This window comes from Legionella drancourtii LLAP12, assembly GCF_000162755.2.
GTDB classification, from domain to species: Bacteria; Pseudomonadota; Gammaproteobacteria; order Legionellales; family Legionellaceae; genus Legionella; species Legionella drancourtii.
Genome location: NZ_JH413846.1, coordinates 1 through 57,671, shown reverse-complemented (window position 1 = coordinate 57,671; position 57,671 = coordinate 1). Strand labels below are relative to the sequence as shown.

The following is a 57,671-nucleotide window of genomic DNA, read 5'->3' as shown; positions in this document are numbered from 1 at the left end:
TTCTGATTTAATCAATTCTGGAGTGCCTAGTTGTATTGCCATTTTGCGCAGTTTAGCCATGTAATTTTTAATGGTGGCTGGATTTTTCCCCTGGTTTTTCCAATGTTCTATTAAGGCGTGGACATGTCGCTCTTTAATTCCTTTGATATGTCCTACTTTAAAGCCCAGCTCATGTAAGTCTTTAATGCAGCGCCCCAGCATGACACGTGTATCCGCTCGAGTATTGAAGGATGAGATCCTCATCTGTTTCACCAGATGATGAATGGAGTAAGTAGCACTTCTCAATTTTGTTTTACTCATGGATTGTGTTCCAAAGGGGACTGGTTTTATTAATGTTTGTTTCAGTAATCACCATTTTTTTTGCATCTGATTTGCTGTGGTTTTTACATAAATGATCAAAGCGTGATTTAGCATATAAATATCGATAGCTCACCTGCGTAGGGAGTTTTAAGGCACTTAATGCAAATTTATAAGCAAGGCGTAAATGATGTTCGCCAAATTGTTGATGCAGGCTCTTTTTGTTTTCCGTCAAGGTGACTAACTTAGTAATGATTATTTGTTGCTCTTCATTAATAATGGGTATCAGGCGATCTTTACGATTAGTGCTGATTTCTCTAGTAATCCAAAGTTCATTTTCATGAATGTGGATGGCTGGTACAAGAAACATGGATTCAAGGAGTGTGAGACCAAATTTGGCTTGTAAAGCAAATAATAGATAAGCAAGGGGCTCGTTGATTGCATTTAAAATGGTGTCGCTATGAATTTCTGGCTTCATGTTGTTTCGTGGTTTTACAAGACTCAAGGATTGATTGTCTATACCCTCTATAGTGTGATTAATTTTATTTAAAAAATAGCGCAAACAAACCAGGTAATTCATAATGGTTGCCATTTTTAACCCTTTATTTTGCCAATAACTCACTAACTTTTTAATATGTTCTGTTGTGAGTGCATACCAGGTTATGGGAACGATTCGCGCTGCAAATAAATCATCAATGATTCGATTCATCGAAAAAAGGCGAACCTGTCTTGTATTCAATGATCCCTGGTTGTCCTGTTTCAGATATTGAATCATGGTTTGGGTTAATTTTTGCTTTCTGCTCATTAGCTTTAAGTTCCTATTAATGTCACTACGTTTACCCAGGATTGTGTTTAGTGTTATTCGAGCAGCTCATATAAATGATGCTTGGTAAGGACCACTAGGCTCGATGCGGGGGTAAACCCGTAGTTACTTCTTTAATCGATACTACACTTCGTTTTAAAGTCTTATTCTCCTTATACGATTCTTGGTTTAAAGGTCACAATTTCAGATTACGCCATTTGTTTAATCAAACGTTCAGTTAAAGCAGTCAAAGCGTCTTCAGTCACTAAACTATTAATCAATTTTTTAAAGGTTGGTCTCATTTCAGTTGCTTGTTCTACGGCTTTTTGGACATTCATCAAACGTTCAAAGTTCTCCTGATTTAGTAAGTACTCCTTTTTATCCTGCAGCTCATCAACGGTGTTCAACATGTCGCTATCACTTATTTCACGGGTGTTATTACTCATAGAGTTCTCCAGTTAAAATTTTAAAAACAAAAAAAGCAAAGTCATTTAATCCATTGCTTCACAATACAAACCATCAAAAATTTCAGTGTATTAATTCACAACACAAAAAAATAAATGTAATGGGTCAAAAAGTCACAATTTATAGTCAAAGTTTTTTATTCAAATAATTAATAAGTTATTAATCATTCAAGAGGTTCAACGAGGTGCAGAGCATTGCGTTGATTAGGATAGGTCAACATGTACGACATGTTGTTAGTGACTAATTATTAAAATAATTAGTTTTTTTAGGTCCTGAAGATTCAGGTTAATTTTGGTTCCCGACTAGGCGTCCGCTACAGAAGTTAGGGAATTAGGGTAGCAATTCACAAGACCAGGTTAACTTGGTTTCATCCGGCTTTCACGGATTCATCAGTTGTGATTGAAGTTAGTGTAGCAAAGGCCGGAATATCTCACAATCCAATCAAGGGATTTTTGCTGGATTTTTTACATTTATTTGAGTGCATGTTATGCGCATTTGAGTAATCGCTTTTAAAATGTGACAGAGTTTTCAAGGATAACCCTTGAAAACTCTGTTGTTTGATGCAGCGAATCGCTGCGTCACTGGCAGTAAAAGGCCAGTGACGCAGCGGGCAAAGCCCGAAAAAAACACCTCTTTCTAGAGGCTGGATGGTAGATCATTTGATGAGATGATGCAAAAATTAATGAGTTAATTTTACATCAATTAACCCCTTGATTACCTCTGGCTTTGCCTCCCCTTAAGGGGAATATTAACCTTGTACCGAAGGACTGAACTGGCCGTTAAGTCCATCTGCAAGGTCATAAAAAGTGTTTTCTTGTTGCCCACATACCCACACTATAGCTTCATTTAATCTACAAATTATTACGCTTCGTGTGGATATTTGGACAAAAGAAAGTGGTTTAAAGCCATTAGACTATAAAAATTATTCTGATTCTCTTAAAAAATGTGTGTTCATTTTGAATATTTTAAATTGGAGAAATGATATTAGTTACAAAACTATTCCGATAAACATTAAACAGCCGAATGGTAAAGAACTTTTTAGCTCTGTACGCAACAAAACATAGTAAAACTTGATTGGCAAAATTAAAGAAATCAATAAGAAGAATCATCCATGAAAATTAATAGACAAGCTGGAACTAGAAGGGCATTCGCTGCTATGTATTTATTAATAAGTCCAATAGTTTATACTATTGGACTGTTTACAGTTATTTGAAAATTAAGTATTATTGGTATCTAATTTGGTAATTAAACTTTTTGCAACGCCCGTTGCAAAAAACGTTTTTGATATAGGCATCTTTCGCTTACAGCCGTAAGCGAAAGTTTGCTGTTTATCATTGGTTCCATAACCAATATAAAATCCCATAAAATCTTTCGCTTACGGCTGTAAGCGAAAGTTCAAGGAATACGATGAAGATTGAACCTAATGAATATAATAACGTACTGCATGATGCTAAACAAACAATTATGAGTGCGCAGCAATATTTCTTACAAAATGCGAATCGTACAAATATAGAACTATATTGGGAGCTAGGAAAGTTGCTCGCCAAAACAGCTGATCATTATCAATGGGGGAAACAAATACTGGCGAAATTATCTCAGGATCTAACACTAGCATTTTCAAACGCAAGAGGTTATTCAGAACAAAATCTTCGTCATATGCGACAATTTTATTATGAGTATATAAGCTCACCTGAATTATTAGATATTGCAAAGAATGTTCGCTGGAGTACAAATTTAATGATTATGCATCGAGTCAAATCGCTAGATGCACGTAAATATTATTTACAAATGGCCAGTGACAGTATGTGTAGTCGCGATATCATTGAACTACAAATTAAATCACAAGCCTATGAACGTGAATGTATCCATGACAAAAAGCACAATTTTGAATTAACGTTACCACCCCAATTAGCGGCAAGAGCTGATAATATTCTTAAAGCTAGTTATTTTATGGAGGTTACACAGCCTTTCGCAGGATCAAAAGCGCTTTTAGAAAAGCAAATTGAAAACGAAATGGTTAGCCGAATTAAAGAAGTTATTATGATGTTAGGCAAAGGGTTCGCATTTATCGGAAACCAATACCGTATCGTAGCAAAAGATAACGAATATTATATTGATCTCTTATTTTTCAACAGGATCCTTCATTCGCTTTTTTGCGTGGAATTAAAAGGCGGAAAATTCAAGGCAGAATACGCGGGAAAAATGAATTTATATTTAGGGCTATTAGATGACTATGTCAAACAACCTGATGAAAATCCATCAATTGGGTTGATACTTTGCACAAATCGTAATTCTATTGAAGTGGATTATGCTTTGCGGGATCTTCATAAGCCGGTTGGCATTGCCGAAATTCAATTATCAAAAATATTACCTAAAGATTTCATTGGTAAACTTCCAGATCCACAAGAGTTGCAGCATGAAATATTACATACGCTGGAAGATTTAGATAGTTTAGAAAAAAACAATGATGATGAATGATGTCAAAAATACCATTTCCTATGCCACAACCACTGATTGACACTTGCGATCATCTTAAAGAAAAAAACTGGCAAACATTTGTATCCCCCTCTTTTGCGCCCCATGATCTGAGTTGTGTATTGGATTACCTAAAGCAATATGATAATAACAAGGCTACATTTGAGTCGTATCGCAGAGAAACTGAACGATTAATCCAATGGGCTTGGTTGATTGAGAAAAAATCATTACTGGATTTGAAACGGCAAAATATTGAAAATTACGTGCAATTTTGTCTCAACCCACCAAAATCATGGATTGGATTTAAAAAAGTATCGCGATTCGTTACACGTAACGGCGAGCGCATCCCCAACCATGAGTGGCGCCCATTTGTAGCCACTGTAAGTAAAATTGATCATAAAAATGGATTGAAGCCCAATAAGCAAGACTATCAATTATCACAAAAAGCAATCCGTGAGATTTTTACAGTGCTGAGCAGTTTTTATAATTACTTGGCCTTAGAGGAAAAGGTATCCATTAACCCGATTACTTTAATCAAACAAAAAAGCAAATATATCCAAAAAACTCAACATCAAGCACAAGTGATGCGCTTGAGTGAAAAGCAATGGCAAACTTGTCTTGATACAGTTAAAAATATGGCAATCAATGCACCCGATAAGCATGAACGGACCTTGTTTATTATTTCTGCACTTTATTTATTGTACTTACGTATATCTGAACTATGTGCCAGTGATCGTTGGACACCAGAAATGCGACATTTTTATCAAGATAGCCAAGGGTGTTGGTGGTTTAAGACGGTAGGAAAAGGTAACAAAATGCGGGATATCGCCGTACCTGATGACATGCTTGCAGCACTCAAGCGATATCGTGTCAGTATGCAGTTAACACCCCTCCCCTCGATGAATGATCAAAGCCCATTATTGCCTAAAGATAAAGGCAACGGTGCAATGATTAGCTCAAGGCACATTCGTCGTTTGGTTCAAGATTGCTTTGATAACACCATGCAAAATTTAAGAAACACGGGCTTTTCAACAGAGGCTGATAGTTTTGAATCAGCAACAGTGCATTGGTTGCGCCATACAGGTATTTCAGATGATATTAATATGCGTGGGCGTCCTGTTGCACATGTACGCGATGATGCTGGTCATAGTTCAAGTGCCATTACCGATCGATATAATGATATCGATCTCATTGAGCGACATCAGTCGGCCAGACATAAAAAATTAATATCAATTGATAAGTAATTCATCCTGACCCCGTTCTTTTTTGTCAACAGTGTTGACAGTTTCCCATTAACCCTAATTTCCGCAATACCTGTGCAGAAATTAGGGTGTAAATTACAGAGCTACGAGATCCTCAATAGAGAGTTATCATACATTTTTTGAGAAAACAGAAAAATATTCACATTGACTCCAAAACTTGGAATATACTGGCGATATCCAAACCCATCAAGCCTCTTAACAATGCGGACCTCTGTGGGTTATTTTTGATCATATTAGGTTTTTGATTTAACCTTTTGTGACAGTAACAATTATCACAAATAGTAAAGTTCTATCTTTGGGGGGATCCAACTAATAAGTGCATAGGCGTTTTTATAACACTCATGCAAAAAGAGGTGCGTGTGGAGTAAATCTCGCCATAGTAAAGTTTAAATATACGGTCAAGAAAAAACCACAATAAGGTCTTGTTTAATTTTTTTCCGCCTATTAAATCCCATCCTTGGGATCATTATTAGCGATTTTGGAAAAACTTTATAATTATAAATAATGTAATGATAATAAATCCTATCAAAATACTGGCATTGGCAAATTTCTCAACAAGTGGATACAATCCCTTAAGTAAATCATCTTCTAGAGGAGGCTTTTTGAGATAATACCCTCCAAAAATCAATGTCATTGATGAAAATAATGCAAGTACTGGCTCACTTACAACCCGATACATCCTATAGAAAAAATCATCGATATTCATTTTATTTCCTTGTGTTATATCACCGTGATTAACATAATTTTTTTGTAAGGCCATTGCAAGCCTTTTTTACTGTTGAGGAGATGCATCATGATTGTTTCGAATAACAATCCGATAGATCTAGATACAGTGGCATTTCTTGCGGAGGTTTTATATTAGGAGGCTCATGGCAAAATTTAGGTTTCCCATAATGTTCAAATGCTGTTACAGGACAATGTGGGTATATTGAACACACCCACCAAACCGCTTGATTACGCTGATGCCTTATCATCGAACTATGACAATCTTTACAAAGAAAACAATCTAATACTTCGGTCATTTTATGGTGCCTCCAATGGATAAAAAAATGATATTTAAAGGGTTATTTTGAATGATCACTCATTATAGAAAATTATATGAAAACCCAATCAGTACTGCTTGCTGCGCCGGGATATAGCGAAGAATACCCGTTTCAGTCTGAGGATTGACGGTTAATTCTGATTTTTTACCCCAGATGCTTTGATAACCAATATTGAAGATGGTGTGTTCATTAGCCCGATAGCCCAAACCCACCTGAATTTCTGGGGAAAATCCAGTTAAATGATTCACCTCGATGTGGTCTACTTGAAGCTGACGATAAGCAACCCCGCCTTTTAACCAAGCGACTATCGGGAGGCTTGTCATCGGTTCCGTCTTTAAACCAAACAACAAATCGAGCAAAGGTTTCATTTCGGCTTCAATTGGAACACCACCTAATACATCAATGGACTCTTTGGGCAAGGCAAGATGCTGCGTGCTTCCACTTTGAATGCCCGCCTCAATACCTGCTTGCCAATAAGGTTTTGTGACGAGTGCATGCCCAAAGCTCAAACGACCAACAGCCGTTTGAGCTTCATGATTGGTCATGCCGGAATAAAACCCCATGCCAAAGGCAGCATCCACCGTCCATGGATTTAAATTTGCCTCATTATAGGCGTAAGTTAGACTGGTCATATTCAGTAAGATAAATCCCATTATTATTTTTTGTTCCATTATGATTTCCTTGTTTTTCCTGGTTGTTGGCGATTAAAAGTGGCTGATTGCACGCACGCGCCCGATGGTGTTTGATTTACTGCTGGCCGTGATTTCTCCGGTAGAAAAATTGATTAACCATGCATTAGAGACACCAGCCTCCGTTGAGCTCCAATAAAACTCAGGAGCAAAAGAAGATAACCCATTTTGATGAAGATTTTTGTGTAGGAGTTGCAGTTCAAATGCAGAAGGTAAATACCAGCCGCCATAACAAACGTGAACAGCTGCAATTGGAGTTTTGCAAGGGGTTACTCCATCGTCTAACACTTGGAAATTAGCAGCCAAAATTGCTGCAAAAACGCCATTCTGATTATCAATAGTTTGTTGTGCAATGATTAGGCGAGTATTGGTTTCTCCAGCACCAATGCCGTCACCACGAGCGTTCGTTACTTTATTTCCCGCAGCACCATTGCGCCATTGAACCCCTTGCTCGTTGATGTCCATTTTACTGGCAATTAAACCGTGCTGCCCTGTGTCATCCACATAAAACACCAGCCCACCACGGTATTCTTCTCCTAGTTGATGGGTTGGCTGAATTGATTTAATCACATCGCCCTCAATCGCTATCCCTTCACCCGCGGTATAGACTCCAGGTAATCCACGCGCACCTGTGGCACCGATGTCGCCCCTTTCACCGCGCATCCCCCGCTCGCCTTGAGGGCCCTGAACTCCTGGAATTCCTTGTTTTCCTTCTGGTATATTAGTAATTTGGGTTTGTAAATTATTAATTTGCCCTTGCAACGCGGTCACCTGGCGCTGTAATGCCCTTATATAAGCCGCGTGATCATCAATAATGTCTGAATAAGCTGCAAAAGACGTTGTTATTAATAAAATGCTAATTATTTTTTTCATCATAATGTTCCTTTCAATTAGAATGCATGGATGGCACGAACGTATGCGCTGGTTGATTTTTCGCTGATTTGTGCTTCACCACTACGAAAATCCACTAGCCAGGCTTCCGTAGTAGAGGCTTCTGTAGAGCTCCAATATGCTGTATCACTCAATTGACTTTTAAGATTGGTATTGAGCAACATGAGTTCGTAGACGGAAGGTAAATACCAGCCTCCATAGCAAGCTGAATCGGCAGTGATTGTGGTTGCACAAGGTGATTTTCCATCGGCTAAAATCTGATAGTTAGCCGCCACTAAGGCCGCAAACTGCCCTTCTTGTTGATCAATCGTTTGCTGGGCAATGATGAGACGAGTATTCGTTTCTCCAGCTCCAAGTCCTTGCGCCTTGGCATTGACCGTGCGATCACCGCCTTCACCGTTACGCCATTCAATTCCATGCCCTAAATCATCAAGGGAAACCATAAGTCCATGCTGCTGGGTTTTATCGACATAAAAAACAACCCCACCCTGAAAAATTTCACCTATGTGGTGGGTGACTATGGGTAGATCGCTCACTTGATTTTGCACCAATTCAATTTTGTTATTGATGGTTGTGCTAGCTTCATTAGTTTGAGCTGTCAGTGCATTCAATTGAATAATAAGTTGGCTCACAGTATTCATTAACTGATTGGTTGTGGTGGTTAGCTCATTAGTTTTAATGGTTAACTGATTCGCTGTATTATTTAATTCATTAAATTGAGTGCTAAATTGATTATTAAGTTCATTGCGTAACGTATCGATAGACGCCTTCACATATTCAGTCGAAGCTTGATTACCCAACGCGCTGGTAGAGCACAGAACGCCTGCTAACATTCCAATTGCCAGACACTGTTTTGTATACATTTTTCATGTTCCTTTTAGTAAAATAGTTCATTGATCATCCTTAAGTAATTTGTCCTGTTTTATCCTTTAATCTCGTTCATCCCTATCTAGCGACATCAATTGCGACCCGTTAATGCAACCATATGTGGCTCTCCTTTATTATCCGAAAACGTAGTTTTACACTCAGGAAATCCTGAGCAGCCCCACCAATACCCCTTTGTTCCTTGACGCTTATAGAGTGATTTTTGACATGCAGGACAAGAAAAAGGACTGGGTTCATTGTTTTTTTTATGCATTGGCGCTTGCTGCATTAACTGTTCAAGCATTCCTGTGAGTGTGTCGTGTTGGTCATCAAGAAAATCATGGATCTCACTTTGCCCATTGGCAATACCATCCAACACTTGCTCCCAAAGCGCTGTGGTTGCAGGATTGGTGATGCTTGACGGTAGTTTTTGAATTAACTCACGTCCTTTCGCTGTGGAAATGAGTTGTTTCCCTTGACGTTTGACATATTCTCTTGCGACTAACGTTTCTAAAATATTGGCACGTGTTGCTTCTGTGCCAATACCCGCCGTGTCTTTTATAAGTTGTGGATTATCAACATACTTGGCAATAGATTTCATGGCGGTAATTAATGTCCCTTCCGTGAAGCGAGATGAAGGATGAGTTTTTTTATTTTCAACACATGATTGTTTAATGGCTACGTCCTGCTGTACCAGTAGTGTTGGGATAGCTCCTGAAGATACAGACGTTAACTCAGTCTGTTCTTCATTATCTTCCATCTCTGCAATTGCTTTTTTCCAGCCCAATACCAACGGCGAAGTGCACGAGCCTTTAAATGAATAACCTTCAATATCGAGTAACACCGTGCGTTGTAAATACTCATAATCGCCAATAAATTGTGCGAGGTAATAGGCTCGAATCAGTTGATAAAGCTCGCGCTCTGGATGAGACATGGCATGAATTGCCACCTGAGAGTTAGCAGTTGGAATGATGCCATGATGCGCTGTGATTTTTGTATCATTCCATACTCTTGATTGATGCTTCAAAGAACAATGGTAAAGCAAGGTTTCTATCTCGTTATCGACTTTGCCAAGCGCTTTTAAAACGGCTCCAGCTTCTGCAAATTGACTTTCAGGCAAATAACCACAGTCAGTTCGTGGGTAAGTTGTTGCTTTATGCTTCTCATATAAAGATTGAGCAACATCAAGGGTTTGTTTGGCACTAAAACCACATTGTGCCGAGGCAATTTTTTGCAAGGCAGATAATGACAGGCATAAAGGTGGCGCTTCTTTTTTTCGGTTTTCTTTAAATTCTTTAACAACTCCTTGTTTGTCTTGTATTTGAAGCGCCACTGCGTCAATTAATGATTTATTAATGCATCGTCCTTCCTCATCAGTCACCTCATCGGGCATATCCCAGGTGGTCCAAAATAATTCATGAGTGACAGAGGCACAATGTGCTTTTAGAATGTAATAATCATGCGGCTTGAATTGCTCAATACTTAAGTCCTTATCCACAACAAGTTTTAGTGTCGGTGTTTGCACTCGCCCTACCGACAAAACACCCTGCCCTGGCACGCCAAACAAGCAACTCACTGCCATGGTTAAGTTCATGCCAATAAGCCAGTCGGCACGCTGCCTACCAAGCCCCGCCTGATACAAGGGCTCAGTAGACACCCCGGGTCGAATAGAGGCCAATGCTTTTTTAATCGATGCATCATCCAGGGCAGATAACCATAAGCGCTCAACAGATCCAGTGAAATTAAAATAGTCCAAAACTTCACGCCCAATCACATCGCCTTCACGATCGGCATCCGTGGCAATGACGACATGGGTTGCTTTTTTTAGTAATTTCTCAATTGCTTTAAGTTGTTTCTTAGTTTTTTCTTGAGGCATTAACGTCCATTTTTTTGGAATAATGGGTAAAATCTCCATACGCCATGGCTTAATGCGCTCGCAATAAAAATCTGGTGGCGCTAATTCCAGTAAATGCCCGATGCACCAGGTAACTGCAATGCCCTGCCCTTCATAACAAGATTCCGTGCGTGTCTTTGCGCCAAGAACATGGGCAATATCTTTTGCTTGAGAGGGTTTTTCGCAAATATAAAGCTTCATTATTCCCCCTTCGCATCAGCGTTTTGGCAGGCAGGCTCATTTTCTTGTTGCAGCCGTTTGTTTAAAAGAGACAGTAAAGGCTGTCTTATTTTTTCTTCAAGTCTCGGTGCTACGTTGGAGGTAAGGGCTTTATAAAGAAGTGGAAAATCCAGTTCCCCATGAAGTTGTGCATAGCTTTGATAGATCTCAGCATGATTAATTGCATCATCCAGGGTGATCGTGGGTAATTCTCTAACAGAGATCAATAAAAGCTCGCTTAAAAGACGATTAACCTCTTTAAAGTATCGTCTTAAGTTATTGAAATAATCATCATCATTGGTAAAGCAACCCGCTGTTCGTAGTATTTTAAGTTGTGATATGAGGCGATCATAAACTTCGAACAGTTCAACAAGATTACTGGCCAGTGCATTATCAAAGTGCGCTTCTGGAAAATGCATGGGTTTAAAATTAAATTTTTTCCCGGCGAGATGCTTTTTCTTCTCCAGCACTCCTTCGAATTTATCAATTTCATCGTAAAAGTTTTGTAGGGTAAGATTAATGCGTTCATTCATTTGATAAAGGCGCAGGAGCGGGTACACGTGTTGCTCTTGGCAACGCCTCATTAAACTTGTCACTTTACTCATTAATTTTTGATAAAAATTAACTCCTGTTTTCAATTCACGAGTAAACAGCCGATTAACCTCAAAATTACTTAAAGTCAGCTTTACAGTAGTTGTCATTATAGATTTCCTTCTTTAATTTCAGTTGAACTGTTGGTGGTTATGGATTGATTTAATCGACAAGGGACGACTTCCTGTTGCACCCCTGCCCTAGTGATAAAATAGGTTTTAGAGTCACTAAAGACCTGCTTTAAGGCTTGCTCTAAATCCTGGGTTGCAATTCCTGAGCGGCTTTGATACTTACCAAGAACATCAGGCAGCACAAAGACCAGGTGCGAATCTTGCGCTGTATTACAGAGAATCAATTCTTGCGCATCCAGTGAAAATTGTTTGTTGCCAGAGCTCATGCGGTTTTCAAGCCATTGGATAAAATCAGGTACCATCTCAAGGGAGCGATGGGGTTTTTCAAGCTCTAGCTGTTGTTCGCAAGGTGAAATAGGTTCTGGAATATCCGTGTAACCCGCAGGGCGATTTTCTTCATTAACGAGGCTAATGGGACTTGGCTTTGTGATTCGTGACTCAGTAGCTTCGGGCTGTTCCAGTTTATTGATTTCAAACAAAACGCTTTTAATATCTTCTGGAGCCAATCCATCGTTGGTAGGCAGTGGAATTCGTACCTTGTAGAGCTCACCACCATTAACCAAAACAAAGGCCTGTCCTTTCGGCAATGATGTAATGTCATTTACTTCCAACATTCCAATGGAATTTTTTTGCACCCGATCTTCATTGGTAGTATTAAAAAAAATGCCCTCTTCTCCATGTGGCGTATCACTGACCATGGATACCTGGGTGTGAGATACTACATCAACACTGGGCAAGACCTTGATTAATAGATTCGCGGTTTCATCATTTTCAACCCGTAAAATAATCAGCGTGTTTAAGTTGCCCTTGGTGACTTCAGCCATGGCTTTTGAGCCAAGTGCTACTTCTAAATCTTGTTTGGTTTGCGCATACGCGGTGACCTGGAAACCTGCACCACCAGCCTTATTTAAAATTTTTACAAAAGAATCCTGAATGATTTCGGATAATTCATCACAATGCAGATTCAATCGATAATTGGCATGACTTTCTTTATAAATTTTCCCAGCGGTAGAAACTAGGTCCGACAGAAACGCTTTTCCCACCGCCTGGGCAATATTGGGATTGGTTAGGCTATCAAGCCCAATATAAATCACCCTCTTGTGTTTAATTGACTCCATCAATTCAATTTCAGATGAAGCGTGATGAAAAGAAAAAATCCCCGACGCATTGCTTTTATTAATTTCAGATAAGACAGGTCCAACACTTGCGGTTATCTTGTCGTAATAGGTCTTATCCATAAGTGTTGCATCATATAAATCAATAATGACCTGGTCATGCAATGATTCCACATTACCTTGGGCAATAGTGTCTGAGATGTACTGTTTAAAATATTTAGATACCGCTTTAGCCCTGTCCATAGGTGGGTAAGGATTCCCGTATTTATCAACACGAGCGTCGTTATCCGCTATGATGGCGTCTACCTGAGTAAGATAATCAGGAAGACGTGCGGGCATAACGGCATCGGCATAGGCCATTAATAACTGATCAAGACGGGTGATGTAAAATCCAATCGTTTTATAACTAATAAGTTGCTGCATTTCCTCAAGGCAAATCGCCACAATATTGACGTATTTCCAGGCAAAAGCTGCAAATTGCTTCCCTTCCCCTTCAGCAGCAATGGCATCAGTAATCCGCGTCGCAACCTCACTGACCTGATCAAAGCGTTTCAATGGGTTGTAGCAAGCAGAAAGCTCAGGAAATCCCAGATGCACGATGCGAAAATCGTCCAATCGGTTAGACGCTTTACAAGCGCAATACATATCACGCACCAACTCCAAATCGCCTTTAGGATCAACGACAATCACCGCATCACCATTTCGAATGTCCTGATTGATTAAAATACTGGCGAGTCGTGTTTTACCAACGCGTGTGGTTCCCACAACAAAGGTATGACCTACTCGAATACTTTGTGGGATGTAAACGGGTTTATCGTAATCACCAAGTCCATGTAAATATGGCTTACCGCCAACATCGGGATCGGGGCGAAAGGGATTGAACAGTGAAGGGCTTCTAAAAAGTGCTGCCAGATGGCTTGACTCATGGTTTTTGCAAAACGCAGCCACAGCCTGATGCACTTTGCTTCGTTGTAAAAACCGCTCATTTTCTACTTGTTTAATTTGATGAAGCCTTTGGGTATGCCGCGCAAACCAGCGAAACCCGCGTCCTACAAAAAGCCAGCGTTGGGAGAGCGGCACGTCCACAGTAGACATGGCAAAATAAGGCATTTTGATTAAACGTCTTTGATATCTTTTGATGCGGTACGCCTGTAAGGCACGAAAAACACCAAAACCACTCAAACTTAAAGCGCAGTAAAGTCCCATACTCTGTGTTAATAAAAGCAGATGCGGTAATGAGTAAGCTAATACAGCCAATGAAAGTAAGGTGATCGCTGAATAAATCTCAGTGGGATCTCTTAATAAATTCTCAACAGGGTAACGGTTGGCCATATTATTACCTTAATAAATTCAAACATTCGAAAATGATGAAGGCGCCAATTAAATAAAGTCTTGCATTCAATGCGCCACGCCGTTGCTCATCACTTGGTGGTATTGCTTGTCGCCGACTGAGCACTTTTATTAAAAGGGGCCACAAAAAATAGAGCAGGGTATAAAAAACCCCATGGATGAGTAATAAAGGCCATTTGAATTGCTGAATCAACTGACGAAAATGGTTCAATGAATCAATATTTTTTAACAAAAAAGGCGTAATACAGAGGATGAAAATCACTAGCAAAATCACTTGAATTACTACTATAATTGAAGGCTTAAGGAATTTTTTTAACATAAGGATAGCTCCTGATGAGAACTGAATTGACCCTTGGTAAAGTACTGTGGAACAGTACTCGTATTACACTGAGGTTGCTGCTGACAATCATTAGTGCCCTTCTTGAAATTGGCTCTGAATCTAAACATCCAGTATGTGGAGCCGCAGAAGCACACGCACGCAGAGAACGAGGCACCATCACATCCGATGAATTTTATAAAGCAACCAATCGAGATTAGTTTTCTATTCATGGTTATATCCTTAAAGGACCAGAGACAATCTTAGCCCCCGTTTTAGCAACTGTTGCGGCCGTTTCAGCAACTCCATTTGAATGATCTTTGGATGTATCGATTAATCCTGCCAAACCAGCCCCCGCATCCCCACCAAAATGACTGGATAACTTAAAGAGCAATATTGGAGCTGCATAATAGAAAAGTACGGCCATATTACGCATCGCAGATACGAGGTCACTTTCTCCTAAGGGATCAACAACCGCTCGTTCTAAAAACCCTACGTAATGCCAAATGCATTGCACAAAAATCGCCATGACAAATAAACCGCAAAGACTACCCAAGGCACGAGGGCTATAGCCACTTAATGCAAGAACCAAAGGGGTAAAAATGATGAGAAAAAAGGTGAAAAATGCATGCATCACCGGCAGGGTCTGCATGGTTGCTTCTCTTTTCAAAGGGGTAGCCGTATAGGATTTAACAGATTGACCGATATTAACCAGTCCACGAGAGAGAACAGTCCCCATACTGCTGTTCGTTGGGTCCATCAGTGCTTCTGAGCTTTTTGCCTGTAAATCACGATTGTCTTGTATTAAAACTTTTGCAATGTAGTCTTGCGGGGTTAAATCAGAACTCCAGGCTAATTTATGTTTTAATTTGTAATCAAAAACCCGTTGACTCACGTCCATTTTGCCAATGTGTTTGTCGAAATAACTCGCCTTTTCGGAGGCTTGTACTAAATCAGATTGAATTTGATCCCACCACTGATTGCACGTAGGGTATCCATTAGTAGGCTTATGCTCGTTTACCGTAGCATCATCTTTAGCAGCATTTTCAAAATTGGGATTTGGGTATTGAGAATAGGAAAACCCTGCAACAGGCTCTCTTGCCCTTAATTTTCCATAATAATACGTTCGAAATGTTTTCGATCCCATCCAATTCAGGTCGTCTTCCCCACCATGACTCTTTAATATTCTTTTTATTTCTGCTTTTTCAGCATCACTTCTGGGTTCATTCAAATAACTGCTGCGCGCTTCTAAAAAACACTGTCGATGAAACTGTAGTGCCTGTGCACGCAGCTCATGAGGAATATAAGTTGAGATTAAATCCCCTTGGATGGAATGAAGGCTGTCAGTACATCCAGTGACTTTCATGATCCCATAAGTAAAACTGGAAAACAGGTTCTGCAAAATGGCAAATCCAATAGGCATTTTGACCCTATCGGTTAAGACATCCGCAAACGTTTCATCATAGGTGGTTCCTGAGTCTTTAATATGCGACTCACTCACCTCGGCCCCTTTTTTAATAGTGCACATCGGCTTAAAAGATAAGCCTTTTTGCTCTAATGGAACGCAGGGGTAAACAAATATCCCGCAAATTAAAAAAGTAACAGCCAGCTCATATAAGAAACTGTTCAATGCGTGTTCTGCGGCATGATGAGTAGATCCAGCTGGCGCTAATACGTTTTTGAGATAACGATGCCCCACCATCAAAAAACCAAGATATAAAAGCCCTGTTTGCCATAATGCATCAAACAGCACATCATACTGCTGCCAACCAAGATAGGTGGTATAAAGAGCTAACGGACTAAATACGATCATGACCTTACTCCTTTGTATCGCTGTTACGATAAACCGCACCGTTTTTAACTAAATCTTCTTCATGAGTCGTATCAGGCATTCCTTTTGCTAAATCATGGGTACGCAAGTCCATAATAAGATTTAAGGTTTGGGTCATCATTTTTTTACGAACGTCACTTTCAAACGACAGTGAATGAATTTCTTTATCCAGTTTATTTAGTGCAGATGTGACCATGACTTGGGCTGGTTTTAAGTGTTGTACTTCTTGTATTTGCATGCCTGCTTGCAGAAGGTGGCGGAGCATAATGGCTTCATCCATTAAATTTTGAATGGCAATCTCTTCACCCAACTTAGATACCGTCATGATTTGTTGTTCGCGTGGCATACGCTGGATCGCAGTAATAATTTCATCGGTGATGACTACATTAGAAGCGCTGATTTTTCGTAAATTTTCTTCTGTTAAAGGCCACTCCTTATCCACTAACTTCCATACGGCCGCACTGACATTACTGACACAAGTAGCGCTGCTCGCACTCTTAGGACAGCTTTGTAATAAAGTCGATAAACCAATGCCGGCTTGCACGTCTTTATCGCTTGCATTTTTTTTATGAGTTATTTGAATATCGCCCAAGACCATTACCGCCCAATGTGCAGCCTTTTTAGGATCTGGCCAAATCTGAACGAAATGATTGTTCTTCAAATTGTCATTGGAGGCTGCTGTTACATCATCCAGTGCGCGTGATGAGCCTCCTGATGGTGTCAACAACACGTTATAGCCGGCGATTACGACATCATTAATTACCTTAATGGATACTTGGTTGCTTCCACCTGAGTTTCCAGCAGCACGATGCACCCAGGGCAGTCCATACTCTTCACCCTTATTGGCAATGTCTTTAGCCGTTTTGGTGACGTCGACTGCTTCACCCTTTCTGGCTCGTTGCGCGGCGTCCAACCAGCCTTGAGAATCAGAAACAGACAACATACCATTGATGGGCGAGTTACCTTCTTCAAGTGCGCGTTTTGTTGCCTGGCAATCCGCCACGCGCATAGCAAATTCATTTTGCCCACCCGCAGCTGCGTTTTGTAACATATTATAAAGACCAGGCATGGATTGTTGCAGTTTGTACAGAGGAAAGCCTACAACTGACCCTTTTAAATTATCAATTACAGTCGCGGGCATCCCATTGACCGTGCTTTTTAAATCTTGCAACGTATTGGTAATTGAAACCACGGAGTTAAATAAATTACAGTTCAATCCCCCGCCATTTATATACCCACCAATAGTTATGGTCTGGTCACGATTAACAGGCGGTACAAACACGTCAGAAGAACTACCTAATTGATAGTAATATTCTGATTGGTTAGGGAAAAGCGAGCTTGCCAGCGCACCGGTACTCATCAAAACACTTAACGTTACTGCACTTAATTTCATTAGTTTATTCCTATCGTTTTTGAGGTGTACCAACATTAGGACCCCATATCAGTTTGCCTTCTTGTTTGACACAGCCTTTGTACTGACGCCACACCACAAAGACGTAATTTCCATTGCCCTTCAAATCATCTTTTTCCCGAGAATCTGATGAATCACCTGGAGTAATGTTGCGATTATTTGGATAAACCTCCTGCCAAATAATGTGCTCACGCTTTGCATCAAACACTACGTTTGCGACAACACAATGAGGACCGCAGGCATTTTTGGTAGACTGTTTCAGATGCACTCCCTTGTTCGTCACAATATCTGCCGCATGCAGAGCAGCAACTACTGACGCTTTAAAGCGTGAAGGCTGAGTTACCCGCATTAAACGAGGTATTTCCGGTCCCCATGAATTAAAAGCACTACCAATTTCATGGTTGATTAAAAGGTGTGGGTGAGTTGCCATGTAGGCAATCTCACCATTTTCAGTTCGCTCATTCACCGCATCTGCAAGACTTGAGTAATACAATTTCATAAACGAGGTTTCAGGAAGATGAGTTACCCCCTTGATTTGATACACATCGCCAGGACTACCTATCACACTGACGACACGTGTTCGGTCTTCATTGATGTGCTGGGAGGCCAGTTGCCCACTACCATCGCCAAAACCTAAAGGCATTTGCATCACCGATTTAAATGTCGATTGATAAAGTTCTAAGGCTCCTTTATTTTCATAAAGTGCATTGACCTCCATCCAGGGGTTTTCACCAGGATTGTTGGACACCGTCACCACCAAATCAGGAACAAATTGAGATATCGCAGGTCCTGGGGTTACTTTAGGTACAACACCATTGTCCAGCCAAAAACAAGTACCAATAACTCGGACGCGGCTGTTTTTAGTCAGTTGTTTTAAAACCTTGACAGCTATTTGCGGTGTTGTAATCGGATGAGGTGGCTTTGTACTTTCCATCGCCATTCCTGGCATGGAAAAAAAGACCCCACAAAGCAATAGGCTCCACTTAACCATGACGCACCTCATGATGATTCCGTGTTGCAATTAAGGCTTTATCCACTGCGTGCATTCCATAAACCACATAGGCTTTATCAATGACTATGGCCGGCAAGGATTTAAGCTCATAAAGCCTTGCTTCATTCTGACAGCGATAAAAAGCGGTTATGCGTGCATTTTGAATTTCATCCACTTGATTTGATGCCACAATTTGCCTCATGTTTTGGTTCAATTCATCGGTCATTTTGTTTAATACGTCGAGTTCACACACCTTGGCGCGCAATCCATTTAAAGCAACAGGATGCGCTGTCGTTGTAAACACCTCAATCACCTCTGCGTTGACGCTATGACTTAAGCTCATTAGACTAATCATCATAAAAGCAGTGCTCTTCCAATGCGTTGTGAGTTTTATTTTCCAGGCGCTCTGCCACGATTTCTGCCGCTTTAAGTACGTCATGTTGCTCCTCCAGAAGATGGCGCGATGCTTTTTCTGACTTTTCAGTCATGAGTAATGCCAATAAATAACGAGGTGGAATCACGCGAAATAACCCTTGATAGCGTGATCCCAGTAATACAGCTTCGGCATAAAGTCCTTTTTGGGAATCAATGTCACGAATTAGCGCTTCTTGCTCAGGCGTTAATTGCTTAAACTGCTTCACATCTGCAAGCTCTTTTTCATCCAGGCCTAACAAAATCCAGGTTTCAATGAGCGAGAGGATTTTAGTCGCCTTCTCTGAGTTCATATCCGCCACGTTCTGGGTCACAGGCACAAGCCATAACCCTAATTTTCGTGCAACCTTTGCCGCTAACAGACAACTTGAGACAATCACATCAATTTGAAATTGAAGATGCGCTTCATCAATAAATAAAAAAGTGGGTCGGTTGTCGTTTTGAGTTGCTTCCGCCATAGCTAATATTCGTGGCAATAAAGACACCATCACTAAGGCCAGTTTGCCCTTGTCGTCTTTAATCGCTGAAATATCGATATGAAAAATATCAAAATCCCCAAGTGGCTCTGTAGGCACATTAAAAAAACGTGATTTATTGCTGTTGATGACATAACTATTCAGCCTGTCGTGCATCTCTAGGATACGGTCTTTTTTGCGCGGTACCTCTTCGAGTTCAACTCGTCGTGCAAAAGCTGCTAATACATGTTCTGTCAGCATTTGCGGCACTTCATCTTTAAACGATGTCAGAACTGCATCACTTAATACCTCAATCAGCAGTGTTTCATCACTCAAGGAGAATTTTTTCTCTTCCTCTTCGTTGGCCTCAGTTATCATGGTGCGCAGTGCTAAAAGAAGCTCTGCTAAATAGCTGCGCGACTCTTCATCACAATTTAAATCATTAATCTCTGCTTTTTCAGATAAGTGAGATTGTAAATCCACCATCTTTTGCGCCAGTAATGCAGCTTTTTCTTCCGATAAATTGTCACTGATTTCGGGAATAGCCTTATAGGCTTCGCAAAAAGGATTTAAGGGAACAGCCTTGCTTTTCTTGTTGCTTAATAGCAGCTGCTTGGTTTTCTTGCCCATTGCTTGAGCGTGAACGAGCATGCGATCAAATGAATTTCCCATTTCAAACAACACAATACGCGCGTTTTTTGTGGCCATTAAGGAGTTGATCATCCAACCCGTTGCTACGGATTTTCCACCGCCAGAGTTTGCAAAAAGTGCCATATGTGAGTTCTGACTCACAAAATCGTGATGCAATACATCAAATAAAACCGGCTCGCCCAAGCGATTGAAAAAAGTAAAACACGGCAGATGTTTGGCTCCTTGATTTCGCCCATAGACCGGCAAAAGTGCAGCCAGCTCCGATGCAAATACCAAGCGGTCATAACATAAATGTTTGCGTGCAAATGAAGGGACAAAACTAAAGGGTAATCCATTGAGATAGCTGTTTAATGGATGCACATCAAAAGCCGAGCTGATTAAGGGCATCTTGGCATCGATAAATAAGGAATGCAGATCCTTTTCTATCTGCGCAAGCGTCTGTTCATCCTTTCCACGGTAATACACCGCCTGATTCACCCAAAAAAGGCGATTTCCAGTTGACAGTTCATCACGCGCAGTCTTAATGTCATTGCGAACTTCCGAGGGCTTAAGACTTATACCAATAATTCCTTTTTCGATACGCATTAAATGCGCATCAAGCGCCTCGTCACTGCTAAAGACCACCGAAAGAGTATAAATTGAGCCTTCAGGCAGTTTGTCGAGCAAGGCGTAACGATGCTTGGGATTTGCCTGGGGCTTTTCACGAGAAATTAAGCCAATCGCAGGTGCTTCTTTTAAACCATCCACATAAAGTACGCGATGCTTTATTTCATCAAAAATAAATCCCTTCTCATCACTTACCACAGGACTAAAAAATATATTTTGAGGAAAACAAAACCCGGCGGGTTTATTTCCATAAGGATAGGGGAAGCGTTGCAAAAGCTGCTCACTATCGCCTTCTGTTAAGGCTGGATTAGGATTAAACCATTTAACCCACCAGCTGTAGTACGCTTTTCCTGTTAACCGCTTTAAGGTAAGTCCTGGAGAGATGAGCTTGGCAATAATTTGTGCGCTAACGTCCTCATGTTCAAGGACTGCCTGCTCACGTGTTGTTTTAAGGTGTTGGTAACGTCTGTAAAACAACACTCGAATTCGCCTCCTTCGCCCTCGAAAGGCGGCCCCTGTTTTTGGATCTAAAAATAAGCCTTGCGGCCGTACCATTTTATTAAAGAGATCCTGCAGGCGATTCAGGTAGTCTTCTGTAAATTGGGTTTTTAAAAGTTCTGGAGCAATCGCACTTTGTATGTGTTTTAACACGGGATCTAATGAATACTCATCAGACACATACATTTGCATGACCCAAGGATCTTCTTGGTGCAATGGCACCACATTGGCAAAAGTATCGCGAATTTTACTAAATACAGCCTGTAGATGCTCAGGAGATGTGGCCTCAGCTGGAATATCACCTAACTCAAATCCACTGCCTACGCTCACTCCATCATTGAGCAAAAAAAGATTGGTCTCATCACAAAAATCAACAAAGGCCAGGCACTCAGCCAAAGAATGCTCTTGCTTGGCATATCCTTTTTTTATCGTTGCCATTTTGGGAGGGTTTTTACTGCCCTCCCCTAGTAACCAATTGACGGCCTGGCTTACTCGTTTCATTCCCAACCCCTTAATTAATAACGCTCACTGGCCAATGCAAACTGATTTTGCTTGTAGAGAAAAAATTCCGTTGTAAAGCCAGGTTTTACCAATTGCTCATCCCCAATCAGTGCCACATGCGGGTAGATGTAAATGGGTACAGCGGGATTATCCAAGGCTTTAAATAGTGCCTTGGTTTCATTCGCTGCAGTTCGTGTTTCCCCCTGATAATTCACAGGACGTCTACTTGCTGCAGTGCGTCTGTAACTGGGCGCCGACCAGCTTTGAGAAGAGCTCGCTACGCTTTGGTTATAAATCTGACTTACAGTAAGTCCTTCTTCAGGAATGTTTCCTGAGGCCACAGATGATGATGAGCACGAACTCAAAAGCCATAAGCTACTTGAGACTAAAATCATGCGTGTAATGTTGTAAATGACCATAATCCAATACCCTCCCTTGAGGTTGCTTGTCTAAGTTAATTGTTTGAGTTAAATGAAGTGACATTCGGTTTGGGCGAAATTGCTGCACAGCGCCTATACGATAAGGCACACTGGCAGGGACAAATACCATGTCAAAACTGCCTTGTATGCGTTTTTCAAGCCAGTCTCCACCCTTGGCCGTACCTTCTGAAAGCGCGCCACCTGCAGCATACGGACCAAAAGAGCCTGTAGGTGCTGCGGTTGCCCCATTAGGCCCTGCAAAATAAGTCATTTGCCATTGCGATAACGCGTTGCCTACCCCTTGCGCACCGCCCGTCGCCATCATGGCCATAAGCACGCGTGGCGCATTGGTGTAATATTTTCCGTGAATGCATGGATTACCGTAGGCGGTAGTCAGATAGCCAAGACTTTCGTTATTGACTAAATCGACTGAGTTGGACATCTGATCTTTACCCACCACCACAAAATGCCCGTCCTGAAAGGTAAATAACACCGAAGTAACATAAGCTCGTGCACAGGAAATATTATCCAGAAATGACCCCACACCAATGGCATATCCACTGATTTTCATCCCGGAAATATCAGGAGGAAGTGGCACGCCGTTAGATGCCATTAAATCCCCACGACTGATGATGGCGCTGAAAGGGAAGAGTGGTTGCATGAGCTTGCCATCAATAGGCACCTCACCAATTAATGCAGACAGCAACGTCGTATTGCCTAGATCGCTTCCTGCAGGAATGGTGTAATAAGGAATGTCCGTTTCTTTCTCCTCCTGACTAGGCATGATTTTTTTGGATTTTTTGACCACTGATTTCTGAATTTGCTTTCGCCGTGCGTTTAATTTATTCCAGTAACTGACTTCCTGTTCACTGAGCGGATGTTTCATGAGCTGATTATCAATATCATAAACGGCGCCTGGTGCAGTGAGCAGGCCATTACTTGCTATTTGTCCTAGTGGATAACGTTCACTATCACCTTGCGGTGTCTGTGATTCTTTCAATTGAGCCAGCTCTTTCTTCAATGCTTCCATGGTTTCAACCACTTCAGGAGCAAGCTCTTGACGAATGACCACCCCTCCCTCTTCTTTGGACGCGGTAAGCTCGGCATTTTTCTCTGCCAATGTTTTATTCTGTATCTCTATAGCTCGCATTTTTTGTTCGGTTTGAACAAGCCGTGCAGAGACATCACGAATGTTGTCATTAAATTGACTGCTAATGGCTTCATTTAAATTATTCGGATCAGCTTTTGATTCCGCGGCTTGCGATGGCCCACCTTTACCTGAGTTGATTAAAACAAGGGCCACCACACCCACCACAACGCCTGTTAACACCTTAAGGCTGATATTTTTTTTCATCGAACAAACTCCTGAGTTTGGGATAAAGCCTCACCAAAAGGTCTGTCAGAAACCACAAAAACGGTAGTGGTATCCGCTCTGCCACGCGATTCAAGAGTATTGGTTGGAAAAAACGTGGCTGTTTGCCAATTGCCGACCAGTTGATGGGGATCAATCACCACCCTTTTTTTAAGCTCGTTTTTTAATTCAATGGCCGTCACATACAAATCCCCACCCTGCCAAGAAATCAAAGGGCGAGCCATAATGCTGGCCCCATAGACAAGAGCAATGTTTTTATGGGTGCGCATAGCAGAACGAGCAACTCCTGGTGGGGTCACTAATAAGCGCTCTGGCGCATACAGCGATTGAATGGCAAAACGAGTTAACGACACTGGGTTCACTTCTGGTGCCTTGATTGTCGGGGCTTGGGTTGGCGCTTCTTCTTGTTCATGCTCTTCCGTAGTAGAAGGCTCCTCATCTCCTGCTGCCACAAGAACTTCAATAGGAGCAGCATCAGTCGCCTCTTTGTTTGCTGAGATACTTAAAATAATGACCTCACCAAAGGGCATAAGCTGCACCACGAGACGTTTGTTGATAATGGGCGCACGCGCATTAAGGTATAAGGCATCTTGAATCTTCATAACGCCTACGTCTTTATCAAGCTCTGAATCCACAATACTGATTGCCAGAGGAAAACGGATGAGCCGTTCTTGATTTAAGGGTAACGTAATGTGAATGGGCGTCTTATCCCACGCTACATGTTGTGCTGGTAGCTCTTGTGCGTGCGCGCTACCCACACAAAGCATCAGAAATACCATCCATCGTTTAAAGATCATGCTCTTCTCCTTTAACCTCTTGACTTAATAAGTCGGTAACCAAGACCTCGGGCTTTGTGTAGCCATCGAGCGCTAACTGAAAGGGATTAAGTAATTTAGATAAAGTTACTTTGACTACCCGTAAGTGGTAGTCCACCACTTTGTCTGCAATAACCATCGGACTTTTATCGTTTAAACGCTGGGTAATGCGTAATACCAAATGCACTTCCCAGGCATCGTGACTCAATCGTTTCACATCGCCTGGCTCTAAAAAGCGGTACAAACTGGCTACTTGGGCACGGCTAAATAACTGTGCTTTTTGATACGCGCCAAAGGTCTGCTGCACCAGTTCCTGATGGCGAGGGGTAAAATAGTAATGAAATCCTTTAAGGTTGGTTGCAAACTCCTCTTGGCCTGATTGGGACCAGGTGTTCAAAGGAGGTACCAGTGAGGTAACAAACCCATGCACGTACTCATCAGGAACCTCACCTGACTTTATGAGCCCTCCATTAGCCACCATGGCAGGAGCAAGCCAAAACTCCATTTTTTTTGGCGCAGTACCTAATACCACAATAAGTCCAGCACTTAAGAACACCAAAAGCCCGATACAAGCCAAGAGCACCCGATTAACTTGATTGAGTGCATCAATCTTTTTCCAATAGTGAAACACGAGGTCCTCCTAATCGTTTTGATGTGTGCCACAGACCGCGATGGGTCAGGTAAGGCGATTGAATCAGACCCAATTGGGCCAATTTTATTCTGATATTTTTCACTAAATATCCATGTGGTTTCCCCACTTTCAAACGCGATACAGGTTTTGGCATGAGACTCACCGCTACAATAAAACCCAGAACCAATCCTAAGCATCCGAAGGCACCTGGCCAACCAAGAAAAAAACCAATAAAGGTAGAAACACAACACGCCACACTGGTTGTTATCACCACAAGAACTAAGAGCTCGCGCAAAGTAAGCCCCTTATAAGCAGGGAAATCATGAGATAAATGGCGGCTTGATGGAGTAGTCATACACTACCTCTTAAAGTTTAAAGTTAGTGATGATGGTGTACCCTAAATAACCCGTTGCTATGCTGATGACCAGGTATATAATCCCCATCACCGCAAAGTTGGCAAATACCGCCATAGAGCCCCCTTCGTGTTTTTTGGCTTCCTCTATGCCGTGAGACACCGTGGCAATAAATTTGGTAAACATCACCACAGAGACAATAAATAACAAAATCATCAAGCCCTGCTTGACTACATTCGATAACACGGTCATCGCACTTTTATTGCCTGACGTCATGTCATCCGATGCGGCTACTTTGGGAAACCAGCCACTGTCTGCAAAAAGAGCGGGTGCATAGCTAAGATGCATTAAGACAATTCCTGCCTTTAACGCCCAACGATTCATTTTTGTTGCATCAATCATTTCTAACTTCCTTTTGTTGTTAATAAACCTATAAATAGAGTCAGTGCTATAAGCAGTCGCACGGTTCTTGAACCAAGCGTTGCTAAATAAATCTCTGAGGCTTTTGCATCCTCACTCATGAAATGCACAATCGACCAAAGAATGGCTAAAATCACACACATCAAAGCCACAAACCGAATAATTCCACTGTAGGACAAGGCCTGTTGTCCCCCCGCTTCATTAAATGCTTTTGCAAAATCAGTGGCTGTTTCTTTCAACATGGCTATTTCCCTACAAAGTCAAAAGCCAGAGGCTTAACTGTTTTAGGTTCAATGGCAGGCTTGTTGATGTAGTCAATCAACGCATCACGAATAGCCACTAAATCATCGCGAACCCCAGGGCGCGTCTTTTGATCGGGTCCTTCAAAAGCATGAATGTGCAATTGAGTGCGCGAGTTAGGCTCTATTTCGTCCTGCGCTTCGTCTAGCAAAGGCAATGTTGCATTGATTTGATTTATTACCCGCACCAGCGTTTTATTAAGCTCGGCTTGGCTGCTGAAACTCATCGCGCTGAACAGCATTAACCCCAATCCCAACATCATTTTTTTCATCATTTCTCCTTATAAATATTTCTTAAATCGACTGGATGTCACACTCACCACAAGGCTGAGTAACACGCTTAACGTTACAAAAATGGGTGAAGGAGGTAATGCGTGCGGAAGTGCCAGCCAAAGACCTAAAACCCAAAACACTGTTTTTCGCGCAAAAGGAATTGATTTGTGAAACACATACGTTGATTCGCGCCCCAATGAGGCAGTACGAATGGCGCGTTGATTCAGTCCATCCACTAGCCCTGCAGTAACGGCTAATAGAAATAAGGGTATGGCTGTAATTAGAATCGCAAGCTTTATCAGTAAGAGATGTCCTGTTGCACTTAATAAAAGCCAAAATTGTTGTGCCTTTAGCCACAGATCATTAAAAAGTTGTATTAGTTCAGGAGCCATTGGCACATCCTTTTGATGAGCTAGAGCACCCATATGTTTTTGCGCAGCCTGAGTCAATTTTCCTCCGGCGTTTTGTGCGCTGAGCACCATACGCGCAGATTGGGCCTGGAAATTTGTGCTAACACATTCATTGAGCCACTTGACAAATGAGGCATCGCTAAATTCACGAACAACCAAAGTCTGCATCAGCGCAAGACGCTGCACTTTTTTATACGTTGGCTCAAAGCCCTCATTAATCCAGGAGATTAAAGTCCAACCAATTAGAATCATCCAGCCTAAAAAGGTAATGCAAATCCAGCTCATCATCACACGCGTAATCCGAGACGATTTTTTAATGGGTCTTTGCTTGTTCGCTACTGCCATACAACCCCCACATCATAGACAAAGGGATAATGGGATGCGTCACAAAGGATAGCTAATTCATCAATATCAACAGGCGCTAATGGCAGACCAGCCAATTCGATTAACTCATGTAACGCGGTACTTGTTGCCACATTAGTGACGAAACCTATCGCATGAAGTTTTTGCAATTGACTGGCATGCTTTTTTAGCCAGGATCTGGATAAGGCATCATCACCCACGACAAAGAGCGGGTGCGATAACAGATTTTGCTTCATCGTATGAGTAGTCACAGGTCCTGCTTTTATATGACTGGATACAGGCAAAGGAAATTTTTCTGAGTCAGGATGCTCAGTATGTTTTTCGCGCTGCGTCTGATCGGATTCCAAATATGGGGCAGCTTCAATGACAGGCATCTCAAGAGCAATGACCTTAAGTGCATAGCAAGTCGTTATCAAACACCAGAAGATGAAAAAACACAGAGTACGCATTTTAAAAGGCTCCCAAATCAACAAGGCTTGATGCACCATGTCGCGCTAATAACAATAATGGAGTGACTTTTTTGGTCACGGTGAGCGATTCAAAATTCAAATCACCATGATTGAGTGAAATAGTCCCAGCAGTCACTAATTCGTGCGGGATTTGATTTTGATTGGCCCATTGTTGAATGGCTAAATCATCAGCGCCCAGAATCATCAGATGCAAACGCGTATTCGGACTGGTATTAATGGCATCGATTAACGCCAAAAGGATTGTTTTAATGGCATCATCTGTTTTTATAAATAAAAACAACGTATCGCCTTCGTTTAAAATTATGGGTTTATAGGCTGTTGGCGAAAAGACAGAAGCATCAAACTCACCCACTACAGGCACATTGGCAAACAGCTGGTTGTATGCCTTATAAAAAGCATTATTCCAGGCAATGTTTTTAGATACCTTTTGTGCTTCCATTTGCGCTGAGAGCTCTGCAAAATGAGACCGCTCGGCCTCATTTCTGGCATTAATTCCTAAAACATCAATCGGTGTTTGTCTTAATCCTTTATAATAAATGGCACTTCGATTTTGCATTAGAAACACGTAACGTTTTTCTTCATCTTCAGTGAGTCCCCATACTCGCGCGTCATGCAATTGCAACGGTGTTAGTTTTAAGGCGTTCATGTCCTGATCTGAAGTAATGTCGTCTTCATTCACTGACAGACCTGTTTTAGCCAATGTTTTATCCGTAGCTGCAAGCGCACTAGCATTGGTGTGATGCATCGCAATCCCTGGGATAGTTAACTCAGCACTGGCACTTGTACTTAAGGCCAAAAGGCTTAATATCAGTGTTTTTTTAGCCATGACGTGCACCTCTCTCCTAACCCACATGCTCATGGGTAACCAAAACCCGCTCAGATTGAGCATTTTCAAGCTCAAGGCGTTGTTTGCTGTAATCCACACTGACAACCTTCCAGCCGGCTAATGCATCCCCTTTTTCCAAAGGAATTGTTTTATAGTCATAGGTCACGCTGGCAACAGGAACCTGCTGAATACTGTCAATGCTCACAATTGCAAAAGGTAGGCTTTTCAGCGGCAGATATTTAATAGGAGATTTTTTATCATCCAGGTGCGTCACAACTTCTTTGATGGAATGAAGCTCTTGACCCAATGCATTTTGCGTGTGTGTTAACGTTTCAGTGAGCTGCTTGCTGTCGGCTTCGCGTAATTGATCCAGTCGACTTGATAGTTGCGCGATTTGTTGCGTGATGGCTTTTAGATTAACTTCGGGTAAAGGTTTGTTTACGTTTTCTGACAAAGTTTTTAATTGAGATTGAAACTCGTTTAAACGAGAGAGAACAAGCGAGCTTGAAGTTTGTTCCGGCGCAAGTGTTGGCTCATTATGAATAGTGGCAACCCCAAGCGCTGTGGATGCACCCATGACGAGAACTAGAGTTGAGAAAAACAGTACTTTGCGCTCTGGGAGTACCCATAGATTTTTGATTGATGCAATGGCGTTTATTTTCATGCTTTTTTTCCTTGAGAACGAGTTACTACTTGGGCGTATTGCGGTTTTAATTTAAAATTAATCGTGCGATGAAGTGGGTCTTGAATGAGTGAAAACACTTGCTGGCCGACTAATACTTCCAGCCCATCGCGCACTGTTAATGGACCAAGGTTTCTATCAACTTGCGGCAAAGGTTGCTGCATGATGTCTTTAAGCGCCTGGTTTTGTACCGCTCCATCTACCAAGGAGTACCCTGAATACTGCATCCAATGAGTTAGTGCCTCACCAACGGTATGAATTTGCTGGGGAAAATGAATTTGTTGCACGGTCAATAAGGGATTAATCTGGGAGATTAAAGGCTTATTTTCCACCGTGGCGTATCGGTTTACCTGGGTGAGATTGGCAGCGCCGACCGAGCTGGCGCACAAGATTAAAAACAAAACAATTTTTACATTTTTTAACTTATTTAGTGTTTTCAAGGTAAAAGATCCCCGTGACGCATTAAAAAGCGCTTTTTTTAATTCTGTTGATTGTTTATCTGCCAATGCAAAACACATTGGCAGTCCATTAGACTTACCTTAGAAAATGCCGGCCAAAGTCCTCACTATCCCCTGCTCTAAAGCAGGTCTTGCGTCTTTGAAGGACAGGTTCACCTTATCAGCATTGGATACTACTCGGGTGCGATAACGCTGATAATTGGTTTGTTTGCTGGATGTTTGATAAGTACCTGATGCTGTCCCATTCTCAAGAGCTGAATTAAAATGCTCTTGCACCCTTACCCCTTTTCCAACGCGCTCAGAAATTTGAACATCCGTCACTACGGTGTAATTGACGTCTTTTACTAGCGAATCGGCAGCTAATCCGACAAGACCGCCTGCAATGCCGCCACCCATCACTGTATTGGAGTTACCAAATGAACCCAAGGCAGCACCAGTAGCAGCCCCTGCTAGCGCGGAGCCATAACCGCCTCCGAGTGCATTCTGAGAAGCTGAGCGACTCATTTTGCCAACTTTGAGGACGTTAGCCTGAATCATGTAGTGGGCTTGCGAGGGATTATTCACTTCCCGATAGCCACGCTCAGCTAATGCTTGTACGAGAGGTTTCTCAAGAGTTAAATTTTCTTCTGAGGTGTTTTTAACAGAGACAAAAACTGTTTTTTGTGATGGTGAAACCGGATCAAGAAATATTGTTTTACTTAATTTGGTATTCGCCTCTAAAGTATGGTGCTCTAGTGCCGTTTGGGTGGCTGCGCACCCAACTAATGTTAATGCAGCACATACTAGTGCTGAGTATTGGATTGCTGCATTCATTTTTGTTATTTTCATTATTATCCTTTTAAATTATTGTTGTTTTTTGCTCTCAATTAACAGCTTGACTGGTGTTTTCAGTAAAGTGTTTAGGATTTATTAAACAAATCCCCTGCTCTTTTTCTTCTGCTTTAACTTTTAGATAAATTTCCTCACGGTACACTGAAATCGATTTTGGTGCATTAATGCCTAGCCGTACTTGATTCCCTTTGATACCTAAGATCGTGATGTTGACATCATCTCCAATTATCATAGTTTCACTAATTCGCCTGGTTAGAATTAACATTTATTTTTCCTTTTATTATTAATGAGTTGTATAATTTTTTTCTTGACCGCAAACTTCAAATTGTAAGAACTCGCTGGCAAAACTTGCCTGCACAGCAACGCGCCAAAGCTCACGATCCAATGTTTCTTGATAGGCCTGTTCTAAATGTTTGGCACATTCCATTAGCAAGTGAATGAGCTCATGTTTTGAAAATTGTTTTAAAGTTGGGATAATCATCACAAGACTCCTAGTATTTGTCGCATTTTTCCAAGATGCTCTGAGGCAACATGTTTGTTTTGTGTTTTAGACAACATCACAGGTTCCGAAATCTCAGGTACTTCAAGGCCTTGCTTGATTAAATGACACACTTGTTCATAAGCCTTTTTAAATATAGAAAAAGTATTAGCGTCATCTTTTTCATTTAAAAACTTCAAGCCCATTCTTTTAGCCGTAAATCGAACAGCAGGATGACTCCAGTTTTGGCTTGTGACATAAGCGCGTGCCTTTATTTCCCGGTAAGCATCTGAAGCAGATGGCAATCTTAAGTTTTCATAAAAGCCAAGGCATAAAGCGCGAAATTGCAACGCATTTGGTGGGAATTCACAAAATTGTTTGCCATGACTCAAACTCATCAATCGCTCCAATCCACTTTCTAGTGCTCTAGGGGTTAAATCATTCAGCACCTTAAACCACGTGCCGTTATCTTCTATTCCATGCTTACTAGCAAAGAGCTGCCCATAAATTGCTGTTAGCTTCATCCACAGCATTGATAAGTCTTCCTTCAATAGAATTGTTTTCCTGGCATCTGTTGTTTGGTATATCCCATAGTGAATCGCATGAGATTCCGTGATGTTCGCTGACTTGGTCAAGTGCCGTTCGTTGAGTAGGTTTTTGATAGGTACGACGCTCATTGCGATTACTCCTTAATTGTCCTTGTGCTTTTTGTTTTTGTTGTGCTTGATATTCTGCATGACGCTCTAACCAGCGAAAATATACTGGGTTATAATCAGCCCATTGTGTTTTGTTTGTTTTGTTATGCTTGATAAATGCTGCAATTTGAGAAGGTTCAATGACATTGGCATAGCCTTTTGCCAAGGCTATTTCGATTGTTTCCGCGTCAGGGTAAAAGTCATCGGCAATGGCTTTTTTTCCTGAAAAAATCATGTCAGTGTAAGTTTGTTTGTTATTATTTATATAAATAATATTATTCTTTACAGCATTGGGTGGTGTGTTGCGCTCTATGTTAACTTCTGTGTTAGCTTGAAGGCTTGAAACATTGTTTTGTTCAGTATTTTCAAGGGTCTTTGATAAGGTGGCATCTATGTTAACTTCTCTGTTTTCAAAAATTTTATTAAAAATTTTAGGAAATTCAGGAAATAAAAATTGCAGCTTTTGCCCTTCGGAAATTACTTTAAAATATTCACCGCATTCGCGCTCAATTGATTTGATGTGGTTGCGTATGGCTTGTTTTGTTGGTGTGCCACTATTTTTTCTACCCGGTGCTTGATTGATTGTAAGAATTCGGGCCAGTTCGTTGTATGAAATATCGCCAACGATCCCTGTTACTGGGTCAGCTAAAGTAATTAGTGATTTAATCAACGATGAGGAGCCATCAGGAAGGCCTATAAATAACGACTCCATCGCTGCTCGTTCTTTGTGATAAGTAAGGACTGCTTGTAGTCCATTTTTAATTGTAATTTCATTACACATCTTTTAAATATCCATTACTTGTTAAGCCTGAATCCTCAAACAAGAGTACCATTAATGGTAAAAATTTCAATATATTCTTTACCATAAAAGTTAAAATTAATTTAATTTAACAACCATTAAGTTATAACAACTTGAATTTATTGTTTTTTTCATAATGCTTTCTTGGTAAAATTTTACGAGGATTTATTAACCATTTTGGTATATGATAGAATGAACATACACCTAACCGAATTATTGGAATATGAGCAATACTGCAGTAGACAACGTTTCATCCCCTGAATCCCGAGGAAAAAGAATTAGATTCATTCGTGAGCATCTGTTGTCCCTTGCACGAGAAGAATTCTGCCGTGATTCCAATATTACTGCTCAATCTCTGAAAGGATGGGAATTAGCCTGGGGAGGAGGTTTATCGCAACCAGGTGCTGTAAAGATAGTTAATAGAGCGAAAGAATTAAACATTTATTGTACTGAATCGTGGTTAATGCATGGCATTGGTAGAGCTGCAACACCAATCACAAAAGACTTAGATATACAAGATGGCGATGAAAGCCACATTGCCAAGGAATTGTTATTATTCAGAGAACTAAAGAACAGCATCGACACCGTTATAAAGGATGATGGCATGATTCCATTCTTATATCCTGGAAATTATGTTGGCGGAATAATAGTCAATAATATTGAGAATGCGATTGGCAAAGAGTGTATTATTATTGCGGATAACGATGAGATATTTGTCAGAATATTAAAACACGGAAAAGAGCCTGCAAGGTATGATCTGGTTTGTTTAAATGAACATACCACATTAGTGAAAAAGGAAATAAAAAACACCGCCATTAAATTTGCGGCTCCAATTGTTTGGATCCGCAGAATTTTTCGAGAACATAATTACTAATGAAAGCATACAATAAAGATATTTTATCCCATCCTGAATTTTATATAACCAGATTTACCCATAATCCTGATCAGCCATATGTTTTTTTTATTCATGGTGGACCAGGTCTTAACAGTGGCACGCTAGAGTATCTTATTGAACATCATCATTTATTTAGCTCTTTACAATACAACATTATCTTGTATGATCAGCGCAACTGCGGAAGGTCGAATAAACTGACTAAACATGTGCTGCATCAAGACAACATAGACGATTTGCACAAAATCATTCTTCATATCAAAGATCAATGCCACATTAATATTTGTGCTTTAATTGGTCATAGTTATGGTGCAAAATTACTTTTTGATTACTATAAAAAGGTTGCATCCCCTATTCCAGGCATTTTTATTTCTACTGCTAAATCAATACTAACTCCTCGTTTGAATAATTTAATGCTTGACTTATCCTATTTGAAGAAAAGCAATGTGAATCTGTATAATAAAGTGTTTCATGAGATTGATACTATTGATATTAATAATCTCTGGGAAATTTCAGAACAACTGACTCCAATTTTCCAAGAAAATAAAGATAGACCTTATTTATACTGGGCTAACTTAGAGTATTATCACTTGGTTCAAGATATTCAAAAACATATTAATTTACCATTGGATACAAATACATTTATTAGTGTAAGACAAGATCTTTACTCAAATGAATCAAATTTCTCTGTTAATATTGATGAGCTTAAAATTCCTAAATTATGGATAAATGGTTTTCATGATTTTGTCATGAATGGACATGGAGCAGCACTGTCGAAAGATCATGAACTTATAACGTTTTATAAATCTTCTCACTACCCACATTTAGAAGAGAACGATCGTTTTAGTGAGCTTCTAAATGAATTCATTAAGTAGTCCCAAATCCATTATTTTGCTCTTCTCCATATTAATGTGCCCTGTTGCAAATACCCAAACTCAAATCAAAATCTGTTTAACTGGTAGAGTTGTAGAAAACCTAAAATCATATGGCCAATCGTTTCTAAATGCAGCATCTTTAGCCAAAGATCAAAGTATTTTAACCGATAAAGTAGAAATTAAGAGTTATTTTTATAATAACCGACCTTTAGAACCAATACATATCTACAATCAAATGGTGACTGATGGCTGTTCAGCTATTATTGGATTCGAGTATCTTTCCGATTTGCTGCTAGCGATAAAAGAACAGAAAAATGATACTATACCTATATTTACCTCCTACGCTAGCACCACCAATAAAGATCAATTACCTAAAAATATTTTTATTTTTATGCCAAGCTATGATTATCAAGCGGAAAAAATGCTGAGCTATTTGCATAACCGTTATAAAAATATAGACAATGTCTTACTCATTACGGAAATAAATCGTGATGAAATGCTAAAGTATAAAGAAGTGTATTCCCACGCCCTAAAAAGAGAACACATAAAATATACAACTTTTGATTTCCTCGAAAATGACAGTAATATCGAGGGAAAAATAAATAAATTTTTAAATAAAAGAAAATACCAATATGTTTTTTTATTGTCCGGTACAATAGCATCAGCAAAAATTGCTAATGTTATGAATGATCACCACACTGTATTTATTGGCACAGAGAATTTTGGCTCATCAGTAAGCCAAACTTTTTTTATACGCTTAAATGATAAGGCTATTCGTTCTCACTTCATTCGTAATCTAGACTTCATACATCCTAATGATATTTTATCTAAATTTAAGAATACTTACACTCAAAAATACCATGAGAAACCTACCGTTTTAGCAGCATATACATATGATTCAATGAGTATTATTTTAAAATCATTGGAAAAGACAGGAATCCTTAACACAAATAGCATATTCAGTATTGATTATACTGGCGTCACCGGAGCTTATTTAAAAAATCATCAATTCTATCGATCATCTAATTACGTTATTTTGTCAGTTAATAACGATGGATATGCCTATGAATAATAAAAGCGCATCAATCAAAACAATTTTTATCAAAAAAATGGCATACTCCGCTTTAATCCAGTTTATTATTTTTGGAATTATACTCCTGCTCGCAAGAGATTATTTACATAATCAAATGAGTACATTTTCCAAAAATCTAATTATCAATGACTCCTTTACAACTGACGAAATTGGCAGGTACCATTTGCTTAATAATAAAGATGCCCTTGATTTAGTATTATATAATTTAGGAAATGAACGTAAACTGGACTCAATAAAATTCATCGCTTTTCCTAACTCCATTGAAGATTATTTAGATGATTGCGGGAAAAATAATACGGATAATTTCTTTATATGCAAAGCAAAAAATGGGCAAATTTCTGGCATCACAGCAATTAAAAAAGGTGGGGAGATATTGGGCTATGTGGTCACCAAAAAACAATACAATTCCATTTATACCTTACCTGCATCCTATGGTCTATTATTAATTTTATTAGTTGTTGTTGGAATATTTCTTTTCAATTTTTTATTCCTATTCCTTTCCATGAGAAATAAGATATCAAGCAATACTAACTATTTGCTTGATTTTATTTCTTCTCATCAAACGAATAATGCTGTCAATTTTACAAAGGTTGAAATTGAAGAGTACAGACAAATTGCTAACAAATTTATTGAGGAACACCGTGAAATAATAAGTTTACAGAAAGAAAAGGCCTATTACGAAGTAAAAAAGAATATTGCTGAGCAAGTTGCGCACGATATTCGGTCACCATTGGCGGCAATAAACACTGCCGTATCGGATGTCACATCAATTCCTGAAAATAAACGCATTATGATTAGAAATGCAGCAAAAAGAATCAATGATATTGCTAATAACCTACTTTCGGATTCAAAAAATAATTTTTTTGACCCTCAGGATAGCAATGTAAATAATAGTGATTATCCTGAATTAATATTTGTGGTTTTAGATAACATTGTTGCAGAAAAACGATATGAATATTATCAAACCAATATTAATATCAAGTTACAGGGATCAAACTACTCCTATTATTGTTTTTCTACTATTAATCTTGGTTCCTTCAAGCGTGTTCTCTCTAACCTCATCAACAACAGCATTGAAGCAGTCAATTCTAATGGTTCTATCATCATCTCTTTATCATGTGATGCTGCTCATGTTGAAATAACTATTGAAGACAATGGTTGTGGCATTCCTCCTGATATTTTGCCCAAGGTTACAGAGCAAGGATTCAGCTTCAATAAGAAAAATGGTGCTGGTTTTGGTTTAGCTTATACAAAACAATACTTGGAGCAAATTAATGCTAAAATGCTCATACATTCAGAGGAAAAAATTGGTACAAAAATTACCATTAGTTTAGTTCGTGCTAATAACCCAGACTGGTTCTGCGACTCAATGAATATTAAGCATAACTCTGTAATTGTAGTGTTAGATGATGATCCATCTATCCATGATGCATGGAATGAACGATTTGCAACTATTTCTCACGTTAAATTAATGCATGCTTATAATGTATCGGAATTTTTTCAACAAGAAATTTCCCCATTGACATCAGTATTATATTTAGTTGATTACGAGCTTCTTGGCGATGTTAAAACCGGCTTAGACGTTATAGAAGAGCTTCAATTAAATGAGAAAGCTATTCTAGTCACCAGTTGCTTTGAAGACGTAACTGTAAGAAAGCAATGCGAACGTATCGGTGTTAAAATCATACCAAAGTCCTATGTTCCATATATTAAAATTATTCAGATGCCAAAGCCTGAACATGCATGCAACCTGGTTTTCATTGATGATGATGAAATGATGCGTATGACCTGGGTCTTCGCAGCTGAGGATACGGGAAAAAGTATTGCAACGTACTCTTCATTTGATGAATTCATTAATGAGATAGATAAGTACAATAAAAAAACTGTCATTTATATCGATTCTGACCTGGGAAACAATATCAGAGGTGAACTCTGCGCAAAACACCTCTTTGATAAAGGATTTATCGAAATTCATCTTGCCACTGGACACTCCAAAGATCGGTTTAGTCATATGCCCTGGCTTAAAACAGTCGTTGGAAAAGAACCTCCCTTTCTATTAACTTATGAGAACGTAACATGAACACCACTGAGAAAAATAAGTTAAAACATGATTTTCTGAATTCAATTGTTATCATCAATAGTATGACAAAATCAGCCTCAAGTTTCCTTAATAAACTTTCAACGAGCGTAGATGGAAACGATATTAATCAGAAACAGATGGAAAAATTTTTATATTCCATGAATGCAATACGCGAGCAAACAGCAAAGATTGAAAATTATTTTCAATATCTTCTAAATGAATAGCACCAATGCTTTCAGGTTAAATAACCATACCATTACTATCTATCCGAGAGCATAGGCCAATTAATCATTTAATTCCAAACGCATATAATGGAGCCTATCGCTAATAATTTTGCTCTTAAGAAATTTTTCGTAAAATTCGAGAGCTTCAATGTTCTCTGCAAGCACAACAAATTCAATACGACCACACCGTTCTTGCCTAGCTATTTCTTTAATTTTATCAAGCAATAATGCTGCGCCCCTCATGCGACGAAATGGCTTTTTGACGAAAAGATCATTAATGTAAATATTTGCCAAAGAATTCGCGGTGAAATTACGATAATCAATGGAGTAGTTAGTAAATCCTGCTGGTTGCCCATCCATCAATAAGATTAAGAAAGTCGCCAACGGTTTCTCACCAAAAACGGCGTTTTTAAAGTCTTCTTTCGAATATTTGAAGCGGTGAAGCACTCCTTGCTCATCTAAATCTTCACGCAAAGTATCATAAATAAAATCTAAATCTTCGATGGTGGCAAATCGCACTTTTTTTTGCATGAAAACCTCTAGTGTAAAAAATAATATTATATCAAAGTACCAAGTATAACCAAGATCAATAACAAAATTTGTGCTAACATAACTAACACTATCAATTTTGAGCCATAAATTAATGCCTATGTATCTTAAAAGGATTAATTATCTCACTTGTTTTTTTGTGCTTTCCCTTACCCTTTGGACCTGTTTATTATTTTCACACATATTGCAGTGGGTCAGCTCTGATAAAATCAGTAATTTTTCGAGCCAAGTAGAATTTGTAATTCACTTTTTTACTTTACTTGGGATATTTCCTCTATATGCCAGGGTAGATTCTGAGGATCGCAAAATCCTAAAATGGTTTTTATTGGCCAATGCATGCTTATTTTTAAATGATTTATCTTTTTATTTCGCGGTGTATTTTCCAAATAACTACATTTTATCTACTTCTTTTTTTACTTTTTCTTTGGGCTACATTCCTTATCTTATTTGGATTTCATCACTCATGATTTTCTTATCCAAGGTATTAGTTCGAGATATTTTCAGTCTATTTGATTTTTTTAAAGCCTTGCCTTTTTTTATTATCATTAACCTTCTCATCACCTTTTTATTTTTTTCCTCTATTCATTACGCATTTAATTATTTATCGTGGGCAAGTATTTTACATATCATAAGCTTTATGAGTGAGTTTATTATTTTTGACTTCGCACTCTTATGCTTGATCTATTCAGAAAATAATGGTCTCTCACTTTTCTTATTGGGCTTTGTTACGCTAATCTCAGGGGATTTTTTCGTTAACTATTCCTTTCTATCGCAAACGAACACGTTGCTGCATTATGGTGAATTATTATGGTTTTTAGGTTTAATTTTTATTTTATTTGGTATTTTTGTTATCCATAAAAATAAAATCTATTCCATTAAGGAGTGGTTTAGTCGAACCAATACCATCAAAAATAGATTGGCATTTTGGTCTTTTGGAACTTCTATTTTAAGCTTTTTACTATTCTTCATCATTGCTTATCTTTTTTCTGCGATTAATACACAATTATTCTTAGCCTTACCACTTTTTGTGATGATGTATTCTGTCATTGTAGTGATTTTATCTATTTATATGGGGAAACGCTTTGAGTCGCCATTTAAAAAACTCACTGCTAATGTTGAAGCCTTGATGTTAAAAAATGGCAAAAGCAAAATTGATGATAATTTTTCGACTCAGGAATTTATTTTCTTACAAAACTTCATTGTCAATGCCTTTGAGGTCAAAGAGCAAAAGGAGCAAGCCCAACAAGCTTTACTTGATTTAACCGCCCAGGTAGCCCACGATATACGTTCACCATTAGCGGCAATAAACACAGTGTTATCTGATGTCACATCAATTGCTGAAAACAAACGTATTATAATTAGAAATGCAGCGAAAAGAATCAATGATATTGCTAATAATCTACTGTTACAGTCAAAAAATAATTTTTATGATTCACCCGAAAGCAACGTAGGTAAAAATGATTCTCCAGAATTAATATTTGTAGTTTTAGATAATATTGTTGCAGAAAAACGTTACGAATATCATAGAGCTAATGTCAATATCACCCTCAATGTGGCAGACTGCTCATATAATTGTTTTTCTACTATTAATATTGGCTCATTCAAACGTGTACTCTCTAATCTTATTAACAACAGCATTGAAGCAGTTAATTCTAATGGTTCAGTCATTATCTCTTTATCATGTGATACTACTCATATAGAGCTAATTATTGAAGACAATGGATGTGGTATTCCTCCTGATATTTTGCCCAAGGTTACAGAACAAGGATTCAGCTTTAATAAAAAAAATGGTGCTGGTTATGGTCTATCTTATACAAAGCACTATTTAGAACAAATTAACGGTACCATGCGCATTCATTCTGAAGAAAAAATTGGTACAAAAATTACCATTAATTTAGTTCGATCTAACAATCCTGGCTGGTTCTGCGACTCAATGAATATTAAACACGATTCTGTGATTGTAGTGTTAGATGATGATCCCTCCATCCATGATGCATGGAATGAGCGATTTGCAGCTGTTTCTCACGTTAAGTTAATTCACCTTTATAATGCATCTGAACTAATACGGTATAAAATTGATCAATTAATGCCAATATTATATTTAGTTGATTATGAGCTTCTTGCAGATATTAAAAATGGTTTAGATGTTATAGAAGAGCTTCAATTAAATGACAAGGCTATTTTGGTCACCAGCTGTTTCGAAGAGATTGCCATACGTACTCGGTGCCAAAGTATGGGTGTTAAAATCATACCAAAGTCCTATGTTCCATATATTAAAATTATTCAGATGCCAAAACCTGAACATACATGCAACCTGGTTTTCATTGATGATGATGAAATGATGCGTATGACCTGGGCCTTCGCAGCTGAGGATGCAGGAAAAAATATTGCAACGTACTCTTCATTTGATGAATTTATTAATGAGATAGATAAGTACAATAAAAAAACTGTCATTTATATCGACTCTGACCTGGGAAACAATATCAGAGGTGAACTCTGCGCAAAACACCTCTTTGATAAAGGATTTATCGAAATTCATCTTGCCACTGGACACTCTAAAGATCGGTTTAGTCATATACCCTGGCTTAAAACAGTCGTAGGAAAAGAGCCGCCTTTTCTATTAACACATGAAAACATAACTTAAAGACTACTGAGAAAGATAAATTAAAACATGATTTTCTATCCCATGAGTACAATTCGGGAGCAAGTGGCAATTTTCAACCTCTTCTAAATGAATAGTTACCCCCTTCCATTTGCATCAACTGTGTATTCAGAATAAGAAACTACCCGATTCCAGTCTATAGAATCGGTAATATTACCCTGGATAATGCTGTAGTAATAATTATCATCTAATTTTTTCGACTCAAACAAATATTTAACCCATTCCTCTACAGGCTTTTTATATTCTTTCTCAGACAACAGGAACAATATTTTTTCTTTTTTAGCAACTGAATCCATAATCTGTTCTGGTAAATCATACCCTTTCAGTAAGTCCAATTGATCTGATAAATCTTTAACGTGTCTGACCATAAACCAAGTAGGGTTGGCGTCTTTATCAAGAAATAGAATACTCCCTGAATGATCAACCAGATAATATTCAACAGCTTGTGCTTGTCTTACAACATCAGCAAATAATTGCTGATATAGTTTATTGTTAAACAGTGCCTTAATGGATGCACTATGCCCACTAATGATATTCCATGATAACTCTCTAAAATACCACTGGGTTAATTCATGCACCGCTTTTGTAATTTCAGAATATAATTCTTCACTTGTTTTAAGTATAAACTTATCAATCAGTCCGCTATTAAATGCTTTAATTGCTGTATCCTTATCTGCTTCAGCAGTAAGCATAATTTTAAAAATTTTTCTTTCTTGAATTTTTTTGCAAAAATCTATTCCGTTAACATCTGGCATTTCATAGTCAACAACTAATACAGACACATTGTTAAACCGTTTTTTATCATAAATTTGGTTTAATATATTGCCTACATCAACTCCAATAACACGATCAGAGGTAGTGTCGACATTAACATTATTCTCAAATGTAAAAATCGTAGGGGTAATATCTTGACAATAATTGTCAATCTCCTGCAATGTTGTATCTGGACATGTAAGTGTGAGCATATTAATCCGAGTACCAAACTCTAGATCTAACGCATCTAAAAAATCACGGCTATCATCTAAAAAAATAACTTTTATTGGATGGTAAAAACATGCTGGTATTACATCAGTAATTGTCATACAGTAATTCCTCTACGTTACAGCTTTGGTGTCAACCCATGGCTGATCTTTATATTTTATATCCACAACAGTAATAAGCCGCTTTAAAATCCATAATGGAAAAAAAAGCAAATCTGATAATAGGTACTATGCTGCATAATAAATCATTCTTCTAATTTTTTCCTCATCAATTTTATAATCCATATCTTTATCATAAACTGACTAATGCTATTTTATAGTGCCCTTAGATTCCGAACTTTTTTAGGGATATTGATTATTAGATTTTGGTTTTTTGATTTAATTACTAATGAGCATATTGTATCAAGGCCATCTTATTATGACTTTATTCATTAGAAGTAGTTCCTGCAAACGTCTCGCCCTAGGATTTATTTCTAGTTCCCGTAAATGTCGCAACCTATCTATTTAATTAACTAAATCAATGTAATCCTCCATTGAAATAATAGTCCCAATATTATTTTTCCTATTATCTTTAATAAAATTGAAATAAGCGCTTTTTGTGGCAGGATGTTCTAACCCATTTTTTTTGTACCAGTTTCTTAAAATACTACTTTGCAGCTTCATGAACTCTTCGAATTCGTATATTAATCTATTACGCTCACTTTCAGTGAGGTTATCTAGGTATGCATTAATTTTTTTGTTAACATATTGTCTGTATCGCTCAGTTTGACTTTCTTCTTTTTCTTTTTTCGCCTTTTCTTCAGCTTCTTGTGTTTTTCGACGTTGATTAATAATAACTTTACTGGATTTACTAGGTTTGTAGTCTTTTTTAAGAGCTTCGTTTAAATACCCAGCTAATCCCCTAATTTTCCCTGAAATAAAATTTTCTGACTGAGTGATAATTTCTACTTTTTCACGAATATAGTCTGGTTCATATTTTGAATAAACTTCTTCTAGCATTGATTGTGATAAATCAAATGTATCAAGAAGTATGCGTTTTAATTCTTCTTCCACAGATATTTCTTTTAACTTAATCGGGGACTCTGAGCTATTCTTTTCTAACTTAAATCGTATTCTTGTTACTTTTTGATTGACGCGATCAATCTCAGGGGAAATTCTAATAGACGAAATACTGTTAACCTCTTCTATTCCTATATCTAATACTCTTTTCTTAAAGTCTTTAAAAGCCAGATATTTTCCATCAAATACCCCCATAAGTTTTCTGAAAACTTCTAAAGGAAACCAAGGGGTTTGTGCAAGTCCTTTATAACGGATACAGTTTTCATATAATGCGAGGCCATAACCTGATTTAAACTGTGATATTAATCCAATATTAATTTGGCCATATATTTCTGGTTGATATAAAAGATCTCTCATGACTTGACTGTATTCATAGGTGCAAAGCCCATCAGATAATTCAGCTGAAGCTAAAATTGAGCTGGCTTTCCATTTTTTTTCCTTTCCAGTAGAACAATCAATCACATTCCACTCTATAGCAATTGAAATTAATCCAAATAATGCTTCTTTGAGCTTTGCGGTGTCTTTGCTGTTATATCCAATAAGCTTATATAAATCTTTACCTTTGATTTTAAATTGTTGCTTATATGGAAGCTCTGGATATGCATTAAATAATAATGCATTAAATAATTTTCTTTGTACCAATGTAAGATTATTTGTGCAATGAATGGCATTTACATGTTTTTTAAGCTCTAAGCTCTTATTATTATTCAGCGCCAAACTACCCATATAGTTCTCCGTACTATACCGTAAATAATCCGGATATCCGGATTATTATTTAATCCGGATATCCGGATTTGATTAATATATCTTCTAAATATTTAGAAAATTGCTGACATACCTCATCAAAATTAAATAGCCCTATTATTTCTTTATTAAGTACTAAAGTTGGCAATCCACGACGATCAGATTTAAGTGTGAATAGTTTCTTACCATTAGTCGTTGAATAATATTTTGCTCCAGATTCACTGATAGCTGATTGATTATTAGATTCGGATATTTTTGTTTCCATACGTTTTTCTAATTTACTTTGAGAGGAAATACTTTTTCCGAGTTGATGAGCAAAATTTAAAATCTTTTGGTGATTGTTTTCTGACTTATTGAGTAATTGAACTATCTTTACGGCTAATTGCTTGGATAAAGAATGAATATCAGGAATTTTTTTAATTATATCATGTGGTATTTTTGAATATGCCATCAAGTCATTTAGAGTAGAATATGACAATCGTAATTTTTCTGCCAATTCTCGTTCCGTTTTAAAAACGCTCTCATCTAAAAGTCTTTTATAAAGCAGGGCATTAGAATAATTACTAACGTCATTTCTTAACTTATTTTCAGCATCTTGTGAGGCAATAGCATCTTGTATATTAGAAATATCTTTACGAATTGCAAGAAAAGGTATTCCAAGCTTTAAGCATGCTATGTGTCGTCTACGACCGAAGATTACCTCATACTTAATTTTTCCATGTGGGGCAGGGTGATTTCTAATAAGCGCTGGTTGCAACTGTTTGTGTGCTTTAATAGAATCAATTAAACCATCAATATCGCCTAATTCACCCTCTTGTCGATTAGCATACTTCCATGGTTCACACTCTTCAGGATTAACATAAATTAATTCCTGTTCAGAAAACTCAATTCCAGATTGTGTTTTAAAATAAGACGCCGATGTTTTCTGATTATTTTGTTGTGGGATTAGTTCTTCTGATGGCTCAATTTTTTTTATTTGACCGCTCTTCATTAGCATACCTAATGGACCTGAGTTATGAATATTTCGTTTACTATTATCCATGATTATCTCCGACCATTAGGAATGTTTTAGATTGCTTTTCCCATATATCTTTAAAATTATTGATGATTTCGAGATTAACATCATCTAAATGTTGTAAGGCTCTACGATAAGCTTCACGACTACCTCTTGGTTTTGATACGTCATAAATTGTCCCAATTTCATTGGCTGCTTTTGCAACTTCTACAGTTTCACACATATGATTTGTAAGAATGTATCTCCCAAATTGTTCACGCATCATGTTTTCCATTTGTAACGCTTCATTGCTGCCACTATGTTTGGAAATTAAAATACGCAAATATTCCAGTTTTTTAGAGGATAATTCTTTAAACATATTCCTTAATGTAGCGGTATACATAATAAAACTAGAGTAGTCATTCATGCTGGGGGGAATAGGTATAATAATTCCATCACAGGCAATAATGGCATTAAGAGTTAGTAACCCAAGGTTCGGGCCACAATCAATTAGGATCACATCATAGTCATTTTTAATTATTTTTAATGCTTCAGTTAATCGAATAAAAGGAGAGCCTAGCCGTTCGTGATTGTTCTCCTTTTCATTAGGCAGGATCAAATCACAATCTTGTATAGCTAAATTTGCTGGAATGATGTCGAAACCATCAAAGTGTGTTTTTAATATAACATTCTTGATGTTATTTGGGTTTGATATTAATACATTGGTTATAGTGTCTTCATATTGCAACTCAAGATCAGGGATCAATCCTGAGCTAATTAAAGTAGCAGTTCCTTGAGCATCAAAATCTAATAAAAGAACTTTTAATCCTTCAATAGCGATTTTTTTACCTAAATCAACAGTTGTTTCTGTTTTTCCAACCCCACCTTTTAAATTAGATACAGCTATTGTTAAACCTTTAGAACCCTTCGGTCTTTTATATCGTGTTCCAGCTTTGTCTCGTAACGAATTAATAGCAGCTAGAGTATATTTTTTAGTTTTTCTTCCATTCTCTGAATCTTCAATTACAATGCCTGGTATATCATCAGATGATTCCAAAAGCTTTCTAAAAGTTGGATCAGATACTTTTACCATTTTAGCTGCTTCGATTGAGCCCCACGTTCTTGGTTTTTTTCTTTTTTCAGGATTAATCACAAAATTTCTCAGTGCTAATAGCATTTCGTTACCAGCCTGGTAAAATTTATTCATTAATTGTTCTGGATTATCAGTGCCGTATGTAATGATTTGTGGATCGATCATGATTTCCTTTTTATCAAAATTGATAATTTTCATATTTTTTATAATTTATCTCTGATTTCATGTAAATGCAATGTTTTTATGAAATTTCTATTTACTCAAGAAACACAACGTGTTTTAATTTTTTAAGAGATTTTAATAGATGTTGTTTAGAATCTCGAAAGACTAGTAATTTAGGGTATTAAAAGGGTGGTGATGCGACGTTTACGGGAAGTAGTGGGGACGTTTACGGGGAGTGGTGAGCCGTTTACAGGGAATGAAGCGACGTTTACAGGAAATAGAATCAACCAGGTTGCGACGTTTACAGGTAGGGCGAGACGTTTGCAGGGATCATTTGAGGGGAGCTATCTGTGTCAACGCTAGAGCTTAAAGGACTAAAATCACTAAGAAGTATAGGTCAGTTACTTACGGATTCTGCGGTCATTCAAAATGAGAACATAGTTCAATTGGCTGTAGATCTATTAAGCCCAGGAAGATTTCAGCCTAGAAAACAGTTCAATGAGTCGATCTTAGCTGAATTGTCCGATTCAATCCTAGCGCAGGGGATCATTCAGCCATTAATCGTTAGACGAGTAGCTGAAGAAAAATATGAGATTATTGCTGGTGAACGCAGATGGCGTGCTGCGACAATAGCGGGACTATCCTATGTTCCAGCAATTATTAGAAATATTGAAGATAAGGTTGCCTTGGCATTTTCTGTAATTGAAAATATTCAACGAGAAGATTTAAATCCTATCGAAGAAGCGATAGCTTTTTCTAGATTTCGTGAAGAATTTCAAATGACTCATGAAGAGATTGCAAATATGTTGGGGAGATCACGTGCATCTGTAACAAATACTTTGCGTTTGTTGACTCTTGATTCTCGCGTTAGATTGATGCTGGAAGAGGGGAGCATTGACATGGGTCATGCACGTACTCTTTTGACACTTGATTCAGAGCAACAATATCTAGTTGCATGTTTAATTAAAGAGAGGAAACTGAGTGTCAGAGAAGCGGAAGAGTTGTCAAATACATTTAAATTAGAACGAAATGAGAACAATAAAAAGAATATGCCAATCCAAAAATATCATGAAAAATGTGGGGATTGGAGTCATCAACTGTCGCAAAAATTTGCAACAAATGTATCCGTGAAAGTAAATCAGGAAGGTAAAGGTAAGGTTGTTATTGAAGTTAACTCTCCTGATGAGGTTGATTGGATTGTTAACTTCATGAATGAAATAAATGAGGTTATCCATAAAAACAGTGGATAAGTATGTGTGAAACATAACAAGATTCTTGTTTTGTATGGGTAGTGTAGAGCCCGTTTTTGCTTAATATTACTGAAATACAAAAAAAATCGACCTCTAAATTTTATTTTTAGGCAACGATTGGACTCCAGTTAATGGTAAAGCTTGGCAAGTTAATATCGTTTTATTAAGCACTATCAAAGTGTATTTAAAACGGACATGAAAAATTAATGATCATTTAATATGGTTTTTTAAATGATACTGTTAATAATTAGGTATTAAAAGATAAAGCCAAGTTGATAGGTTGTTATTTGAGAAGAATGGTTTGGACAGATGCTATGACAATTATTTTGAATTAATCTATGTCTTGGCTTTTCCTCTTTTTTTACATTAGCTTTATTATTAGTGTAATTATTGGCTATTAAAAGAAGGAGCAGAGTGTGAAGGAAGAGGTTATTCTCACACCATAGAGCTTTTAGACGATAGCCACGCTGATGGCGTATTTTTACCATACATGTTAGAACCTGAAAACAGATTGGGCTCTGCTTGAATTATTTTGCAAATGGATTTTTACAAAAAAAATGTAAAAAATTATTAAACGTACTAAATTCATAAGTTTTCGAATAAACTCAATGAAAACCTATTTTTATAGTTTTTAGCAGACTTAGGAATCAAGGTTAATGGCTTAGGCATTATAAACTTTAGCCAAAAATTATTCCTTTCAATGTAAACCAATATTGTCCTAGTTATTTTTATTTAAATAAATCAGTTTTGCTTTTGATATTCATTGGCTGCATTAAGCAAAAATAAAGGATCGTTTATATTATATGGCTCAAATCCATTTGCAGAATAGCGTGAGTTCAAAAAAATACGTTCGCAAAATAACGTGAGTTCATAATTTTTTTATCGAATTCCATTCGCAAAATAGCGTGAGTTCATTCGCAGAATATCGTGAGTTCATGTGATTCTGTTCGCGAGTCCTAACAGGATAAACAAGTGAATGGATTGCATTAAGATAGATCCGATAAGGACTTAAGAACAAGGCGAAAGTGTACTCAATGAGAGCAATAGTTAATTTAAAAAGTAATTGATGAAAGAAATGTATCAACAGATGGTAAATACAAACAGATGTAAAACTTAAGTTAAAAATATTAAATGTATCAGCTATTGATAAATTCAATGGTTATTAATAAACTGGCATCAATAATAGAGTTTAATGAAATATGGCCAATAAAAAACGCAAAGTATCGCTGGATGATTATGTATCCTGTTATCACTATTTTGAACGTGCCATTCAAAATAATCGATTCATGAGTGAGGAGACGAAGAATTCAGTGAGAATACAGGCAATTCAGGCCTTTGCTGAACTCAAAAACACAGCAGAGGATAACGAAACGGTACACCTGTTTCAATTATGGCTTGATGAATTCGTAGACTCTCAAGCCTTTAGTCGCTGTTATCGCGCTTTGAATCAAAAAAAGTATCTGGTAGAGAAAACCCTGCGTACCGTTACCATCAGTGATGATGCCTATAACGTATTAAAAGACCTTGCACATAAAAAAAATATCAGCTTCTCACAGGTGATTATTAATGGCTGTACCTTACTGCAAGATCATGATAATGAATCAATTAGACCATTAATAAACACTTTGAACACGGCCACATTAAAACCTCTTAACATCACTCCAAAACCAACAGGTTCGCAAAGCTCCGTGATGACACCGGTAACCCCTGGCAACACCAATGTCATTTCCTTGTTTAGTGATGAGCTGATTGAGTCATCTGATGAGGAAGAGTCAGACAGTGAGTTTGATTTATTTGATTTTGAAGAAGTACGTGAATGGCCACGTAAACCCGAAGGCTATGATTTTAGAACCAATGACTCCTATAAAAAATACCGCAAATATATTGAGCGTCTTACTATTAAAAAGCCAGATGAAGAACTGCTGGACACCTTTAATAAAACGATTAATTATTACCTCACCGAAGACAATTGCCACCAGATTGGACAACATCTACTTTCAATCCGTCAGGAACTCTTAAATAAAAAGCTCTTTTCTCAAAAGTTTAATCCTGAACTCTTTGCCATCAGTAAGGGGTTTAACGTAGGCAATCTGACTATGGATGATTACGCAGATGAACTGATTTTTCTTTTAGGATACATCTTTGGCTGCACTACTCAATCCATCACCGCAGGAAATAGACAACCTACCGTGTTTGCAGGCCACCCAAACCATGTTCAGCTGGCTTATAAAACCTTCCATTACCTTGATGCCTTCTTGAACGATGAAGTAAAGTCCTTTGCCGCACGTTGTCATAAAAACACCAAAAGAAAAAATCGAGCTACCCGTGCAAAATGGCATGGATGCCACCTGGTCGGAGTGATGCTGAACTCTATTATCGATGATGAAGAAGACTATATGCTGTTACCCCAATCAGAATATGAACAATTATCTAAATATTCCTTTAATAAAGTGCATGAGTATTTTGATGAAAACGAACCTATTGGTGGTTGGTGGGATCCTAAAAAACATCCATTCAGATAACCTTAAGCCTGCAATATCATCAAGAATAGTGAGTTACTAAAAAAAGAATGACTGAACACAATTTATTCGATAGAATGATCAAGATTTAACCGTTCCAGGAAAAGCGCTCGGTTGATTGTTGTTTCAAACCAAATTAAGGAAACGTGGTAATGAGTAACATTCTGAATATTAAAAATCAATTTTCCCTCTCAATGAGCAACCTTAAGACCTTATTTTCAGGGTTTTTATACATTGCCTCAAAAACCGCAGATACACCGCAATCCAATACGTAAAAAAGGTACTGGTAATTAACTCAATAATTATAGGTTTCCAGTCACCATGCTTATTTTAAGCTTAACCTGATAATCATGTGACATAATTTCTATTTTAAAAAAGTGGATGACCCATTCGTTGTAAGGAAGAATCATGGCGTATCAAAAATTGGAACTTGAGTTGGCTTCTGACCTTAATCAGTCAGAGAACATAGAGCAGGACAATCTCACTCAGAAAACAAAAAAAGATAAAGAACGTTTTGAAAAGATGGTAATTACTCAAAATAAAATACAAAAAATTAAAGCAGATCTTAATAAACTGATTTAATCAATGAATAACAATCCTAGTTGGCTGTCTCGTGCTGCCAGTTTCTGGAATGAAATCCCTTTATGGCAAAAAATTACCGCAGGTGTAGTGCTCACCATACCTCTTTTGATGATTGGCATCATGGCAAATCTTGCAGCCCTTATTACGCTCAGTATTGTTACTGGAATTATTTATACGGTAAGCCACATCCTTCTTGAAAATCATCAGAGTCAAAATACAGACAATATCGAAAATTTAAAAGCAGGAATTTCAAGTCTTGTGGATCTGCTGGATTCGGTTATTTCAACTTTAGAGCTTTTACGCGAACAACTGGCCATTGAAGTCGATGCATTCCAGAAGGAAAATGTGCGACTAACCCAAAATGTTGATCAATTTTGTGAGCAGATTAACACATTAAAATCAGATATCATTGAGCTGACTGTTACCGAAAAAAAACTTCGTGCCACTCAGGTTGATCTTGAACAGTCTGCCACAAAGCTTAAAGGCTCTATAGAGGAGCAGTCTCAAGTTTTAGAGAACACTCAAAAACAATTAGAACAGGTTGTTCAGGCGTATAAAGAAAATCAAAATCAATTATCTGATAAAATAAAAGAACTTGATGATATTAAAGTGAAAATGGGTAAAGAGGTTGAACAGGCGAGAGCTGTTGGACTTGTCTTAAGTGGAACAGTTGAAACCTTCTCTAGCATGGTTATTCAAGACAAAGAACAGCGAGCTGCTTTTTTAAAAAGATTAGAGGACTTTTTAACTAATAAAGAGAAAAGCTTTGTTGAGATAGCAGACCGAATATGTGATGCCGAACGTAAACTCTCTGTAGTTACAAAACAATTAGCAGAAAGTAATCAGAGGTATCGCAAGCTTTTAGACAGGCAGGAACAACAGATTATTCGCCTGGAACAAATTGATGTGGTTCAACCCGAAGAGGTGCAGGAATCATTTGATGGTGTTAAGCCAAGCATTACTGGGTTTTATGCAATAAAAAAAGAACCTCCATTTTTGCCTGAACCTACCCCTGGGGCTGCATTGATAGCCGTACTATAAGTGCCGATTATTTTACTTTGAAGACAGTCTTTGAACAGACGCGGTCTTCAGATTAAAATGGTTGTACAGGGAAAACCATCAATGAATGCTTTTTTGCAGCAATTATTTTGATATAAAAAGAGAAAATATCATGGAAATAAGACCCGTAGCCTTTGAATCCGATTTAATTATTACTCTGGAGGGCAATCAAAAAATAGTGATTACCCCTTTTAAAACTCATGAGCCTGGAAATTTTAAACTGGGAATTGATGCGCCTAAACACGTGACTATAAACAGGCAGGAAATCTATTTAAAAAAACAGGAACAGTTAAAGAAGGAAATTCGGCAGGCATCAGCGGATTCTTGATGGCTCTTGTCAAAGGAGAGGAGACGTCAATCCATAATCTTCTTAAAGCTTAAGTGGGTTGACTGTTCCATTTTTTATGTTAAAAAAAATTGAAGGGTGATATGGCTCAATATTGCATTACATCAATTATTTTAAACGCCTATGAAGCCCGGATTCACTTTGACTATTATTTACCTGAGAATAATGCGCATTGGCAGGACAGGTATCATGGCAGTATTGATATTCTTGAGACTGTTGTTCATGGTTCCAAGCTGTTATTTGATGAATTACCCATTATTGAGCGTATTCACATAAGGAGAGCCTGCTGGAATTATTTAGAAACAAAAGGTCTGTATCGGATAACCCTGGTGATTCCCTTATCACTGTATTCTCCTTTGACAAAGCGCAGCTCACGTTAATTAACATTTATTCTGGAAATAATAAGTTTTGATGGTTTCATAAAGAAGGTTGTTAAGGTGGTTTATCACCCGATGGATTAAAATATCCCGGGTATCGTTGTATTGATGCGCTATTACCTCACTGACTGCATCAGTTGTTTGTTCTTCTTTGGCCAGGATTAACAGTAGATGCTCTGGTTGTGTGGAAAGAAATTCATTAATTAGCGGGCGAAGCTGTTCCAGAGTCACCTCTTTTTTGGATAAATAAATTAAACACTCACGCTCCAGTGTATGAAACAGTTTTTTATTCATGGAGTATTCCTTTGCAGCCAGCCCTCAATATAAGTGATGGTTTCTTTAATAGTACTTACTGCCTGATGATAGAGTACATCAAATAATTCACGTTGTCCGGTTTTCCAGTAGCGCTCAACATACTGACAGGCGTACTTCATGCGGATGGTTCCTACATGGGGTTTCGGCAAGCGAATTACAGATTTCGTAGGTCTAGCTCTAACACTGTGAATTAAAAGATCTTTTCCTAACATCAAAAAATCCTTTTTTACCTCACTGCCAAAGCAATAGCCCTACAAGTAGGTGTTACGGATGTGATTGCTGAAGTATTGCCAGATGAAAAAAACAATGTGATTCGCGAACTACAACAAAAAGGGCTTGTGGTCGCAATGATTGGTGATGGCGTTAATGATGCGATTGCATTGGCCAAAGCAGACATTGGTATTGCGATGGGAACCGGAAGTGATGTGGCGATTGAAAGTGCCGGTATGACGTTGTTATCAGGCGATTTAAATAAGCTTTTGGAAGCCTATGAGCTCTCAGTGCGTACGGTAAAAAACATCCATCAAAATGTCTTTTTTGCCTCTATTTATAATGCATTGGGTGTCCCGGTCGCGGCAGGCGTTTTTTATCCTCTCACAGGCTTATTACTTAACCCAATGATTGCCGGTGCTGCTATGGCGCTAAGCTCCTGTATCGGTGATTATCAATGCTTTGCGTTTGCGTCATAAACTGGCATGATAGAATAAGAATACCTATATAAAAAACCAATGTAAGTTAGGGACAGAGTATACATCATGATGAAACAAAACTGGGGCTTGAAGTATTTGGTGGTGGGCATTATGGCGCTAATGCCAGTCCTCGTGTATGCCAAGCCTCCTTTAGGTCTAAAAGAGCTCGCACAGTTGGCTATTCAACACAACAAAGATTTAAAAGCAGCGCGTTTCGCCATTGCAATTGCCGAGGCTCGTCTGATTCAAGCAGGTTTATGGTCTAATCCGACTTTAAATTTAAATAATAATGATGATAGGTTATTTAATAACGAGGGCGAATATACTCGAAGCATCAATTTTAACCAAGCTTTTCCCATCTCCGGCCGTATAGCGAAGCAAAAAACCATCGCGCGTATCGATATTGTTCGCGCACAAGCTGAGGTTTTTGAGGCTACACGCCTACTCAGTGCAAAAGTCGCGAATGCCTATTATGCAGTGGTAGTTGCCGAAAATCGCATGCAACAACTTAATTATCTACAAAGCATTAATCAGGAATTGGTGCGTGTCATTCATAACCGTTATCATGCTGCCGAAATTTCTAAATTGGATGATAACTCTGCTCGCATCGAATACGCGCGCATTAAACAAGAAAAACAACTTTTAAAAAGTCAGTTGATAAGCCAATACGCACTCTTAAATCAACTTATAGGACAAGGCCCTAATACACCGTTGCCAGTTCAAAAATCCATTAAGATAGAAAAAAATATTCCTCCTTTAGGAGTACTTACCCAGTACGCCTTGAATCATCGTCCGGACAGACGCAGTTTATTTCTCACAGGCCAACGTGCAATGGCTGATAGACGCCTGGCACAATCTGAACGCTTTGCCGATTGGAATGTAGGTGTTGGGGTAGCGCAAGATAAAATTGTGGTGGAAGGAGCGCCTCCCCAACAAGCAGACCGCACCTTAGGTATTTCGTTATCGATTCCACTGCCGCTATTGAATCGTAACCAGGGAAGAATTTTAGAAACAAGTGCAACAGGCACCCAGGCAATGATGTCCATTGATGCCTTAAATCTTACTATTGAAACAGAAGTCGCCAGCAATTACGGTCAACTTAATGCACTTAAAACAAGTGTGGTACAAACGCAAGGAACCTCTCTTCGTTTAGGACTTGAGAATGTGACACTTGCCCGTGAAGCCTACCAAAATGGGCAAGTGTCTTTTCTTAACGTCTTACAAGTCCAACGGCAACAAAACGAGGTGCAAATGGCCTACTTAACGACCGTGGGGCAGTATTTTCAATCCTATGTCGCCTTATGTACCGCTATTGGAGCACCGCATTCAAGCGGATTCTGTTCTTATTTATCCCCAACCAAGGAAGTGACCAAATGATTCATCCACCTCATCGTATCTGTCAAAGGTTAGGGTTACTTTTTTTGCTGGGCGCGCTCTTTCATTCCTCATGCCTGATAGCTCATGGAGACGAAATTGAAGTGAATGAATCGGGTCCTGCACAGACTGTTACGCTGACGCCCGAGCAAACAAAGATGCTGGACATTGAGGTGTCTCAAGCTTCTGCTCGTCCTATGGGTGAGTATTTGACATTAAATGGTCAAATCCAATTGTTACCCAACGCACAAGCCGATGTCAGTGTACGCATTAGTGGTGCCGTGACTGAACTGGTGGCCAATCTAGGTGATACAGTGACCAAAGGACAGGTCTTGGCCACGGTACAATCTCGTTTAATTGGCGATCCTCCACCCAGTGTGGCGGTAAAAGCGCCCATATCGGGTGTTATTGATGCACGCAATGTCAATTTAGGACAAGCAGTAGAACCTAATACCGTTTTGTTTCACATCAGTAACCGTACGCAATTGTTGGCCATTGCCCAAGTGTATGAAGAAGATTTAGGTAAAATTAAAGTAAGCCAAGACGTCAATGTACATGTTTTAAGCTATCCAAAACGGGTTTTTCCAGGAAAAATAACACTGATCGAACCCAATTTAGATCCCTTAACGCGCAGTGTGAACGTACAAATCGGGCTGGATAATAAAGAAGGACTACTAAAGCCTGGTATGTTTGTGCGTGCCAATGTGGTATTACGGTTTACCCAAGCGGCACTCACTATACCTAATAACGCCGTACTTGAAATCGACAATGCTACTTTTGTTTTTGTAAAGAATGGCAAAGCTTATGACCGAACGGTAATCAGTATTGGCGCTCGTGATGAGAAGTACACCGAAATTAAAGAGGGTTTGGTACCGGGTGATGAGGTGGTGACTCAAGGAAATCGCCAATTATATACTTTATCCTTAAGCGGTGGCGGCACCCAGAAAAAGGGTGAGAAGGAGTCCCACTAATGTTTACTCGATTAATTGCTTGGTCAATCCATAATCGTCTTTTGATTTTAGCCTTAACGCTTGTTCTTTGTCTTTTGGGTGGTTACACCTTAAAACAAATGCCGGTGGATGTATTTCCGGAGTTTGCTCCACCGCAAGTTGTTGTACAAACCGAAGCGCCTGGCATGGCAACCCAAGATATTGAAACGCTGATTACCTATCCATTGGAAAGTGCCATTAATGGCACGCCAGGGGTTGCTAGTGTACGTTCTAAAACCTCCGTTGGTTTATCAACGATTACGGTGGTTTTTGATGATAAAACTGATATTTATCGAAATCGGCAACTCGTTAATGAGCGTATTCAACAAGTGAGCAACAGACTTCCCCCAGGCGTAAATCCACCCGTGATGCTCCCTGTTACCTCAGCTGTTGGCTGGCTTGTAAAATATGCGTTAATCAGTGATACACAAAGTCCTGAAACATTACGTACGATTGCGGATTGGACAATTAGACCCAGGATTTTGGCGTTAGGCGGGGTCGCTTCTGTGGTGTCAATTGGTGGCGAGGTGAAACAATACCAGGTGCGTTTAATTCCTGAACGGATGCTTGCGTATGCTATTACCATTGAAGAGGTACGGCAAGCGTTAACAACAGCCAACCAAAATGTGCCTGGTGCCTTTGTTCACCAAGCAGGTAGCGAGCTTGTTGTAGGGACGATGGGACGAATCCAATCCTTGGAGGATATTAAAAAAACCGCCATTACCGTACGAAAAGGGGTTCCAATCACTATCAATAACGTGGCAATAGTCGCCTTTGGTGGGGAAATTAAGCGCGGAGATGGTGCGTATAATGGGAAGCCTGCGGTGATTGGCACTATTTCTAAAGCATTTGGTGCCGATACGGTGACAACGACCGCCAAAGTGGAGGAGGCATTAGAACACATTAAAAAAACACTTCCCGCAGGGGTTGAGTTAAATACCGAGGTCTTTCGTCAAGCCAATTTTATTGAATCTGCAATTCATAATTTAACCCGTGCCCTTTTAGAGGGCGCCATTATTGTTATTGCCATATTATTTGTGTTTTTAATGAATTGGAGGGCTTCATTCATTACGTTTCTTTCCATGCCTGTATCCTTTGTCATTGGTTTATTGGTGTTGCACTATTTTGGCATTGGTATTAACTCGATGACGCTAGGTGGGATGGCCATTGCCATTGGGGAGGTGGTGGATGATGGCATCATCACCGTAGAAAATGTGGTGCACCGATTAAGAGTAAACCGCAAGAATGCTCATCCCACCTACCTGCCATTGAAGTCGTTTTTGACGCTGTTCTGGAGATACGAAGCTCAGTCGTTTATGCCACCATTATTATTAGTCTCGTCTTTCTGCCCATTTTCTTTCTGTCAGGAATTGCTGAGCGCATTTTTAGTCCTTTAGCCATTGCATATATTGCTTCTGTCTTGGGCTCACTAGTGGTGTCCATTACCATGGTACCTGCTCTTTGTTATCTCTTATTGGTTCGAGGTCAGGAAAAAACAAACGCGATACTGAGGTGAGTTTGCATGCATTGTCTCAGCGAGAGCGTCACTACGGATTAGAGCAAAAGGATGGGCAGGAGGCTGAGTCTGAAACACGTTTTGTAGTGGGGCTTAAGCGTTATTTTTTAATTGCATTACACTGGTCTTTAGCACACCTTAAAACGGTGGTTGCCATCGCACTGGCCGCTTTTTTGTTTGCCTTAGCCTTACTTCCCTTTTTTGGTACTTCTTTTTTACCGGAGTTTCATGAGGGAAATTTCATAGTGGCCATGAGTACCTTGCCTGGCACGTCGTTAGAAGAATCAATGCGCTTAGGACAACAGGTGCAAAAAACCTTACTGCGCTACCCCCAAGTTATCTCTATTTCCCAACGTGCTGGACGAAGCGAGCTTGATGAAGATGCATTGCCCCCCAATGTCAGTGAATTTGATGTGCGTCTTGATTTTGATAAAGATAAATCCATGCCTCCAGATGAATTATTACGACGTATTCGCGCTGATTTAGCCAATATTCCAGGGACTGTGTTTAATGTCGGGCAATTTATTGCTCATCGCATGGATGAGGTACTATCCGGGGTTCGTGCGCAGGTGGCAGTGAAGCTATTTGGTGATAATTTATCCACGTTAAATGAGTTGGGACGCTCTTTAGAAGCCGTCTTAAAATCCGTTCCAGGTGTTGTCGATGTCAACAAAGAGCAGCAAATTAATGTGCCGCAAGTTATTATAAAAATTGACCGTGAAAAAGCGACACGTTATGGCGTAAATGTGGGGCAGATTTCTGAAGACGTCCAGGTGCTTTTAAATGGGGTGAGTGTATCGAGTGTTCTAGAAGGCCAGCGTACGTTTGATTTATACCTTCGTATGGATAAGACCGGTCGTGACAGCATTAAAGC

The 57,671-nt window shown here is 38.9% G+C and carries 59 protein-coding genes and 2 pseudogenes (1 of these 61 running past the window's edge); 20 read left to right on the top strand and 41 right to left on the bottom strand.

Annotated elements, in window-relative coordinates; translation table 11 throughout:
- From LDG_RS14720 to LDG_RS14710, 3 genes are all read right to left on the bottom strand, one after another.
- Positions 1-300, bottom strand: part of the annotated coding region (locus LDG_RS14720; protein WP_040536100.1) for a phage integrase N-terminal domain-containing protein (this coding region is incomplete at its 3' end). The annotated region extends 582 nt beyond the left edge of the window; 300 of its 882 annotated nt are in view.
- Positions 293-1,102 carry a phage integrase N-terminal domain-containing protein gene (locus tag LDG_RS14715; RefSeq protein WP_006872220.1) on the bottom strand — a complete coding sequence of 270 codons (810 nt, stop codon included), beginning with the start codon at positions 1,100-1,102 and terminating at the stop codon, positions 293-295. The genes LDG_RS14715 and LDG_RS14720, both read right to left, overlap by 8 nt.
- Positions 1,103-1,308: 206 nt before the next feature.
- Entirely contained in the window at positions 1,309-1,545 is a 237-nt protein-coding gene (locus LDG_RS14710; RefSeq protein ID WP_006872219.1) for a hypothetical protein, read from the bottom strand.
- A 1,426-nt stretch (positions 1,546-2,971) separates the two neighbouring features.
- Here LDG_RS14710 and LDG_RS14700 point away from each other — a divergent pair.
- Both LDG_RS14700 and LDG_RS14695 read left to right on the top strand, forming a co-directional pair.
- On the top strand, positions 2,972-4,042 hold the full coding sequence (locus tag LDG_RS14700) for a PDDEXK nuclease domain-containing protein (protein ID WP_006872216.1): 1,071 nt from the start codon (positions 2,972-2,974) through the stop codon (positions 4,040-4,042).
- On the top strand, positions 4,042-5,283 hold the full coding sequence (locus tag LDG_RS14695) for a tyrosine-type recombinase/integrase (protein ID WP_006872215.1): 1,242 nt from the start codon (positions 4,042-4,044) through the stop codon (positions 5,281-5,283). Before LDG_RS14700 ends, LDG_RS14695 begins: the two co-directional genes overlap by 1 nt.
- Positions 5,284-5,770: 487 nt before the next feature.
- On the opposite strand, the gene LDG_RS14690 is transcribed toward LDG_RS14695, so the two are convergent.
- The 8 genes from LDG_RS14690 to LDG_RS18675 all read right to left on the bottom strand — a co-directional run bounded on the left by LDG_RS14690 (position 5,771) and on the right by LDG_RS18675 (position 14,407).
- Entirely contained in the window at positions 5,771-6,061 is a 291-nt protein-coding gene (locus LDG_RS14690; protein ID WP_006872214.1) for a hypothetical protein, read from the bottom strand.
- Between the two features lie 324 nt (positions 6,062-6,385).
- Positions 6,386-7,015, bottom strand: a complete 630-nt coding sequence (locus LDG_RS14685; RefSeq protein ID WP_006872213.1) for a hypothetical protein — start codon at positions 7,013-7,015, stop codon at positions 6,386-6,388.
- 33 nt (positions 7,016-7,048) lie between these two features.
- Positions 7,049-7,909: a DUF1566 domain-containing protein gene (locus LDG_RS14680; RefSeq protein WP_199484695.1), complete on the bottom strand. Its 861-nt coding sequence runs from the start codon at positions 7,907-7,909 to the stop codon at positions 7,049-7,051.
- 14 nt (positions 7,910-7,923) lie between these two features.
- Positions 7,924-8,787 carry an Lcl domain-containing protein gene (locus tag LDG_RS18680; RefSeq protein ID WP_050805582.1) on the bottom strand — a complete coding sequence of 288 codons (864 nt, stop codon included), beginning with the start codon at positions 8,785-8,787 and terminating at the stop codon, positions 7,924-7,926.
- A 95-nt stretch (positions 8,788-8,882) separates the two neighbouring features.
- The gene (locus LDG_RS14670; RefSeq protein WP_006872210.1) at positions 8,883-10,883 is read right to left on the bottom strand and encodes a DNA topoisomerase III; all 2,001 of its coding nucleotides are present in this window, start codon (positions 10,881-10,883) and stop codon (positions 8,883-8,885) included.
- Positions 10,883-11,602 (bottom strand): AcaB family transcriptional regulator, encoded by a 720-nt coding sequence (locus LDG_RS14665; RefSeq protein WP_006872209.1) that lies wholly within the window; start codon positions 11,600-11,602, stop codon positions 10,883-10,885. Before LDG_RS14665 ends, LDG_RS14670 begins: the two co-directional genes overlap by 1 nt.
- A complete protein-coding gene (traD, locus tag LDG_RS14660) occupies positions 11,602-14,070 on the bottom strand; it encodes a type IV conjugative transfer system coupling protein TraD (protein ID WP_006872208.1) in 2,469 nt (822 codons plus the stop codon). The genes LDG_RS14665 and traD overlap by 1 nt, the downstream gene beginning before the upstream one ends.
- A 4-nt stretch (positions 14,071-14,074) precedes the next feature.
- Positions 14,075-14,407 carry a hypothetical protein gene (locus LDG_RS18675; protein ID WP_006872207.1) on the bottom strand — a complete coding sequence of 111 codons (333 nt, stop codon included), beginning with the start codon at positions 14,405-14,407 and terminating at the stop codon, positions 14,075-14,077.
- 14 nt (positions 14,408-14,421) lie between these two features.
- Between LDG_RS18675 and LDG_RS14650 the strand changes: the two genes are divergently transcribed.
- Positions 14,422-14,625: a hypothetical protein gene (locus LDG_RS14650; RefSeq protein ID WP_040536093.1), complete on the top strand. Its 204-nt coding sequence runs from the start codon at positions 14,422-14,424 to the stop codon at positions 14,623-14,625.
- Between the two features lie 14 nt (positions 14,626-14,639).
- Here LDG_RS14650 and LDG_RS14645 read toward each other — a convergent pair whose 3' ends face one another.
- From LDG_RS14645 to LDG_RS14535, 23 genes are read right to left on the bottom strand one after another with little or no spacing between them, the layout of a single operon-like run.
- Positions 14,640-16,217 carry a conjugal transfer protein TraG N-terminal domain-containing protein gene (locus tag LDG_RS14645; protein WP_006872205.1) on the bottom strand — a complete coding sequence of 526 codons (1,578 nt, stop codon included), beginning with the start codon at positions 16,215-16,217 and terminating at the stop codon, positions 14,640-14,642.
- 4 nt (positions 16,218-16,221) lie between these two features.
- Positions 16,222-17,628, bottom strand: a complete 1,407-nt coding sequence (locus LDG_RS14640; RefSeq protein WP_006872204.1) for an integrating conjugative element protein — start codon at positions 17,626-17,628, stop codon at positions 16,222-16,224.
- Between the two features lie 10 nt (positions 17,629-17,638).
- The gene (locus LDG_RS14635; protein WP_006872203.1) at positions 17,639-18,637 is read right to left on the bottom strand and encodes a TIGR03756 family integrating conjugative element protein; all 999 of its coding nucleotides are present in this window, start codon (positions 18,635-18,637) and stop codon (positions 17,639-17,641) included.
- Positions 18,630-18,995 (bottom strand): DUF1525 domain-containing protein, encoded by a 366-nt coding sequence (locus LDG_RS14630; RefSeq protein ID WP_040536092.1) that lies wholly within the window; start codon positions 18,993-18,995, stop codon positions 18,630-18,632. Before LDG_RS14630 ends, LDG_RS14635 begins: the two co-directional genes overlap by 8 nt.
- Positions 18,985-21,780: a conjugative transfer ATPase gene (locus LDG_RS14625; RefSeq protein WP_006872201.1), complete on the bottom strand. Its 2,796-nt coding sequence runs from the start codon at positions 21,778-21,780 to the stop codon at positions 18,985-18,987. Before LDG_RS14625 ends, LDG_RS14630 begins: the two co-directional genes overlap by 11 nt.
- Before the next feature lie 14 nt (positions 21,781-21,794).
- Positions 21,795-22,199, bottom strand: coding sequence for a TIGR03751 family conjugal transfer lipoprotein (locus tag LDG_RS14620; RefSeq protein WP_040536091.1), 405 nt, complete (start codon positions 22,197-22,199; stop codon positions 21,795-21,797).
- Complete coding sequence (locus LDG_RS14615) at positions 22,156-23,553, bottom strand: TIGR03752 family integrating conjugative element protein (protein WP_006872199.1); 1,398 nt, start codon at positions 23,551-23,553, stop codon at positions 22,156-22,158. The genes LDG_RS14620 and LDG_RS14615 overlap by 44 nt, the downstream gene beginning before the upstream one ends.
- Positions 23,550-24,368: a TIGR03749 family integrating conjugative element protein gene (locus LDG_RS14610; protein ID WP_006872198.1), complete on the bottom strand. Its 819-nt coding sequence runs from the start codon at positions 24,366-24,368 to the stop codon at positions 23,550-23,552. The genes LDG_RS14615 and LDG_RS14610 overlap by 4 nt, the downstream gene beginning before the upstream one ends.
- Positions 24,358-25,017: a DUF2895 family protein gene (locus LDG_RS14605; protein ID WP_006872197.1), complete on the bottom strand. Its 660-nt coding sequence runs from the start codon at positions 25,015-25,017 to the stop codon at positions 24,358-24,360. Before LDG_RS14605 ends, LDG_RS14610 begins: the two co-directional genes overlap by 11 nt.
- The gene (locus LDG_RS14600) at positions 24,992-25,372 is read right to left on the bottom strand and encodes a TIGR03750 family conjugal transfer protein (RefSeq protein ID WP_006872196.1); all 381 of its coding nucleotides are present in this window, start codon (positions 25,370-25,372) and stop codon (positions 24,992-24,994) included. The genes LDG_RS14605 and LDG_RS14600 overlap by 26 nt, the downstream gene beginning before the upstream one ends.
- A gap of 10 nt (positions 25,373-25,382) precedes the next feature.
- Positions 25,383-25,772 carry a hypothetical protein gene (locus LDG_RS14595; protein ID WP_006872195.1) on the bottom strand — a complete coding sequence of 130 codons (390 nt, stop codon included), beginning with the start codon at positions 25,770-25,772 and terminating at the stop codon, positions 25,383-25,385.
- Between the two features lie 2 nt (positions 25,773-25,774).
- Positions 25,775-26,032: a hypothetical protein gene (locus LDG_RS14590; RefSeq protein WP_006872194.1), complete on the bottom strand. Its 258-nt coding sequence runs from the start codon at positions 26,030-26,032 to the stop codon at positions 25,775-25,777.
- A gap of 2 nt (positions 26,033-26,034) precedes the next feature.
- Positions 26,035-26,361, bottom strand: a complete 327-nt coding sequence (locus LDG_RS14585; protein WP_006872193.1) for a hypothetical protein — start codon at positions 26,359-26,361, stop codon at positions 26,035-26,037.
- 9 nt (positions 26,362-26,370) lie between these two features.
- Positions 26,371-27,117, bottom strand: a complete 747-nt coding sequence (locus LDG_RS14580) for a DUF4400 domain-containing protein (RefSeq protein ID WP_050805581.1) — start codon at positions 27,115-27,117, stop codon at positions 26,371-26,373.
- Positions 27,108-27,584: a PFL_4695 family integrating conjugative element protein gene (locus LDG_RS18670; RefSeq protein ID WP_050805580.1), complete on the bottom strand. Its 477-nt coding sequence runs from the start codon at positions 27,582-27,584 to the stop codon at positions 27,108-27,110. Before LDG_RS18670 ends, LDG_RS14580 begins: the two co-directional genes overlap by 10 nt.
- A gap of 1 nt (position 27,585) precedes the next feature.
- Positions 27,586-28,431, bottom strand: coding sequence for a TIGR03759 family integrating conjugative element protein (locus LDG_RS14570; protein ID WP_040536090.1), 846 nt, complete (start codon positions 28,429-28,431; stop codon positions 27,586-27,588).
- A gap of 16 nt (positions 28,432-28,447) precedes the next feature.
- Positions 28,448-29,095 carry a hypothetical protein gene (locus LDG_RS14565; RefSeq protein WP_006872189.1) on the bottom strand — a complete coding sequence of 216 codons (648 nt, stop codon included), beginning with the start codon at positions 29,093-29,095 and terminating at the stop codon, positions 28,448-28,450.
- A complete protein-coding gene (gene pilL2 / locus LDG_RS14560) occupies positions 29,092-29,631 on the bottom strand; it encodes a PFGI-1 class ICE element type IV pilus protein PilL2 (protein ID WP_083821483.1) in 540 nt (179 codons plus the stop codon). The genes LDG_RS14565 and pilL2 overlap by 4 nt, the downstream gene beginning before the upstream one ends.
- A gap of 21 nt (positions 29,632-29,652) precedes the next feature.
- The gene (locus LDG_RS14555) at positions 29,653-30,399 is read right to left on the bottom strand and encodes a complement resistance protein TraT (protein WP_006872186.1); all 747 of its coding nucleotides are present in this window, start codon (positions 30,397-30,399) and stop codon (positions 29,653-29,655) included.
- 34 nt (positions 30,400-30,433) lie between these two features.
- Entirely contained in the window at positions 30,434-30,667 is a 234-nt protein-coding gene (csrA, locus tag LDG_RS14550; RefSeq protein WP_006872185.1) for a carbon storage regulator CsrA, read from the bottom strand.
- An 18-nt stretch (positions 30,668-30,685) separates the two neighbouring features.
- Positions 30,686-30,883, bottom strand: a complete 198-nt coding sequence (locus LDG_RS14545) for a hypothetical protein (RefSeq protein WP_006872184.1) — start codon at positions 30,881-30,883, stop codon at positions 30,686-30,688.
- Positions 30,883-31,413: a hypothetical protein gene (locus LDG_RS14540; RefSeq protein ID WP_006872183.1), complete on the bottom strand. Its 531-nt coding sequence runs from the start codon at positions 31,411-31,413 to the stop codon at positions 30,883-30,885. Before LDG_RS14540 ends, LDG_RS14545 begins: the two co-directional genes overlap by 1 nt.
- Complete coding sequence (locus tag LDG_RS14535) at positions 31,367-32,356, bottom strand: hypothetical protein (RefSeq protein ID WP_006872182.1); 990 nt, start codon at positions 32,354-32,356, stop codon at positions 31,367-31,369. Before LDG_RS14535 ends, LDG_RS14540 begins: the two co-directional genes overlap by 47 nt.
- 241 nt (positions 32,357-32,597) lie before the next feature.
- On the opposite strand from LDG_RS14535, the gene LDG_RS14530 reads away from it, so the two are divergent.
- Genes LDG_RS14530 through LDG_RS14515 form a run of 4 tightly spaced genes read left to right on the top strand, consistent with a single transcriptional unit; the run spans position 32,598 to position 37,314 of the window.
- Positions 32,598-33,248 (top strand): helix-turn-helix domain-containing protein, encoded by a 651-nt coding sequence (locus LDG_RS14530; protein ID WP_006872180.1) that lies wholly within the window; start codon positions 32,598-32,600, stop codon positions 33,246-33,248.
- Entirely contained in the window at positions 33,248-34,141 is an 894-nt protein-coding gene (locus LDG_RS14525) for an alpha/beta fold hydrolase (protein WP_006872179.1), read from the top strand. Before LDG_RS14530 ends, LDG_RS14525 begins: the two co-directional genes overlap by 1 nt.
- Positions 34,125-35,213: an ABC transporter substrate-binding protein gene (locus LDG_RS14520; RefSeq protein ID WP_006872178.1), complete on the top strand. Its 1,089-nt coding sequence runs from the start codon at positions 34,125-34,127 to the stop codon at positions 35,211-35,213. Before LDG_RS14525 ends, LDG_RS14520 begins: the two co-directional genes overlap by 17 nt.
- The gene (locus LDG_RS14515) at positions 35,206-37,314 is read left to right on the top strand and encodes a sensor histidine kinase (protein ID WP_006872177.1); all 2,109 of its coding nucleotides are present in this window, start codon (positions 35,206-35,208) and stop codon (positions 37,312-37,314) included. The genes LDG_RS14520 and LDG_RS14515 overlap by 8 nt, the downstream gene beginning before the upstream one ends.
- Before the next feature lie 284 nt (positions 37,315-37,598).
- On the opposite strand, the gene LDG_RS14505 is transcribed toward LDG_RS14515, so the two are convergent.
- Positions 37,599-38,069: a GNAT family N-acetyltransferase gene (locus LDG_RS14505; protein ID WP_006872175.1), complete on the bottom strand. Its 471-nt coding sequence runs from the start codon at positions 38,067-38,069 to the stop codon at positions 37,599-37,601.
- A gap of 802 nt (positions 38,070-38,871) precedes the next feature.
- On the opposite strand from LDG_RS14505, the gene LDG_RS14500 reads away from it, so the two are divergent.
- Positions 38,872-40,731: a sensor histidine kinase gene (locus tag LDG_RS14500; RefSeq protein ID WP_233491564.1), complete on the top strand. Its 1,860-nt coding sequence runs from the start codon at positions 38,872-38,874 to the stop codon at positions 40,729-40,731.
- Between the two features lie 95 nt (positions 40,732-40,826).
- Here the strand turns inward: LDG_RS14500 and LDG_RS14495 are convergent, their stop codons facing one another.
- From LDG_RS14495 to LDG_RS14480, 4 genes are all read right to left on the bottom strand, one after another.
- Positions 40,827-41,831: a response regulator gene (locus LDG_RS14495; RefSeq protein WP_006872173.1), complete on the bottom strand. Its 1,005-nt coding sequence runs from the start codon at positions 41,829-41,831 to the stop codon at positions 40,827-40,829.
- 402 nt (positions 41,832-42,233) lie between these two features.
- Complete coding sequence (locus LDG_RS14490) at positions 42,234-43,514, bottom strand: replication initiation protein (RefSeq protein ID WP_006872172.1); 1,281 nt, start codon at positions 43,512-43,514, stop codon at positions 42,234-42,236.
- A gap of 49 nt (positions 43,515-43,563) precedes the next feature.
- A complete protein-coding gene (locus LDG_RS14485) occupies positions 43,564-44,574 on the bottom strand; it encodes a ParB/RepB/Spo0J family partition protein (RefSeq protein ID WP_040536088.1) in 1,011 nt (336 codons plus the stop codon).
- Positions 44,567-45,784 (bottom strand): AAA family ATPase, encoded by a 1,218-nt coding sequence (locus tag LDG_RS14480; protein ID WP_006872170.1) that lies wholly within the window; start codon positions 45,782-45,784, stop codon positions 44,567-44,569. The genes LDG_RS14485 and LDG_RS14480 overlap by 8 nt, the downstream gene beginning before the upstream one ends.
- A 192-nt stretch (positions 45,785-45,976) precedes the next feature.
- On the opposite strand from LDG_RS14480, the gene LDG_RS19740 reads away from it, so the two are divergent.
- The 8 genes from LDG_RS19740 to LDG_RS14455 all read left to right on the top strand — a co-directional run bounded on the left by LDG_RS19740 (position 45,977) and on the right by LDG_RS14455 (position 51,917).
- Positions 45,977-46,144 (top strand): hypothetical protein, encoded by a 168-nt coding sequence (locus LDG_RS19740; RefSeq protein ID WP_158307889.1) that lies wholly within the window; start codon positions 45,977-45,979, stop codon positions 46,142-46,144.
- Positions 46,132-47,031: a ParB/RepB/Spo0J family partition protein gene (locus tag LDG_RS14475; RefSeq protein ID WP_006872168.1), complete on the top strand. Its 900-nt coding sequence runs from the start codon at positions 46,132-46,134 to the stop codon at positions 47,029-47,031. The genes LDG_RS19740 and LDG_RS14475 overlap by 13 nt, the downstream gene beginning before the upstream one ends.
- Before the next feature lie 1,199 nt (positions 47,032-48,230).
- On the top strand, positions 48,231-49,553 hold the full coding sequence (locus LDG_RS14470; RefSeq protein ID WP_006872167.1) for a DUF7168 domain-containing protein: 1,323 nt from the start codon (positions 48,231-48,233) through the stop codon (positions 49,551-49,553).
- Positions 49,554-49,702: 149 nt separating this feature from the next.
- The gene (locus LDG_RS20545; protein WP_006872166.1) at positions 49,703-49,825 is read left to right on the top strand and encodes a hypothetical protein; all 123 of its coding nucleotides are present in this window, start codon (positions 49,703-49,705) and stop codon (positions 49,823-49,825) included.
- A gap of 133 nt (positions 49,826-49,958) precedes the next feature.
- The gene (locus LDG_RS20385; protein ID WP_006872165.1) at positions 49,959-50,132 is read left to right on the top strand and encodes a hypothetical protein; all 174 of its coding nucleotides are present in this window, start codon (positions 49,959-49,961) and stop codon (positions 50,130-50,132) included.
- A gap of 3 nt (positions 50,133-50,135) precedes the next feature.
- The gene (locus tag LDG_RS14465; RefSeq protein WP_006872164.1) at positions 50,136-51,173 is read left to right on the top strand and encodes a LegC2/C7 family Dot/Icm T4SS effector; all 1,038 of its coding nucleotides are present in this window, start codon (positions 50,136-50,138) and stop codon (positions 51,171-51,173) included.
- Positions 51,174-51,303: 130 nt separating this feature from the next.
- Complete coding sequence (locus LDG_RS14460) at positions 51,304-51,519, top strand: carbon storage regulator (RefSeq protein WP_040536107.1); 216 nt, start codon at positions 51,304-51,306, stop codon at positions 51,517-51,519.
- 101 nt (positions 51,520-51,620) lie between these two features.
- Positions 51,621-51,917: a hypothetical protein gene (locus LDG_RS14455; protein ID WP_006872162.1), complete on the top strand. Its 297-nt coding sequence runs from the start codon at positions 51,621-51,623 to the stop codon at positions 51,915-51,917.
- On the opposite strand, the gene LDG_RS14450 is transcribed toward LDG_RS14455, so the two are convergent.
- Both LDG_RS14450 and LDG_RS14445 read right to left on the bottom strand, forming a co-directional pair.
- Complete coding sequence (locus LDG_RS14450; protein WP_006872161.1) at positions 51,918-52,208, bottom strand: hypothetical protein; 291 nt, start codon at positions 52,206-52,208, stop codon at positions 51,918-51,920. It abuts the gene before it with no gap.
- Entirely contained in the window at positions 52,205-52,441 is a 237-nt protein-coding gene (locus LDG_RS14445; RefSeq protein ID WP_040536087.1) for a hypothetical protein, read from the bottom strand. The genes LDG_RS14450 and LDG_RS14445 overlap by 4 nt, the downstream gene beginning before the upstream one ends.
- 21 nt (positions 52,442-52,462) lie before the next feature.
- Between LDG_RS14445 and LDG_RS14440 the strand changes: the two are divergent.
- From LDG_RS14440 to LDG_RS14425, 4 genes and pseudogenes are all read left to right on the top strand, one after another.
- Positions 52,463-52,928, top strand: a pseudogene (locus LDG_RS14440) (HAD-IC family P-type ATPase); the annotation flags it as partial.
- A gap of 56 nt (positions 52,929-52,984) precedes the next feature.
- Entirely contained in the window at positions 52,985-54,295 is a 1,311-nt protein-coding gene (locus tag LDG_RS14435; protein ID WP_006872158.1) for a TolC family protein, read from the top strand.
- Positions 54,292-55,263, top strand: coding sequence for an efflux RND transporter periplasmic adaptor subunit (locus LDG_RS14430; protein ID WP_006872157.1), 972 nt, complete (start codon positions 54,292-54,294; stop codon positions 55,261-55,263). Before LDG_RS14435 ends, LDG_RS14430 begins: the two co-directional genes overlap by 4 nt.
- Positions 55,263-57,671, top strand: a pseudogene (locus LDG_RS14425) (efflux RND transporter permease subunit); the annotation flags it as partial. The gene LDG_RS14430 and the pseudogene LDG_RS14425, both read left to right, overlap by 1 nt.

Excerpts from the sequence above, each read along its gene's own strand:
- LDG_RS14640 (WP_006872204.1), bottom strand. The coding sequence starts at position 17,628 with ATGAAATTAAGTGCAGTAACGTTAAGTGTTTTGATGAGTACCGGTGCG.
- LDG_RS14680 (WP_199484695.1), bottom strand. The coding sequence starts at position 7,909 with ATGATGAAAAAAATAATTAGCATTTTATTAATAACAACGTCTTTTGCA.
- pilL2 (WP_083821483.1), bottom strand. The coding sequence starts at position 29,631 with ATGTGTTTTGCATTGGCAGATAAACAATCAACAGAATTAAAAAAAGCG.
- LDG_RS14520 (WP_006872178.1), top strand. The coding sequence starts at position 34,125 with ATGAATTCATTAAGTAGTCCCAAATCCATTATTTTGCTCTTCTCCATA.
- LDG_RS14625 (WP_006872201.1), bottom strand. The coding sequence starts at position 21,780 with ATGAAACGAGTAAGCCAGGCCGTCAATTGGTTACTAGGGGAGGGCAGT.
- LDG_RS14695 (WP_006872215.1), top strand. The coding sequence starts at position 4,042 with ATGTCAAAAATACCATTTCCTATGCCACAACCACTGATTGACACTTGC.
- LDG_RS14590 (WP_006872194.1), bottom strand. The coding sequence starts at position 26,032 with ATGTTGAAAGAAACAGCCACTGATTTTGCAAAAGCATTTAATGAAGCG.
- LDG_RS14650 (WP_040536093.1), top strand. The coding sequence starts at position 14,422 with ATGAGAACTGAATTGACCCTTGGTAAAGTACTGTGGAACAGTACTCGT.
- LDG_RS14495 (WP_006872173.1), bottom strand. The coding sequence starts at position 41,831 with ATGACAATTACTGATGTAATACCAGCATGTTTTTACCATCCAATAAAA.
- LDG_RS14715 (WP_006872220.1), bottom strand. The coding sequence starts at position 1,102 with ATGAGCAGAAAGCAAAAATTAACCCAAACCATGATTCAATATCTGAAA.
- LDG_RS14540 (WP_006872183.1), bottom strand. The coding sequence starts at position 31,413 with ATGCTGTGGATGAAGCTAACAGCAATTTATGGGCAGCTCTTTGCTAGT.
- LDG_RS14585 (WP_006872193.1), bottom strand. The coding sequence starts at position 26,361 with ATGAAAAAAATGATGTTGGGATTGGGGTTAATGCTGTTCAGCGCGATG.
- LDG_RS14545 (WP_006872184.1), bottom strand. The coding sequence starts at position 30,883 with ATGATTATCCCAACTTTAAAACAATTTTCAAAACATGAGCTCATTCAC.
- LDG_RS14710 (WP_006872219.1), bottom strand. The coding sequence starts at position 1,545 with ATGAGTAATAACACCCGTGAAATAAGTGATAGCGACATGTTGAACACC.
- LDG_RS19740 (WP_158307889.1), top strand. The coding sequence starts at position 45,977 with ATGCGACGTTTACGGGAAGTAGTGGGGACGTTTACGGGGAGTGGTGAG.
- LDG_RS14445 (WP_040536087.1), bottom strand. The coding sequence starts at position 52,441 with ATGTTAGGAAAAGATCTTTTAATTCACAGTGTTAGAGCTAGACCTACG.
- LDG_RS14630 (WP_040536092.1), bottom strand. The coding sequence starts at position 18,995 with ATGATGATTAGTCTAATGAGCTTAAGTCATAGCGTCAACGCAGAGGTG.
- LDG_RS14670 (WP_006872210.1), bottom strand. The coding sequence starts at position 10,883 with ATGAAGCTTTATATTTGCGAAAAACCCTCTCAAGCAAAAGATATTGCC.
- LDG_RS14600 (WP_006872196.1), bottom strand. The coding sequence starts at position 25,372 with ATGACTACTCCATCAAGCCGCCATTTATCTCATGATTTCCCTGCTTAT.
- LDG_RS14480 (WP_006872170.1), bottom strand. The coding sequence starts at position 45,784 with ATGATCGATCCACAAATCATTACATACGGCACTGATAATCCAGAACAA.
- LDG_RS20545 (WP_006872166.1), top strand. The coding sequence starts at position 49,703 with ATGAGTAACATTCTGAATATTAAAAATCAATTTTCCCTCTCAATGAGC.
- LDG_RS14555 (WP_006872186.1), bottom strand. The coding sequence starts at position 30,399 with ATGAAAATAACAAAAATGAATGCAGCAATCCAATACTCAGCACTAGTA.
- LDG_RS18670 (WP_050805580.1), bottom strand. The coding sequence starts at position 27,584 with ATGCGTACTCTGTGTTTTTTCATCTTCTGGTGTTTGATAACGACTTGC.
- LDG_RS14690 (WP_006872214.1), bottom strand. The coding sequence starts at position 6,061 with ATGGCCTTACAAAAAAATTATGTTAATCACGGTGATATAACACAAGGA.
- LDG_RS14580 (WP_050805581.1), bottom strand. The coding sequence starts at position 27,117 with ATGGCAGTAGCGAACAAGCAAAGACCCATTAAAAAATCGTCTCGGATT.
- LDG_RS14665 (WP_006872209.1), bottom strand. The coding sequence starts at position 11,602 with ATGACAACTACTGTAAAGCTGACTTTAAGTAATTTTGAGGTTAATCGG.
- LDG_RS20385 (WP_006872165.1), top strand. The coding sequence starts at position 49,959 with ATGGCGTATCAAAAATTGGAACTTGAGTTGGCTTCTGACCTTAATCAG.
- LDG_RS14525 (WP_006872179.1), top strand. The coding sequence starts at position 33,248 with ATGAAAGCATACAATAAAGATATTTTATCCCATCCTGAATTTTATATA.
- LDG_RS14700 (WP_006872216.1), top strand. The coding sequence starts at position 2,972 with ATGAAGATTGAACCTAATGAATATAATAACGTACTGCATGATGCTAAA.
- LDG_RS14595 (WP_006872195.1), bottom strand. The coding sequence starts at position 25,772 with ATGATTGATGCAACAAAAATGAATCGTTGGGCGTTAAAGGCAGGAATT.
- LDG_RS14570 (WP_040536090.1), bottom strand. The coding sequence starts at position 28,431 with ATGGCTAAAAAAACACTGATATTAAGCCTTTTGGCCTTAAGTACAAGT.
- LDG_RS14450 (WP_006872161.1), bottom strand. The coding sequence starts at position 52,208 with ATGAATAAAAAACTGTTTCATACACTGGAGCGTGAGTGTTTAATTTAT.
- LDG_RS14485 (WP_040536088.1), bottom strand. The coding sequence starts at position 44,574 with ATGGATAATAGTAAACGAAATATTCATAACTCAGGTCCATTAGGTATG.
- LDG_RS14470 (WP_006872167.1), top strand. The coding sequence starts at position 48,231 with ATGGCCAATAAAAAACGCAAAGTATCGCTGGATGATTATGTATCCTGT.
- LDG_RS14505 (WP_006872175.1), bottom strand. The coding sequence starts at position 38,069 with ATGCAAAAAAAAGTGCGATTTGCCACCATCGAAGATTTAGATTTTATT.
- LDG_RS14685 (WP_006872213.1), bottom strand. The coding sequence starts at position 7,015 with ATGGAACAAAAAATAATAATGGGATTTATCTTACTGAATATGACCAGT.
- LDG_RS14535 (WP_006872182.1), bottom strand. The coding sequence starts at position 32,356 with ATGTGTAATGAAATTACAATTAAAAATGGACTACAAGCAGTCCTTACT.
- LDG_RS14620 (WP_040536091.1), bottom strand. The coding sequence starts at position 22,199 with ATGGTCATTTACAACATTACACGCATGATTTTAGTCTCAAGTAGCTTA.
- LDG_RS14455 (WP_006872162.1), top strand. The coding sequence starts at position 51,621 with ATGGCTCAATATTGCATTACATCAATTATTTTAAACGCCTATGAAGCC.
- LDG_RS14530 (WP_006872180.1), top strand. The coding sequence starts at position 32,598 with ATGAGCAATACTGCAGTAGACAACGTTTCATCCCCTGAATCCCGAGGA.
- traD (WP_006872208.1), bottom strand. The coding sequence starts at position 14,070 with ATGGCCAACCGTTACCCTGTTGAGAATTTATTAAGAGATCCCACTGAG.
- LDG_RS14430 (WP_006872157.1), top strand. The coding sequence starts at position 54,292 with ATGATTCATCCACCTCATCGTATCTGTCAAAGGTTAGGGTTACTTTTT.
- csrA (WP_006872185.1), bottom strand. The coding sequence starts at position 30,667 with ATGTTAATTCTAACCAGGCGAATTAGTGAAACTATGATAATTGGAGAT.
- LDG_RS14490 (WP_006872172.1), bottom strand. The coding sequence starts at position 43,514 with ATGGGTAGTTTGGCGCTGAATAATAATAAGAGCTTAGAGCTTAAAAAA.
- LDG_RS14515 (WP_006872177.1), top strand. The coding sequence starts at position 35,206 with ATGAATAATAAAAGCGCATCAATCAAAACAATTTTTATCAAAAAAATG.
- LDG_RS14435 (WP_006872158.1), top strand. The coding sequence starts at position 52,985 with ATGATGAAACAAAACTGGGGCTTGAAGTATTTGGTGGTGGGCATTATG.
- LDG_RS14460 (WP_040536107.1), top strand. The coding sequence starts at position 51,304 with ATGGAAATAAGACCCGTAGCCTTTGAATCCGATTTAATTATTACTCTG.
- LDG_RS14565 (WP_006872189.1), bottom strand. The coding sequence starts at position 29,095 with ATGAAAATAAACGCCATTGCATCAATCAAAAATCTATGGGTACTCCCA.
- LDG_RS14615 (WP_006872199.1), bottom strand. The coding sequence starts at position 23,553 with ATGAAAAAAAATATCAGCCTTAAGGTGTTAACAGGCGTTGTGGTGGGT.
- LDG_RS14610 (WP_006872198.1), bottom strand. The coding sequence starts at position 24,368 with ATGATCTTTAAACGATGGATGGTATTTCTGATGCTTTGTGTGGGTAGC.
- LDG_RS14465 (WP_006872164.1), top strand. The coding sequence starts at position 50,136 with ATGAATAACAATCCTAGTTGGCTGTCTCGTGCTGCCAGTTTCTGGAAT.
- LDG_RS14645 (WP_006872205.1), bottom strand. The coding sequence starts at position 16,217 with ATGATCGTATTTAGTCCGTTAGCTCTTTATACCACCTATCTTGGTTGG.
- LDG_RS18680 (WP_050805582.1), bottom strand. The coding sequence starts at position 8,787 with ATGTATACAAAACAGTGTCTGGCAATTGGAATGTTAGCAGGCGTTCTG.
- LDG_RS14635 (WP_006872203.1), bottom strand. The coding sequence starts at position 18,637 with ATGGTTAAGTGGAGCCTATTGCTTTGTGGGGTCTTTTTTTCCATGCCA.
- LDG_RS18675 (WP_006872207.1), bottom strand. The coding sequence starts at position 14,407 with ATGTTAAAAAAATTCCTTAAGCCTTCAATTATAGTAGTAATTCAAGTG.